The following is a 55252-nucleotide window of genomic DNA, read 5'->3' as shown; positions in this document are numbered from 1 at the left end:
AACCTTGCCGCATCCCTGCGACCTGTTTGGTCATGTCGACCTGTTGGCGCGCGGCTTGCGTCTGCGCTTCAATCTCCTCAAGTTTTCTGTCCACAACCTTTGATTGCGCATCAAAGCGTGATCGAACCGACTCGTCTCCCTCCTTGGCCGTGATGACGACATGCCGGCTGTCGATCAACACCTTATTCCAATCGACCAGGCTCTTCATCAGCGATACAGCGACTTGTTCCGCTTCTAGGCCACGAAGGCGCTGATGGGCAAGCCAAGCTTCGTTGATCCCGAAGTAGAGCAACAACGCGAAGCCCAATAGCCCAGACGCTGCAAATTTGGCGGGAAACCTGATCCGCTGCATCAACGCGATGCCTGGCGCAAAAAAAAGACTCATGCGTCCTCCATGAAGTGATCGCCTTGGCCTATCCCCAGCCAAGGTTGTTTGCAACTGACCGCAAAGCCTGAGCGCAGCGGCAACCCAATGCCGATACGGAGCAACGCTCTCCACACTGCTCGCAGGCAGGCTTCGGGCCGCAGAGGTCCCAGTCCTTCTGTCTTAGCGCAGCATGGACTTGGATACCGTTCAACCAAATGTCCTCGAATTAGCAGCCGACAAAGGCGCTACGTGACGAGGCCAGTACAACATCACTACGACACATTTTCGAAATTCTTAAGGTTATTTTTAACTCTTTTTTTCTCACACCATCCGACGCAGCGTCCGCGAGTGGCTCCACATTCCACGGATGCAAGCTTGTATGTGCGGTCTTGGAAACCGCATTTGCGGTGTACTTCGACAGCCATGTCTATTGAATGGAGGTCACGCCAACGAACGCCACTGAGCGTTAAGGAGTGACCCACATGTCGCAGACACCCGTACTGCAGCCGGGCGAGCGCCGCATCCTGCGGCTTGACGAAGTCGAGGCCAAATCAGGCTTCAAGCGCGCCCACATCTACGCTCTGATGAAAAAGGGACAGTTCCCCCAAGCACTGCGCCTGGGGGTGCGCGCCGTCGGCTGGGACTCGGCCGAAGTGGATCTGTGGATTGGGGAACGCTTGAAGAACCGGGCGCACTCGCCCGCTCTCACGCACAACACCTGAGGAGATTGCCATGAAGGTCATCTCCGTCATTTCCACCAAGGGTGGCGTCGGCAAGACCACCACCGCGGCCAATCTTGGAGGATTGGTCGCCGACGCTGGGTTGCGCGTGCTGCTGATCGATCTCGATGTCCAGCCAACCCTGTCGTCGTACTTCGAGCTGACGCACCGGGCCACGGGGGGCATCTACGAGTTGCTGGCCTTCAACGAGCAACGCCCCGAGCAACTGATCTCGCGCACAGTGGTCGAGGGGTTGGACCTGATTCTGTCGAACGACGACCGCGGCGAGCTCAACACCTTGTTGCTGCATGCGCCAGATGGCCGCCTGCGCTTACGCCACCTGTTGCCGACGCTGGCCCCTCGGTATGACCTAGTGCTGATCGACACCCAGGGCGCCCGCAGCGTCATGCTGGAGATGGCGCTCCTGGCCTCGCACATGGCGCTCTCGCCCGTCACACCGGAGATCCTGGCGGCGCGAGAGCTTCGACGGGGCACCTTACAACTGATAGAGGACATCGCGCCATACCGTCACCTTGGCATCGAGCCGCCGGCACTGCATCTGTTGATCAACCGCGTTCACACTGTCTCGTCAAACGCCAGGCTGATCCAGCAGGCTTTGCGCGAAATGTTCCAGGGACATGTTGGTGCGGACGTCCTGGACACCAACGTCCCAGCGATCGAGGCCTATCCGCGCGCGTCAACGCGAGGCCTGCCTGTGCACCGGATCGAGTTCCGGAAGCCACCCGGCCGAGTCGCTCCCGCCGCGTTGGACACCATGCGCGCACTGGCAAGCGAACTGCTACCGACCTGGAAGGAACGATTCACACGGGTCACAGGCAAGTCTCCGGAGATCAGAGGGGGCGGCCATGGCGAACGCGCATGAGCTGGCTCGCGGTCACAAACGGCTGAAAACGCTGATCGAATTTGCGGTCGCTGAAGGCTGGCACGTCAAACGCACACCGGGAGGCCACCTGAAGTTCACCAAGGTCGGCTGCGCCCCCATCTACACCAGTTCAACGGCAAGCGATCACCGTGCAAGTCTGAATGCGCGTTCGCAGATCCGACGGGCCGATCGAGAAGCCGGTGACCGCACGTTGGGCGATCCCCAGGGAAATCGCCATGGCTGACATGACTCCGCAGGACATGGCCAGCAAACTGCTCGCTGCGGGATTCCAGCGCAACGGCCCATCCGCCACGACGCTGAGCGATCCCATTGCCGACACGCCCATGGTCGTGACACTGGACCAATTGCGGCCCTACGACCATGATCCGCGCGTCAAACGCAATCCAGCCTACGAGGACATCAAGGCCTCGATCCGCGAGCGCGGCCTCGACGCACCGCCGGCCATCACCCGCAGGCCCGGCGAAGAGAACTACATCATCCGCAATGGCGGCAATACCCGGTTGGCGATCCTGCGCGAGCTCTGGTCCGAAACCAAGCAAGAACGCTTCTATCGCCTCTCGTGCCTATTCCGGCCCTGGCCGGAGCGCGGAGAGATCGTTGCCCTCACCGGACATCTGGCCGAGAACGAGCTGCGTGGGGGCCTGACCTTTATCGAGCGCGCCCTCGGTGTCGAGAAAGCTCGCGAGTTCTACGAACTGGAGGCAGGCAACCCATTGAGCCAGTCGGAGCTGGCCAGGCGGCTGTCAGCCGATGGCTACCCCGTACAGCAGTCGCATATCAGCAGGATGCAAGATGCTGTGCACTATCTCCTCCCGGCCATCCCAAGCGTGCTCTACGGCGGATTGGGACGACACCAGGTGGAACGCATTGCAGTGATGCGCAAAGCCAGCGAGCGCATCTGGGATCGATACGCGGCCTCGCGCAAACCGACATTTGGCTTCGATGACTTCTTCCTCGACGTGTTGGCACAGTTCGATGCGCAGCCGGACGACTTCTCCGCCCAGCGTGTCCAGGATGAACTGATCGGCCAGATGGCAGAACTTGTGGGCGTCGACTATGACACCCTGAGCCTGGACCTCAATGAGAGCGAGAGCCGTCAGCGCGCGTTGATCAGTGACCCGATCTCGGCCCAACAGCACGCTGCGGCGACGCAGGGACAGACAGGGGCATCAAGTCCGTCGCGAACCTCACCACCCGAGGAAAGACGTCCGCCCACAGAGAGCTCAACGTCTGCTGCGCAAGCAGCCGCAGGTGTTACGGGCCGATCGCCAGAGCCGACGCCGGTACCGCCCACCACCTCATTCAACACTCGATCATCCGACGACGAATCTCCCAATGCAGGCCTCGCTGCTGGAGTTCTGGTACAGGAGCACATCGTCTCCCCCGCGCCGACGACAGAGCGCCTGCAATCGATCCAGCGCCTGGTCGCAGGGCAACTCGGCGATACGTTGCCGCCGGACTTCGAGCACAACGTGCTGCAGGCCATTCCCGTCCAGGCCGGCGGGCTCTACCCGATCTCCGATGTCTGGTACATCGATCCCAGTCTTGACCTTCCCGAGCACCTTCGCGTTCACATCGCGCAATTTGCTCGCGAGATTGCGGACGAGGTATCGCTCGCTGATCGGATCGTCCCGTGCGACGACGGCATCGGGTTCCAGTGCCAACCCGCATCTGGCGCGTCGCGGATCGGGTCAGATGTCCTGATGCTTCTGGCATCCCTCAGCGGGCAGGGATCTGCCGCGGAGTTGGAGCGTCTCCCCCATTCCCTGCCGCAGCTTCTGCACGGCAAGGGTGATCCGACCAAGCGGCTGAGCGACACCGCTCTGGTCAAGCTGTTCCGACTGCTGCGCCTGGCTCGCCGACTACTGGATCTCGTGTCCGGCAGCAGCGATCCAGGCTCATGAGCGAAGGAGGCTAGCCATGTCGACACCCCATCCGCTCAATCAAGCCGTCATCGCCCAGGCTCTGCATGACCTGCGCAATGGGCAATTGCGCCGCTGCAAGGCGATGGGGTTCGGCGATGACGACCTGGACGCGCTCAAGCACCCGGCCCTCATCAGCGTGTTGGCCAATGCATCCGTGTCCTGGTGCTCCGTATCCATCAATCGAGAGGTGCTGCGTCGCCTGCTCGTCCAGGCGCTCGACGTGGAGAAGGAAATTGCGACCGTTGACCGCATGCTGCGCCTGGGCGCGAGCACCGAGATGGTCAGCCGCTTCTACGGTCTAACCCATCAGGAAGTCGCCCTGCGCCGCGAGATTCTGAGCCTGCCCAAACGCAAAGGTCGGCATCCTGTGCTGGACGAAACACAAGACACGGAGCTGTGGCAACGCTGGAAAGCGCTCACTGCGCAGCAGGCTGTGGAACGCGCCGATGAGGCATCGCTCCTGGCCGCCGCCATGGATCTCGCAGAAGGCATGGCCTTGCCCCTGTCGGTGGTCTGGGCCACCATCAAGTCCTGGGTCGACCAGGGACTGGTCTAGGTCATGGCGGTGGATGATGAGATCCAGCGCCGAGGCCCCGTTCCGCTATCAGACCTGTTCGATGGCGCCTTGAAGACCCTTGCGGCCCAACAACAGGCCGCGCCCGCACCCGCCCCCACGGATGCCTTCCTCTACAGCGGCAACCGTCACGAGAGCGTGCCCCGCGCACTGTTTCTGGATCGACGGCTCACACCCCTGGAGCGCAACGCCTGGCAGGTGTTTCGCTTGCTGCTCAACGACGACGGGCTCACCGCATTCCCCACCTATGAGCAGCTCAGGCCCTGGCTGGCGTCCATGCCCTGTGGTCCGCAAGCCTCGCACGAAACCGTTGCCCGCGCCTTGACCCTGCTGCGCCTGACACGCTGGCTCAGCCTCGTTCGCCGGCGACGCGATGCCAAGACCGGCCGCATCCAGGGCAACCTCTACGTCCTGCATGATGAGCCCCTGACACCATTCGAGGCCATGCAACTGGATCCTGACTACCTGGGTCTGGTCAGCCATGCCCTGAGCCATTCGGCCAAGGCCGTTCAAGCGGTCGGCATCCAGACTCTCAAGGACATTGCCGAAGACCCGATGCTCAGCGGCCGCGCGCTACCGACCCGCCTGCAGGTGCTCACGCGCCGCATGGCCGAGGGCGGCTGGCCCCCTGAAAGTTATCCACAGGACGACACCCGCCACGATTCCGAAGAAAGGCCGAATCGCCCACTTCGGAATATCGATGCCCCGTCTTCGGAATCCGAAGCAGGGGCGAAACCCGCACAAAACGCCTCTCTTCGGAATCCGAAGGAGGACCGTACAGTACGTAAGGAAAGTATTAATAAAGTACGTACTACCGCGCGGGCGCATGCGCTGAACGGCCTGCAAATGCCCAAACGCTTCACCGACCTCAAGCCCGAGCAGCAAGCGGGGGCCATGGTGGCACTGCAACAGGTCCAGGAGTCCATGCGCCAGGCCGTCCTGGACGAATGGGACGCCCGCTGCAAGGGCAGCTCGATCCGCAACCCCGCCGGCTATCTGTTCGGCATCGTCCAGCGCGCCATCCGAGGCGAGTTCAATGCGTGGGCGGGTCAGGCAAAGCCGGCCGCGGCTCCTGCTTCTCCGACGCCAACGCAGGAGCCGCGCAACGTCGTTCCGCCGGAAGTGGCCCGCCAACATATCGAGCGGCTGCGCAACTTGCTGAGCAAGAGCTGAGGCCCGGCTCGCAGATGTCCTTGGATGTCCATGGAGCTATCCCCTGGGGATAGCTGTCATTGTCTCTGTTCCGCCTATGCCTCGGGCTCCTCCTGCCAATACACGTAGTTGAACAAGGCGTCCAACTCGGTGAGATTGGCCAGTCCCAATTCTGATTGGACGGATCGCGCGTGCTGGCAGTAGCGCGCATAGAGATCGCCATCGACGTTGGACTTCGTCGGGTGGTCCGGGTAGCCACCGAACCCTGCGACCGCAAGGCCCGTCACTGCATTCTGGTTCATCACCGCATACCGCCGGTTGTCCAGCGCATGCAGGATCTCGGTCAACAGGTTGATACCAGCCCCAGTGATGTTCTCGAAGTGCGCGTGCAACAGCTCGAAGGCCTCGGCCGGCGCCAGGCCGGGCTGGCCTGCAATATCTGCAATGGCTGCAAGGAATCGCGCAGGCGCTCTGGCAACGCGGGTTTTGGCGCGGTGCAGTCCCCCCGAATGGAATGTGCTGATCAGTGCTTCATAGCGCGGAAGGAAACTCCGAGCGCCGCCCTTGACGGTTATCGCCAAGTCCTTGATCTGGCGTCGCGCCAACCTCAGGTTGGAACTGCGCATTAGCTGCTGTGCGGCAAATCCATGGGGCGAACCGTCGCGCCTCATTTCCGCCAGTTGGTCCGCCAACACCGTCATGTCCTGCACGTCATCACGGGAAACGCGATCAGCCCGCTTCCTTGCCATTTTGCGCCAGGCATCGTGGATCGCAAACTCGATCGCATACGCATCGATGCGCTTCTTGGTTGCCAGGACAAGCGATTCTTCGGCGACGAGCACATCGAAGTACGCCTGGACCTCTGCAAACAATGTGGGGTCCGGGCCGTCGACCAGTAGCGAAGCTTCGTGGTTGTCGCCGAGACCACCAGCCGTCAGGTTGGCCGACCCCACGATCACCGTGCACCGCTTGGGCTCCTGGGTCGCGTAGATCTTGGGATGGAATGTCGCATCGCCGGTGCTCAAGTAGAGCTGCATAGCGCTGCGCTTCGACAGATCGAACAGCTTGCGCAACAGCTGCGGCTCGCTGAGGTGGAAGCTCAGCCCGACCGCGACCCGGGCCGACATGCCGCGGTCCAGCGCCTGCTCCAACGGTGTCAGCAACTCTGATAGCGCGGAGACCTTCGCAAACGCCACCATGCACTCGAAATGTTGGGCACGCCCGAGCATCTCCAGCACAGCATCCGCATGAGATCGCTGCTCACCATTCAAAACCAGCTTGGCACTACTCCCCATCCGCTCCTCCGTCTTCGAAGCAATCAGTTGTCGGTATCAGAGCTTCATCGTAACCCGCTGGGTTGCAACGCTCGATGGAGGTCCGTGGAGCTATCCCCTGGGGATAGCTGGCAGCGGCTCGCGACACGCCGAGAACGCGGAAGGCTCCAGGTTCCATTTGTTGACTGACGAGCTTCCCCAACGCCGGGAAGCTGGCGGCTCGTTTCCCAACAGCGAGCCCACACCATGGCAACCAATGAACCCTTGCAGTTGAATCTCGGGTCGCTTCGCAGCGCGATGTCGCTGACGCTGCACACCCATCATGCTTCCCGTATCTGGCATGGCCGCGCCGCAGGCGACGGCCGAGCGGCCATCGTGGGCCTCAACGGCTACGTCTCGGTCATGAACAAGATGAAGCGCGGCGCCGAGCAGGACGACCCGTACTCCGACTGGTGGATGCTGCGTATCGAAGAGAAGCTCGATCAGACCAAGACCGCCCTGCAGGCGCTGCGAGAGCAGGTTGATCAGGCCCTGGCCGGTGTGCCGACGGCACTGACCCTTGGCGAGAACCTCAATGTGCAGCCCGTCAAGCTGCCCTTGTTCGTCAATGCCCAGTTGGGCTTCGCTGCGGTCTACCTGCTGGCCGACTACGACGACATCGCCCGCAAGCTGATCCTGGCCCACCACACCGCGCTGATCGACCGCAGCACCCTGGAACGTTGGCTCAACGATGGCGCTCATGCGCTCCGCAGCCTCTTCTCGCTGGCGCAGCAATTCAGGTACTCGGGCACGACGCGCGACGACTTCGCTGCGAAGAATGCAGCAGCCCGCGCGGCCCTGGAAAAATACGGCGAGCTGCCGCAGGACGTACTGGAAGGCACGCGCCGCTCCCGCTTCGCGCCGCCGATCTCGCGCCGCGGCCTGCAGCAGCGCGACGCCGCCGAACCCGCCGCAGCCGAAAGCACCGACGCTGCGCCAGTGCCATCCGCGACTGCAGCAGATGCCGAGGACGAGCCAGCATGACGGACCCGGGCCTGGGGCAATACGCCCACTTCCGTCCGCTGGAACAGGCGGACTTCGTCAAGCTGGAACAGGCAGCCTATCTAAAAGGCCTTTTAAAACCTTTTAAAGGTAAGGGGACTCTCGAGGTCTGGGCCAGTCAATGTCACGCGCAAAGGGACCAGCTCATCGCTCTGGCGCAACGGCGCGTGCTGCGGCAAGCCACCGGGCATCCCTTTAACCTGCTGCCTGCGGAGCTGGCCCAGCAGAAGACTGGCGCAGGCACGACCTTTCTGCGCTGGCGCAGGCCAGACCGGTCCGCCATGGGCGTGGCGCTGTGGCAGGAAATCATCGCCAGCACCGCCACGCCGGTCAGCCTGCTGGCCGACCTGCATGCCCTGGAGCAGCAGCGCATCGTGCTGAACATGCAGATCAGCCTGCTGCACACACTGGGCCGCCAGGCCCAGGACTGCGCCAACAAGATGGCCCAGGCCGAACTCGCGTACCTGCGCCGGGTCCAGGGCGCCGCTACCGCCGCACGCCCCGGGCATCTGCCACAACCCTGACGGCCAGCATCCCTCCCGCATTGGCCGTGGGCCAGGCGGGCTCTTCCCCCACCAAGGAGATTTCAATATGAGCACCCATTTCTACGGCGAAGGCAACATCGGTTCCACCCCCGACTTCCGCGAGTTCGCCAACGGCAACGACGAGCCCAATCGCTTGCTGCGGCTGAACGTCTACTTCGACAACCCGGTGCCGAAGAAGGACGGCACATTCGAGGACCGCGGTGGCTTTTGGGCACCGGTTGAGATCTGGCACCGCGACGCCGACCACTGGAAGGATCTGTACCAGAAAGGCATGCGTGTCATGGTCGAAGGCCGCACGGTCAAGGACGAATGGGAGGATGCCGAAGAAAACGAACGCACCACGTTCAAGATCGAGGCCCGGCGCGTGGGCATCCTGCCGTTCCGCGTGGAATTGGTGAAGCTCAGCGTCAAGCCTGCAAGCGAGCAGGACAACGACGCACCGTGACCTGTAGGGAGCAGTACGACGTGTTCTGCTCCCGCCCCAACTAGTGGCTGACGAATTATCCCCAGGGGATCGCTCCACCAACGTCCACTGAGGTTTTTTGCGGCGGCCTAGCAGAAGCTCCTGGAGACGCCGCATGACGCCCGGCTACAAGACAGCGCGTGCGCGGATGTGAGCCCCTCAGAACACGCGACTGTTCCTGCCATCCCGCAGGCGACGCTAACACGTTGTTCGATCTACCACTGGCAAGACCGCCCCACCCCAACCATCCAGGAGGCCGCATGCGATTGCCGTTCGAGCTAGACCCGCAAATCATTCATCACATCATCTACAGCCAAGCCGGCTCCATCGGTAAAGCCATCATCGAGCTGCTGATGAATTCGGTAGACGCCAACGCCTCCTCCGTGCAGTTGTCACTGAGCCGTGAGGGCTTCGTCTGCTGCGATGACGGCCATGGCTTCGCCAGCCGGGAGGATGTCGTACGGTACTTTGGCCGCTTTGGCACCCCTCACAGCGATGGCGACGCCGTCTATGGCCGCTTCCGCCTTGGTCGGGGCCAGATCATGGCGCACGCCAAAACGGTCTGGCGCTCAGCGGCGTGGATGATGACGGTGGACACCCGCACCATGGGCTATCACTACGATCTTGAGGTTCTGGACGCGGCGCTACACGGCTGCGAGATCTCCGGTGAGTGGTACGAACGCCTCACCGACATGGAACTTATGACCGCCCTTCAGGAGGTTCGCGACCTCGTGCGCTACACCAGCCTGTGTGTCGAGTTAAATGGGCAGCAGATTACGCGTGATCCTCGTGCAGAGCATTGGGATGCCGAGGACGAATTCGCCTGGTATCGCGCGAAGGCGGACGGTGCCGTCTCGATCTACAACCTTGGCGTCCTCGTTCGCCATGACCCAGGCCACATCTGGGGAGCTGGGGGCCTGATCGTCTCCAAGCAGGCCATCAGCCTCAACGTCTCCAGGACCGAGATACTGCGCAAAACCTGCAAGGTCTGGAAGTCCATTGCCAAGAAATTCGGGCAGATGGCGGACCAGATGGCAGCGCGCCTCGGCGATCACCGCAAGACCGAAGCCCGGCGCGAACGCTGCGCCCGCGCACTACTGGCAGGCGAAGCCAGCATGGCAATCGCCTACTGCGAGGAAGAAGTCGTTACGCTGTTGCCTGGCAAGCGGCACGTGTCATTGGCGGAGTTTCTGCGCAAATGCCGCTACAGCCACAACAAGCAGCAAGGTGGGCAGTTCGCTGTGGTGGATAGCGCCCTTGATGTCCCCAAGGGTGAAGCCATCGCCCGGGAAGGCATCGCCGTGATCGTTCATCCCGCCACCCTGGACCGCTTTGGTTGCTACAACGCTCAGGACTTTGTGGATTGCGTCGGCAGAATCCACATCAACCTGCATCGTGATGTTGAGCAGGCGGGCACTACCTTCTGGGGTCTTGGCAGTCTCTATGTGCCCCGGTTGATCGCATTCTCGACACTTCGCGACGCCTTCGTCGAACGCACGTGCATCGTGAGCGAGGCGGCCACACTGGATCGGGAAACAAGGCGTGCTTGGACAGCGCTGCGTTGGTGCCTGCAACACTATGGCGCGCTATGCACCGGTGCTCGCGCAACCCGTGGCGGTCATACCCGCGGCGGCAAGACCCTGCACATTCTCCTGGGAAGCTCCAACGCCGCCGAGGCCTGGACTGACGGAAGCAGCTACATCGCGATCGACGCCACCATCGTGCGCCGGCTCAAATCCAGCCCGATGAGAACAGCCTCGTACATCTTCTCGTTGATAGAACACGAGATTGCCCATGAAGGCGATAGTCTTGAGTGCGGACATGACGAGGCGTTCTACCAGCGCTTCCACGACCTCAATCTGCGCCACAGCGAGCAGCGGCAACGTTACATGCACATGTGGATGATGAAGTACACCACGAGCCTGGAAACCGAAGGGAAGCGGACTCGTGGCGAGATCTGGCGGGAGCGCTATCTTGTCGATCGCGCCGGCAACGGTCGCGAGCAACGTGGGCTCCCGCGACTTATCGAAGACGTCAGCGGCGATCCCGTCGTACTCGATTCGCCAGCCGACGAAAACATGGCCTTCATCGGCAGGATCAACGCGAGTCTGTCCGGTCTAAGTGCTGAGACCACATCACCAGATTGGCCAAGTGTCCTGGAGCGCGCCGCATCCGACCAAGCGTTGATCGCCGGCCCGCAACTGGCCGAGCCTTGCCTGCAATCTGCAGTGCAGCGGGCATCCGGCGCCGGCGATCGCTGAATCCGGGGCGGCACACGGTCACCGCAGATCCGAGGCACTTGCACCAGGACATGCGTATTAGCCTCTGTGCGACTCTGAAAGTTAATCGGCATACTGGTGGTAATTCAGTCAAGGGATTCCATTCATGATCAGCCACAGAACCCGATATTCGCTGGCCCAGTTTCTTTCGATCCAGGAAGCCGCCGTCTCCATCGCGCTATTCAGCAAGTATGGCGCCCATCATCTCTCTCTGTATCCGGCTCAGTTGCTGAACGGCATCATGAATATCGTGCGTGACCAGAACGACGAAACGTTGCTGATGGTCCTCAAAGAGATCGTCGCGACACCTGGCAACCTGCGCGCCAAGATTTCTCCTAAACATGTTTTCGACGAGCGCATGCATGACCTAACCCAGTGCCTGTTGATCGACGGCTACCTCGCGCAGGACAAAAAACTGCTGCAAGCCGACCCTTCCATAGCGGATGCGGCACCTGTGGAAGACGATCTGATTGCAGCCTTGCGCAGTTCAGGTGCACCTCGGTGCGAGGGGATCATCGGCAAGATCAACGACTCGGCAGAAGCTTTCCGTGCAGCGCTGCCCGACTACAACGCGGCATTGACCAATGTGCGCGTCGCCCTAGAAACTCTCGCAGGGGATGTCGCAGCAGACACCGCACGGCAGCAGCAGATTACGAGCACATACGATCCGACCAAGTGGGGCGAGATCATCGCGTTCCTGCGCAAGCACGGCGAGATCACCATCGAAGAAGAAAAAGGCCTGGTTGGAGTCTATGGCTTCCTCAGCCCGGGCGCTCACCGTCCGCTCGGCATCCCCGAAAACCAGATGGCCCGCTTGGGACGGTCCTTCGCACTCAACATGTGCTGGTTCCTGCTGCAGAACAGGCTCGCCCACCGCAGCAACTGACCTCGCGCCACGGCGACTTCGTCGCCGTGCAGTTAGAGCGCGAATTCACCGATCAATCCGCGGGCACAACGCGATCTCCCGCCATCCGCGTTGTTTGCTGCCCGTAACGCAATCTCTCGACATGCTTGCGCCCATGAACAACATCATGTGGGTGAGGCGGCATGCGGCTATTTCTCTGCGAGAAGCCCTCTCAGGGCAAAGACATCGGGCGCATCCTGGGGGCCACACAGCGCGGCGAAGGATGCTTGAGCGGCACAGGTTTCACCGTCACCTGGTGCATAGGCCATCTCGTGGAGGCCGCCCCGCCGGAATCCTATGGAGAGCAGTTCAAGCGCTGGTCCATCGAGCAGTTGCCCATCATTCCCGAGCGTTGGCGCGTCGAGGTCAAACCCAAGACGGCAACGCAGTTCAAAGCAGTCAAGCGCCTGCTCGCGCAGGCTACCGAGCTGGTCATTGCGACGGACGCGGATCGCGAGGGTGAGCTGATCGCCCGCGAGATCATCGAGCTGTGCGGCTACCGAGGCCCGATCCAGCGGCTGTGGCTATCGGCGCTCAATGACGCGTCCATCCGCAAGGCACTGTCCTCCCTCAAGCCATCGGCGGACACGCTGCCGATGTACTTCTCCGCACTGGCACGTTCTCGCGCGGACTGGCTGATCGGCATGAACCTCAGCCGGCTGTTCACGGTCCTGGGTCGCCAAGCTGGCTACGAGGGCGTGCTCTCGGTGGGGCGCGTGCAGACACCCACGTTGAAACTGGTCGTGGATCGCGATCGTGACATCGCGCGCTTCGTCTCCGTACCCTATTGGGTTGTCGAGGTAGCTCTCAGCGCTACATCGGCCACCTTCACGGCCAATTGGCAGGCACCGCCCGCTGTCTGTGATCAGAACGGCCGCTGCCTTCAAGAGGCGGTTGCCCGCAAAGCACTGGAGCGCATCCGCTCGACCGGCTCGGCTCAGGTCAGTTCTGTGGTAACCGAGCGCGTCCGGGAGGCTCCGCCGCTTCCGTTCGACCTGGGCACGCTGCAGGAGGTCTGCTCTCGCCAGTTCGGGCTTGATGTGCAGGAAACGCTGGATATCGCGCAAGCGCTCTACGAGACCCACAAGGCTACCACCTACCCTCGTTCGGATTCAGGCTACCTGCCCGAATCCATGCTGGCCGAAGTACCCGCTGTCCTGAGCGCGCTGGTCGCGACCGACCCAACTCTCGGCGCGATGGTGGCCAAGCTCGATCCTGCCCAGGTCTCCCGCGCCTGGAACGACGGCAAGGTCACTGCCCACCACGGCATCATTCCCACCATGGAGCCAGCCAAGCTGTCGGCCATGTCGGAGAAGGAGCAAGCAGTCTATGGCCTGATTCGCGCCCACTACCTCGCCCAGTTCATGCCTCACCATGAATATGACCGCACCGTCGCACTCTTGTCGTCGGCCGGTGAATCGATGCAGGCCACGGGCAAGCAGGTCGTGGTGCTGGGTTGGCGTCTGGCGTTGATCAACTGTGGCCCGGACGCCCCGGACGACGAGCCTTCCCAGCGCGCACAGATCCTGCCGACACTATCAAACGGCATGCAGTGCCGGGTCGCACAGGCCGAACTCAAGGCCATGAAAACATTGCCGCCCAAACCCTATACGCAAGGCGAGTTGGTCAAGGCGATGAAGGGCGTGGCCAAGTTGGTCTCCGATCCAAGGCTGAAGCAGAAGCTCAAGGACACCGTGGGCATTGGCACCGAAGCCACCCGCGCCAACATCATCGGAGGGCTGCTCGGGCGCGGGTATCTGCTGAAGAAAGGCCGCGCCATCCGCGCATCGGATGCGGCGTTTACCCTGATCGATACCGTGCCCGCCGCTATTGCGGATCCAGGAACCACAGCAATCTGGGAACAGGCGCTGGACATGATCGAGTCGGGGCAACTCAGCTTCGATACATTCATCGAAAAGCAATCGTCCTGGATTACACAGTTGATCCAGCAGTATCGCGGCACCAGCCTGGCAATCAAGGTCCCGCAGGGGCCCGCGTGTCCCGACTGCGGCGCCCCCACACGCCAACGCACCGGCAAGAGCGGGCCGTTCTGGTCCTGCAGCCGGTATCCGGATTGCAAGGGCACGCTGCCTGTCGAGACCGGCAAAGCCGCAGGCGGCACGCGCAAGCGCAGCAAGCCGAAGGCACCCTGAAGTGCCCTGAATCCCACCACCATGTCGGCCCGCAGCCGGCGACATGGCAGTCCGTCCCGCCTCCCAGCGGGACAACCAGCGCACGACTCCTTCTGCAACGGTGTGCGCGCCTCTGCGGACCGCCTTTGGTCCACGAGGCGAGAAGGCCACTTTTACCCGAATCGCGCGCCTGCGCATTCTCCTGATCGGCATTTCTTCCGTCCGCAGAGAGGGGTCTCCTGGTGCCTCGCAAGCATGGCGCTACGCGAGCCACCAGGAGACCCCTCAAGGTCGACGGTATTCAGTGCCGGAGCCCGCCGGCGAATCAACGGGCGCCTTTTGTGCGCGGATGTGCGCCAGGCAATACCGACCCCAGCCACGATATGGGTCGGGTGTGAATGCTGAAACAGTGGACGGTTCTACCGACGACCGAACCCTGTGCAGCCCATGGGTGGTGACCTTGTCTTGAGTCGGAGGCCAGACGGCCTCCGGCACCTTCTCGCGCCGTACCAGCGCATGTTGCGCACTCCGAAGATTCGCCCACCATCGCGGAACGTCCGGTTTCCCATTTCCTGACGACAGAACCAACCCCGACCCAGATCCTTGGCACAGGCTCGCTGTTTCAACAGCAACCCGCCAGCAGCCAATGTCGCCCCAGGCTGCGCCACGCCCAGGCGTGTCGACCATCCCCATCCGCATCGCATCGTGCCGCGGATGCACGCCCGCCAGGGCGCTGATGCAACGAAATCCCTCGGGCGCACCTGCCCATCCAAAGCCCAAGCCGACCTCTTCCCAGTGTGCGCGGCGCCTTTCGTTCGCCTCTTGGCGACCTACCCATCCACGCGTCCTCAGACGCAAAGCCATCCAAGGAGCTTTCCATGAGAACCATCTGTCTTCAGACGAACCAGAACCGTCTCATCGCCAACCTGCGCCATGCCTTCAACCAGGGCTCGATGCTCGGGGAACTGCTGCAGAACGCTAGGCGCGCCCAAGCCGGTGCCATCCACTTCACCGTGGAAGACAACAGTCTCACCATCCGTGACGACGGCAGCGGCATCACCGACCTGCAGACCCTCATCCACATTGCCGAGTCCGGCTGGGACGAACAGACACAGACGCGCGAGAACGCTTTCGGCATGGGGGTGTTGTCCACGCTGTACTTCGCTGAACGCCTGACCGTCCGGTCTGATGGCAAGGCATTCAGTGCGGCTACGGCGGCAATCATCCGCGGCGAGCCGATTCAGGTATTCCCCTGCGATCTGGTTGTAGGCACGGAAATCCGATTGGATGGCATCCAGCCAACGCAGCCGGGGGAGACCCTTTTTGTTTGGGCTGACCGCCTTTTGCGCACCCTGTGCGAAGCCTTTCCAGTTCCAGTCTGGCTCAATGGCCACGAGGTGCTTCGGCCCCTGGCGGATCCCGCGCTGCAATGGCGCGAGACGCCCATGGGCAAGATCCTGCTCGATCTGTCCGCTCCACGCACGCAGTGGCGGTGCTTTCTCCAAGGCCTTCCAATCGGTCGATCGCCGTCGATATGCAGGCATCAGGTCATACGGCTACCGGCCGCGACACTCGCCAGACTTCCCGATCGCCAGCACCTGCTGAACGAGGCGGAAGACCACAAGCACATCCAAGCTGCGGTCGACGGTGCCTATCGCCAGGCGTTGACCGAAAAGAAGGAACGCCTCTCGGCCAGCGACTTTGTCGTGCACTTCGCGCGCATCTGCGTGGATTCATCCAACGCAGACCTGCTCAACGATGTCCCCTTCGTTCCAAGAGCCTGGTTCCGATCGTGGGCCCTTGAACCGGCCGGATTCCGTCACTACTGGGATCGCCACGTGTCCGAAGGCATCGTGGCCCGCGAGGTGCTGGAAGAAACGGGCGCCTGGCGGATCGAATCGAAAGGCGACGACGAACCCACCGCCGAGGTGTACCTGGAGGCTCGCAAGGCCTTCTTGGTCGAGGAGAGCGGTATCGACGGCGGGCACTGGCTGCTGGGACTCGTGAGGCCCATTGCACCGGAGGATGTTCACGTCCGACCAGGCTCGATCCTGCACCGTGATGACAGCCTGTGTCTGGCCGACTACGAAGTTGGACTCGCCTTGGCTGACAGCCTGTACGTGAGCATCGACGGCGAGCCGGAAGTTGCGGTCGGCGCTATTCGCAAAGGTGTGACGTTGTTCCTCACGGCCGATGCCGGCAATGTGACGTCGCTGGTATCGGACTACATCTTCGATGATCGCTATGACGAGGATCGCGAGGATGAAGACGGCCGCACCATCGACACCTTCATCGCCGTGGGCTGCTCACAGTCCCCGGCCGGCGTTGTACAGGCCCTGCTGCCCAACACGTTGCGCTATTCGACACAGCCCAAGCTGGCGGGGGCCGTTGTTCAACTGACCTTCGACGCGGAAGGCAAGTTGGCCGCAGTGACGGCTTGAATCCACCTTTCATCCACCACCACGCCCCCGGATCTCCGGGGGCCTTTCTTTGTGCGGTCACAAGGACCGCTCAGGCACACGGCACACGATGAATCCGGTACAGCGCGGATTCCCATTGCTCCCTGACTCCCCCCTCTGCTTGGGCAAAGCTTCCCGCATGTGTCGCTGACGTTGTCAGCACCATGCCAGCAGCAAGGATCCTCCGGCTGCGCAGGGAATCCCCTCCCTGAGATCCACCAGTCCGCCATCGCATCGGTCCGCGGATGAACGCCATTCAGGCGTCGATGCATCTTTCTTTGTTCAACCCTCGCGGGAACTGCCATCCCGACAGGGGCACGGCCGTCTCGCTGTCACCTAGGAGTCGTCCATGTCTCACCGCGCCTCTTTCGGCCATCTGGCCTTGGTCTACGTCGGCAAATACCTGTCGCTTGAAGTCATGCAAAGCGCAGCGGGCCACTACATCGGCACCCGCGACAGCGAAGGCCCCGTGTCTCGCGAATCGAACGAGTACTTCCGAAGCGCAGCCAGTGCCCAGCGAGCCCTCGAAAGAGGCGGCTGGACCCAGTTGCCCAACCCCTGATCCCTCAGCAAGGAGATAGCCCATGAACCAGCTTCTGCCCCCGGAAGTCGTTGATCAGATCATGCGGGAAGAGCGGCATTTCGCATGCGCTCCGGACGCATTCTTCCAAGCCTGGAAGCGCGGTGCCGAAATCGCAGGACCCGAGTGGTTCGGCAACGGTACCCACGAAGGGCTGCAGCACGCCACCAGCAAGTGGGATCTCCGTCCCAACATGCTGACGCTCAACGATGCCCTCGGCGTTCTGAGCAGCGGTCAACGCATGTTCCTGTCCGCGATGGTCAGCTTCTACAACGCCCGTGAGGGTGCTGCGATGCTGCGCCGTTGCGGATTTGAAGGGCTTGCCGATCTCGGCGGCCTGGATCTGGAGCGTCGTCAGGTCATCGCCGACCTGGTGCTGAACTACAGCGGCTGGTAAGCCCCACCAGGGCAACCTCCGCATTTTTTTCACACCCATGAGGGACATCCGTCCCTTCGGGGCGGTGTCCCTCCTTCTTTTCACAGGAGCAACACCATGTCCCGAACTCCCTCCTTTGCGGTCGTCCTCGAAGGTGGCCTGGTCCAGGCCATCGTCGTTCAAGACTGGCCCCGCCATCTTCCGATGCCACCGTTTGTTGTCGTGGACTACGACACCGAAGGCGCCGACGATGACGAAGTCACGCGCTTTGCCATCGGTCAGAGCACAGCCGAGGCCATCTGCCGCGGCGATACACCGACCGTCTTCGAGTCTCTTGCGGATGCGCTGTCTCCCCGCATCGTGCTCACGGCGCTGGGTGAGTCGATCGCCGACGAAGCGCCCGAGCCTTTGGCCTTGGCCCGCTCGGTACGCCAGGAAATCGTCGATCTGGACACCCGCCTGAACGACGCCGAACAGGCACCGACGGGCGACGACTACAACCAGTTGTACGTCCTTGCCAACTGCGGCCTCATCGAAGTGCAGAAGGCACTGGGCGATACCACGGACTTCGGCGACTGACTCGCCTGCCACCTCTTGGCCCGATGCGGCATGCATCAGGCCCTTCCTCGCGGATGCCATGTCCGCAAGGGCTGGCTCCGCTCCAACCTCAAGGAGCCAGTCATGGCAAACAACTACTACGACGCCACCGGCGTTCTCGTTCTCGACCGGGTCACCCCTGTGATAACCGCCTTGTTCGGCGGCTTCAAACTCGACGCGTCGCACCCCGGCGACGGGCAAGCCTACATCGCCCTCGTTGCCGAGGACAACAGCCCGAGCTGGGAAGACCTCTGCGAAGGGCTTTCGGAGCTGGCCACCTCGCTTGGCCTGCCGCTACCCGACGATTCCCAGACAGTCGAACCGCTGCTGGCGAGCCTGTCCCTGCATTTCGGCGCCGACCAGGACGAAGCACTGGCGCATCTCATAGAGCACCGTCAATTCGAGGTTGCCGCGGACCTTGATGCACTGTTCCTGATCGCGACCCGATTCGATGATGGCCACGGCCTTCAGGAAATCCGCTTCGAGGGCTGCTGGCACTGCAGCAAACCACGTCTCTTCAACTTCGGAGGCGACGCTCAGTTCTTCAGCAAGGAGTTCGAGGCGTACAGCGCTTCGAGCCAGGCCCTGCAATTCGGTGATGCCGTCCGCCAAGCTTTGCTCAAGCAGGACCTGGACGCTGTCGCCAACCACTTCACGCGTGAAGTTCGGCGCTTGCTTGCCGGTATTCAGGACGAATCGGCGCGTGCTCAAACGCAACACCGGCTATCCGCGCTGCTGCAGTAGAGCCGTAATCATTCGGCGCTGAATATCCACCTCAAACACCGCCTGACCGCGGTGCATTTCCTTCCCTCGGGGCCATGCCCCGGTGGGGGTTGGCCCCTTTTCAACCCTCACCGGAGAATGTCACCATGATCCAGCAGATCAATCCCTTTGCTCGCGGCTACTACGGCTTCGAGATTCGACGCGTGGCGGTGGTCAGTTATGACGATCGCCATCCGCAAACGTTCGTTCCGCTGCACCCGTCTCAGCGCCACTTACCTGATGACCAGGTCGCCCTGCATGCCTGCATATTCAATGAGGAGTATGCGCTGGTCACTGACAGCCAGGTGATATCCGAAGAATTGGATGCCACCTGCGGTGGCAGCGGAACCATCCTGGCGGTTTTTCACAGCATCTACGGCAAGAATGTCGAAGGATCGCTCATCCATGTTGGCGACAGCCAGACCCGGGAATCTGCGGAGGAGGTTGTGCGTACGCTGACATTCGAGACCGGCTTCTACAGCCGGTGCTGGGAGATCAGTACTGCGCACATCACCGACGAAGCAGGCCGATTCCTCTGCGAGCTCGCCGACATCGCAACACCGACGGCGTTTCTCTTCGTGGCATTTCGTATCCCATACAGCCCGGCCGTCGGCATCAAGCTGATTGCCACCCCCTGGACGGACACGAATCTGCAATACGTCGAAGGCATCACCACTGAAAAGCTGCGTGCAGAACATCGCGCCAAGGGCGTTCCAGAGGAACTGATCGACCTGTTGCACCTGGCAGGCCAGGCGGACGTGCGCATGCTGGTTCTCGATGCAGACGCAGCAGTTCTGGAGGGTCTTCCGATCATTGAGGAGCAGGCCTAGAGCCCCGCTACCGCGTCAGCTATCCCCCGCACTTCACGCCCCTCACCATGAGGGGCTTTTTTTTGTTTGACGATGACTCCAGCCCGGTACTTCGCTGGACTACGCCAAAGCACGATACAGCAGGTTTATCAATAATTTAGGCGCGTCCATCATATGCCGGTGCTCTCCGAAACTTGACCCGGTTTCCATCCGCTTGGCCCCCATGCGGCTCTTGGAAACCGAGGTTTCAGAGGAGTCATCATGGCAAGAATCAAGCTCACCAAGACCGCCGTGGAGTCGGCGCAACCCCAGGCGCAGGCCGTCGAACTGCTGGATACCGTGGTGCCTGGCTTCCTAAGATGAACTGGTGCGGCTGCTGGCCGTGTGCGTGGCTTCCACGGTGGACGTGGTGACGCTCCGCGCCACGCAGCGCCAGCCCGACGCGGAACTGGCCGAACAGAGACTCGGGCAGCAACTTGCCGCGACGGTTAGCAGCGGTGGCGCTTCTTGGGAGATGGGGCGGCAGCGCGGCGTGTGAGCCTTAGCATCTTGCTTCTATGTCTGTCTAGTGCTCGAGCGAGAAGTTGGTTAGACTTTACAAATCAACGGTATTTAAAGGACACATACGTGGGAGCAGGCCCGTCCACAGATCGCTAAGCCGCAACAACTTCATTAGCTAGTTGTTGCGGCGATCTCCTCGATCTCGATATTACAGAGCAGGCAGATCGCCGCCAGATTTCCAATTCTGAGCGGATGCTTTGCCATGTCTAAAAAAATTGCCCAAGCTTGGGCGTACTCTTTGCCATCAACGTTGGCTTTGATGGTTCCTTTCGATCTCCTCGCCTCCCTGGCAATGGATGTGTATCTGCCGGTTGTTCCGCAGATGCCGGTCGCCCTGACCACATCCCAGTCTCTTATCCAATTAACGCTGAGTGCCTATATCCTGATCCTGGGATTGGGCCAGATCATTTTTGGGCCAATTTCGGATTGGATTGGCCGACGCCCGGTGGTGTTGGGGGGAGCCGGGATCTTTGCCATCGCATCGTTCCTGCTGGCGATAGCAAGCAGTGGGGGAGAATTTCTTGCTCTTCGTGTTTTTCAAGCCTTGGGGGCTTCGGCAGCGCTTGTAGGTACTTTTGCCACTGTGCGCGATGTCTTCGCCGACACACCGGAAAGCACCACCATCTATGGTCTGTTTGGTTCCATTCTGGCCTTCGTACCGGCTTTAGGGCCGATACTTGGGGCAATCGTCGCGCTCACCTTAGGGTGGCGGGCAATATTCGCCATGCTCGGTGTAATGGCTGTTCTGGCGCTTTTTCACGCGTGGCCTCGATGGCATGAAACTCGCCCTAAGAATACGTGGCGGCGGGGGCCGACCATTTCTTCCATCCTCAGAAGCCAATCCTTTTGGGTCTATACCGTTGGCTTTGGGGCAGCAATGGGCGCTTTTTTCGTCTTCTTTTCCATTGCCCCCAGGGTGTTGATCGATGAGGCTGGTTGGAGCCAAGTTTCATTTAGCTTGGCTTTTGCCTCGGTCGCATTGGTGATGATTATTACCACGCGATTTATCGGCATATTCGTAAAAAAATGGGGTATCCCAGGTTCTTTTGTTCGGGGAATTTTAGTCATGGCCGGGGGCGCCATTGTCCTCGGAGTGCTGTCGATTTTAACGAAGGCGAGTTTCGTCAGCTTCGTTATGCCCATGTGGATAATTGCCGTTGGGATTGTATTCGTGGTTTCAGTCACGGCAAATGGTGCTCTTCGGGATTTCGGAGATGCGGCTGGAACCGCGGTCGCCATGTATTACAGCATTCAGAGTCTGATCGTCAGCGGTTTGGGTACCTTGTCAGTCCTGGCTCTCGACGGCGCTACCGCTTGGCCATTGGTGGCTTATTGCCTTGTTATGTCTACAGTGGGCATAGCTGGCTATGCAACCTTGAAGCAGAAATGAGGAGGCACTATGGAACTCCGACATCTGCGCTGCTTTTTGGCCGTGGCCGAGGAACTGCATTTCGCCCGTGCCGCCGAGCGGCTGCACATCGAGCAATCGCCGCTATCTCGCGCCATCAAGGAACTGTGACACCCACCGCACCAGACCACTGACCCTGCATCCCAAAGAGCCTTCGCCAGTCGAAGGCTCTTTCTTTTTGGCCTGCGCAAAGCGGGCGTGGAGCATTTCCTATTGGTCATGGCGGCCCGACGCGCATGGTGTGACCCTGCGTCCATGCTTGCTGACGTTGTCAGCGACATGCCAGGCAACCATCGGTCTTCGAGGTTGCGGCGCAGCATCCGCTGCGTGACCACGCCAGTTCGCACCGCATCCATGCGCGAACGGCCACCGGCTCGCCGGTGGTGGATGCATTTGCCCTTCTCAACCCATCGCGGGGTTACGCACCTCTCCCCGCAACGTGGGGTTGGTGTGTCTCCGCTCATTTCCTATGGAGATTCACCATGAGCACCACGTCCAACGAGAAATCCTATTTCGACCTCCACACCTCCGGCATCGGCTACCTGCAGCGTGCCCGTGAGGTTCCCGTCAAGGGAGGCCGCCGCGCACAGCCGTTCCTGGCTTGCACGATCGCCGCCCTGGTTGGTTCCGCCAAGGAGCCGTCCATCCGCTACTTCGACGTCAAGGTGTCCGGCACCGAAGCCAAGAAGCTGGTTCAGTCCTACGTCGGCATCGATGATCCCAAACAGCGTCCGCTGGTCCGTTTCCGGCTCGGCGACCTGTGGGGCGATGCGTTCATCCGCCCCAGCGGTGAACGTCAGGGTGAAGTGGCAGCGAGCCTCAAGGGGCGCCTGCTGAAAGCCGAGGTGATCGATCGCGCCGAACTGGCAACGATCGAGCAGCACGAGCTCATCACCCGCGGCATCGGCTACCTGAGCCGTCCGAAGGAGGTCACTCCCAAGGATCGCGATCCGTTCCTGTCGTGCTCCATCGGAGCGCTGACCGGCCCGGTCGGTGAACCGGAGTATCGCTACTTTGACACCATCGTCGCTACCACCGACGCCCAGCATCTGGTGCGTCGCTGCGTTCAGGCCATCGAGGCTGAACGCAAGGTCCTGATCGCCTTCCGGCTGAACGACATGCGGGCTGACCCGTACGTGCGCACCAAGGGCGAACGAGCCGGCGAGCCGGGCGTGAGCCTGGAGTCCACGCTGGTCCACATCGGTCTGATCAAGGTCGATGGCCAGCAGGTCTATCCGGCTGCTGCAGCCAATGCCGAAGCACCCGCAACCCCGGACGCGCAAGCGACCAAGGCCAAGGGCACTGCCGAAAGCGGCGACGCCGCCCAGCCCACCGAGCCCGCCGCGCGCGAGCCCGAAGCTGAAGCGGTCGAGCACGAACCGGCAATGGCGGCTTCGTTCTGACCCACGCCAGGCTCCACTCCGGGGCCTGACCGTTTCTCCCACCTGATCCGTGCCCTCCCTTCGGGGAGGTGCACGCGTTCGCGCTTTTTATCCCTAGCGTCAGGCCAGGCCATCCGGCCCGGGCAGATGCACGTCTTATCCCAGGAGAATTGCCATGTCTCTCGCAACCCGCTTTGCCCATCGTTCCCCGGTGCTGCGCGCGGATCGTCCCTTGTCGGACGACCAGATCCGTGCTGTTGCCCCTTCCATCTTCGCTGACGCTCCCCACGGAAGCCGATCCGAGCGGTATGCCTACATACCGACCGCGACCGTGCTGACCAAGCTGCGTCAGGAGGGCTTCGAGCCCTTCATGGTGTGCCAGACCCGTGTCCGCAACGAGGACCGGCGCGAGTTCACCAAGCACATGATCCGCATGCGCCATGCGAGCCAGATCAATGGCTCGGAAGCCAACGAGATCATCTTGCTCAATAGCCATGACGGCACCAGCAGCTATCAGATGCTGGCCGGCATGTTCCGCTTCGTCTGCCACAACGGCCTGGTCTGCGGTGAAACCACTGCTGACATCCGTGTCCCCCACAAGGGCGACGTGGCCGGTGAGGTGATCGAAGGCGCCTACGAGGTCCTCCAGGGCTTCGAGCAGGTGCAGGCGTCGCGAGACGCCATGCGCGTCATCACCCTGGAAACAGGGGAAGAGGAAATCCTCGCGCGCTCCGCACTGGCGCTCAAGTACGACGATCCGACCAGGCCCGCGCCTGTCACGGAGACTCAACTGCTTGCGCCCCGGCGCTTCGACGATCGACGACCGGACCTCTGGTCGGTGTTCAACCGCATCCAGGAAAACATGGTCAAGGGTGGCCTGACGGCACGCACGTCCAATGGACGCCGGCAGCGTACCCGCGAAGTGCAAGGCATCGACCAGAACCTGCGCCTGAACCGGGCGTTGTGGATGCTGGCCGATGGCATGCGCCAACTGAAGGCCTAGCGCCGCACGGACCACGCCCCTCACGGGCGCGGTCCGTTTCTTATTCCCTTGGATCTCGCGATCCCCCAATCATCGAAGGAGCACACCATGGCGGCCAAATCAGCCCCGAAGTCCAGCGCACCCCTCATCGTCCCCGGGCAGCTCACGCTGCGCACCATCAACGGCCGCAATGGCCGGTTCAATGTCGGCCGCCTGGTCACCGCCATCGGTGAGTTCGCGGTCAAGGATGCAGAGCTGGAGCAGTACCCCGAAGGCAAGTACGACGGGGAGTTCCACATCCGCTTCATCTATCCCAAGGCCTATCCCACGGCCGGCGGAATGCGTTTCGAGATCCGCGCCAACCTGGACGGCATGACCCTCTCGGGCCTGGACCGGCTGAGCAAGGACGAGGCTCGCAGCTTCGCCACGCAAGAGGTCGATCCGCTGGACGAGGACGTGGCTCAGCCATCGGCTACGCCGGCGGTCAAGCCTGCTGCCGATCCTGTACAGGCCTCGGCCGATCCGCTGATCGATACCACGCCCTTTGGTGTGGATGCGCCATCTGCGACCGTGGCTGCCTCCGGCGGCCCCGACAGTGACGATGCCGCATTGTTCGGCCTGCTGTGGCCGCTGGGCGACTCCATGAAACTGGATTCGACCATCGACCGCCGCACCCTGCGTGCACAGATCGCCCGGCTGGGCGAACTGGGCTACGCCCTCGACTTCAAGTCACAGCAGTGGAACCGGCCCGAACAACAGGCCGCCTGATCTGCCTCGCCGCATCCGCGGCATCTTCATCCACCCGCCGGGGCTCCGTCCCGCCAGGGAGGACTCCGGCATTTTCTTGCAGGAGAACTTCATCATGGGCTGGCTTTTCTCATCACGCACCCGGTCAGAACTGATCCGGGACCTCATCCAACCCGAAGACCGCGAGCGCGCCAGCGTCCGCATCATCGCGCATACGCTGCGTGGCAACGTGCTGTGGTCCGTTGTCGAGATCACGGCCAAGGCCGAAGGCGTTCACCAGGATCTCGCGCCCGGCGAGTCCATGTGCTACATCCGCTGCGACCTGCTCCAACGCAGTGGCGGTCAGTGGGGGTACAAGGGCATGGACGAGTCCGTGTCACCGTACTACTACACCTGCCCGCTGCGCTATCTCGAGATGGCCAAAGATATCTCGCCCGATTGGCGCGAGAAGGTTCGGGCCTATCACGCTCAGCGGCGCCGGCCGGCAGCTTCGTCGCAACTGGCCGTGGCCTGAAGGAGGACGCGATGGACTCTTCGCTGCAAGCCCTCTCGCCCGAACTGCTGGGCCAGGTCGAAGACCAGCTTTCCAACAACGAGGTTTCCTCAGACGAGGAACTGGCTGAGGACTTCATCCAGGCCGGCCTGACCGAGGCACAGGCGCGGCAAGCCATCGGCTACCGCGACCGCTATCTCATCAACGTGTACCACCAGGACTTCACGCCGATGCGTACCCCAGGACGTGTATTGCGTTTCAACCCGCACGCCAGGGACTTCGAGCCGGAGTAGTCCGCATTCCTTCATCCCTTCCGGGGCATCACTGCCCCTGCGGGCGGTGCTGCCCCTCATTTCATCTAGGACACCACCATGCCTGAACCTTCATCTCCCAACCCCCTGTACCGCATCGATGAATGCAGCGACCTCATGGCCGATGCATGCGTTTGCAGCGATCAGGGCGATCTGATCTTTCTCTCAATCTGGGCGCGAGATACCGCGATCCAGCAGTTTCTGGCCCGGCTGACGCTGGGCCACGACGAAGATGGGCTGGAGCAATTCCACCTCATCACCGATCAAGGGGGCTCCATCCCCGTGTTCGTCGGATCGGTCGACCGCTTGGAAAAGCGCCTGACACGCTCCTACCGCCGCACGCTGTTCGGCTCGATGGTCAATCTATGGCTGTTCGACCGGCGCTGCACCCGTCCGGACAAAGCCACGGCCAGCGCGCTCGCGCTGCTGCCGCGTGCCTCGGCCGATCCCACCTTGCGCCTGTGGCACCTGGTCAAAGACACATGTCCACTGCCGCTGCTGGACCACTGGCAAGCGCCGGTACTGGCACTGCTGCGCGAGCGCGACATGCTCCAAACCCTGCCGGTGGCCCTTGGTCCGCTGCAGGGCTTCCGGATCGGGCTCGATGTCCCGGTTCTCACCGATGCCCTGGGCGAACTGATCCGCCGCGGCGTCCTGACCGCCTACCCGGTACCGGCTCACGCCGAGCTGCCAATGGAAGCGGTGGCTTGATCCGCCCGTCACGGATGTGCGCGCTGCGCGCGCATCCGACCTTTATCCCCCCGCCAATCAGGAGACTGCCATGGCACTGATGTTCCCGCGGCTCGCCCGCAATTTCGCCAAGAACGGGTACTACCCGACCGACGAATCCACGCTCGAACGAGTGCTCTGCGCACTGGCGCCCAGCGATGGGCCGATGTGCATCCTCGATCCCTGCGCAGGTGAAGGTGTGGCCATCGCGGAAGCCGCGCATGCCCTCGGGCATGCGCAGGTCCGCGCGTACGCCGTGGAGTACGACCAGGAACGTGCCAATCACGCACGGCTTCTGGTCGATCACTGCATCCACGGTGACCTCATGGACACGCTGGTCTCGCGCCAGTCGTTCAGCCTGCTGTGGCTCAACCCGCCTTACGGCGACCTGAGCAAGGATGCCAATGGCAACATCGGCTACGAAGGCAAGGGCCGCGCAAGGCTGGAGAAGCTGTTCTACCAGAAGACGCTGCAGCTGCTGCAGTACGAAGGAGTCCTGGTTTTCATCGTGCCGTCCTATGTGCTCGACGCCGAACTGGTCGGGTGGCTGACGCGACACTTCATCGATCTGAGCATCCACCGTGCGGTGGATACGCAGTTCAAGCAGGTGGTCGTATTCGGACGTCGGATCCGCCAGCGCGAGCTGGTCGGTGACGACACCAAGGCAGTCCGGGCCCAATTGCTACAGATCGGGCAAGGTGAAGTCGAGGCGGATGAACTTCCGTCCGAGTGGACATCGCTGCCATATGTGGTTCCCACGACCTCGGTCGAGCCGGAGCATTTCTACCGGATCAGCATGGAGCCGGCGCAGTTCGCCGAGGAAGTGAACCGGCTGCAGGGCCTTTGGCCCGCATTCGAGACACACCTTGGTGCTGCCCAGCAATCCCTGCGTGCCCCGGCACGTGCTCTGTCCCACTGGCACCTGGCACTGGCCCTTGCGGCTGGCGCCGTCTCGGGTGTCGTGCAGTCCAAAAGCGGCCGCATCCTGGCCGTCAAGGGCGACACCTACAAGCGAAAGGCCACCGCCGTCGAGCACCGCGAGCGCGACGATGGCTCCATCGCAGAGACACGCATCCTCACGGACAAGTTCGTGCCGGTCATCCGCGCATGGGACCTGTCTCCCGACTCGGCCTCACTGGGGCAAGTCATCACCATCCACTGAGCACAAGGCTATAGCGCGCTCGAAGGCGGGCGCGCTTCACATCGCTCGCGCTGTTGTGGCCCAATGAAATCACCAAGGAGGACTATCGATGGCGTCGATCAGGATTGACACCTACATCCACCAACTGCAGTTCCCCATCGGGGCGCTGATCATCAGCCAAGGCGTCGATCGCCTGATTCGTGCCGGCACCGAAGAACCATTCCAGTTTCTGCGGCGTCACGCCCGCGGCGATTGGGGCGATGTCCCCGCTGACCAATGGGAAGCGAACATCGCGGGAATCCAATCCGAGGCCAAGCTCGAATCGTTCTATGTTGCAACCAACGGCCAGCGCATCCGCATCTTCACCGAAGCGGATCGCAGTGCCACCCACATCGTGCTGGCTTCCGAGAACTGACTCGATAGACCCGCACCATTCATCAACCCACTGGGGCCATGTCGCCCCGATGGGGTGCCATGGCCCCGCTCTCCCTATCCAGGAGGCCCCATGGCAACCGAAGCAGTTTTCCTCAGCGCCAGTCCCACGCGGCGTTTCAACCCCGGCCAGATGGTCGTGACCTCAGGCGTGGATGCGCTGATCCGTCAGGGTCGGCTCAATCCCACCCCGTACCTGCGCCGCCATCTCAGCGGTGACTGGGGCGATCTCGATGACAGCGACCGGCAACAGAACGACGCCGCGCTGCAATCGGGTGAAGATCGCCTGTTCTCTTCCTACCAGGTCACCACCGACCTGAAGATCTGGGTCATCACCGAGTGGGATCGCAGCGTCACCACGCTGCTGCTACCCAGCGAGTACTGATCCAACCACGGCGGCCATAGTCGCAACTTCGCTTTCATCCCCCTGGGGCATTCATCGCCCCGCAGGGACGGTGCGTGCCCCTTTTATTTGGAGCATCACCATGACCATGCAACTCGAAGCGGCGCCCGCCGCAGACACCTCGCCCACGACCGGCGACCTTTTCGATCCCGCATCCAGCGAGCTCTCCCTGAGCCTGCAAGACTTCGTCGCCGAGTTCGGCGACGAATTGCTGGACTCGCTCAACCGGGCCAATCCACCCGTCTACAGCGGTACGCCGCACGCCCACCGTCAGCTCGTGCTGGCCGGTCTCAAGCGCAAGCTGTTCCCTGCCCAGGCCGAAGTCGTCCATGCCGCCGCCGAGCTGCTCGCCAACCATGGCGAGCGGGCGGCGATCGTCAATGGCGAAATGGGCACGGGCAAAACCACCGTCGGCATCGCGCTGGCGGCCGTTCTCCACGCCGAAGGCTATCGCCGCACCCTCGTCCTCAGTCCGCCACACCTGGTCTACAAGTGGCGGCGCGAGATTCTTGAGACTGTCGCAGGCGCGAAGGTCTGGGTGCTCAACGGCCCTGACACGCTGCTCAAGCTCATCAAATTGCGCGAGCAGTTGGGTGTGCCGGCATCTGGCCAGGAATTCTTCATCATCGGCAGGGTGCGCATGCGCATGGGCTTCCATTGGAGGCCTTCATTCACACGCAAGCGCACCCGGTACGGCGTCATGGGGGCCTGCCCGCACTGCGGGACGGTCGTCAACAACCTGGACGGCGAACCGATCAATGCTCTGGAGCTGGAGGCGGAGGAAGTCCGCCGCAGGTGCGGCGTCTGCGACACCGCTATGTGGACACTGGTTCGCCCGCGAACCCTGTCCGGCAGCGATCAGTCCTCGGCCGTGCTCCGGGCCTTGAAGCGTATCCCGACGATCGGCGAAGCCACTGCGCAGAAGCTGATGAAGACGTTCGGAGATGGCTTCCTGGCCTCGATGCTCGGCGACAACCTCCACAACTTCATCAACCTGATGGACGACCGGGGTGAACTGGTCTTTTCCGATCGCCAGGCACAGCGCATGGAACGCGCGATGTCCAGCATGGAGTTCGGCTTTGGCGAAGGCGGCTACCAAGCCTCTGAGTACGTCAAGCGCTATCTCCCGCAGGGCACCTTCGACCTGCTCATCGCCGATGAGGCCCATGAGTACAAGACGGGCGGTTCCGCGCAAGGCCAGGCAATGGGCGTCATCGCGGCCAAGGTTCGCAAGACCTTGCTGCTCACCGGCACCCTCATGGGGGGCTACGCAGACGACCTCTTTCATCTGCTGTTCAGGGCATTGCCCAAGCGCATGATCGAGGACGGCTATCGTCCCAGCAGCAACGGCAGCATGAACGCGGCCGCCATGGCGTTCATGCGGGACCACGGCGTCCTGAAGGACATTTACTCCGAGAGCGACGGGCCGGCCCACAAGACTGCCAAGGGCTCGAAGATCACAGTCCGAACGGTGAAGGCACCGGGCTTTGGCCCGAAAGGTGTCCTGCGCTGCGTCCTGCCTTTCACGATCTTCCTGAAGCTGCGCGACATCGGGGGCATGCTGCCGCCGTATGACGAGGAGTTCCGGGAAATCGCGATGGATGCCGAACAGGCCCACGCCTACCGCGACTTGGCCACGCGCCTGACCGCGGAACTCAAGGAGGCCCTGCGCAAGCGGGATACCACCTTGTTGGGTGTGGTGCTCAACGTGCTGTTGGCTTGGTCCGACTGCTGCTTCCGTGCAGAAACCGTGCGTCACCCACGCACGCGCCAGATCCTGGCATTCACACCGGCTCAGTTCAACGAGCTGGAGATCATGCCGAAAGAGCGTGAGCTGATCGACATCTGCCGCGAGGAGAAGGCAGCGGGTCGCAAAACCCTGGCCTACTCGGTCTATACCGGTACGCGCGACACCACATCGCGTTTGAAAGGGCTATTGGAGCAGGAAGGCTTCAAAGTGGCCGTGTTGCGCGCAAGCGTGGATGCGAGCCGCCGCGAAGACTGGATCGCCGAGCAGCTCGACCGGGGGATCGATGTCCTCATCACCAACCCCGAGCTCGTCAAGACGGGGCTGGATCTGCTGGAGTTCCCCACGATTGTGTTTATGCAGTCGGGGTGGAACATCTACACATTGCAGCAGGCCGCCCGTCGTTCGTGGCGCATCGGCCAGAAGCTGCACGTGCGGGTGATCTACCTGGGGTACGCGGCCACGTCGCAGATGACATGCCTGGCCCTGATGGCCAAGAAGATCCTGGTGTCCCAGAGCACCTCAGGCGATGTTCCGGAATCCGGGCTCGACGTGCTCAATCAGGACGGCGACTCGATCGAGGTCGCCTTGGCCAGGCAGCTTGTCGCTGCCTAATGGACTGGTTATGCCGGCGCTCCTTCGGGGCGTCGGCGTTTTTTTCGTGCGCGAGTAGGCCATTTCCCGACAAATCCATCGGCCATCAGTAAACTGAATCAAGTAGGCGAGCCAATGAGGGGGGGAATCGTGGTTATGGTAATCGAGGCGTGTTATCTGGATGGCAGTGGTTCTGCGAATGCGCTGCGCATGACCCACGCACAGTGGATTGCGCTTCAAGATTCGTACCGCGTTGGCGAGCTGGTTATGCCGTGTTGCTCAGCCCCGGCCATACCCAAGCTCAGCGCGAATGGCCGCCCCTTCTTCGCGCATGTCGGCGGATCCTGCAGCACGTCTGAGGAAAGCCTGTGGCACATGACAGCGAAAACGCTGATTCGCAGCGTATTGGAAGACCTCGGTTGCCAAGCCTCTGAGGAAAAAGCCGGCGAGCATGGAACCAACAGATGGCAGGCCGATGTGTGGGCCGAGCGCGGCCCCGTGAAACTGGCGGTTGAGATTCAGCGCTCCTATCAGTCGTTGCGTGCCTATCGCGACCGGCAAGAAAAGTACCGCACCGCAGGTGTCCAGGCGCTATGGCTTCTGCGCTCCGATCGCTACCTGACGCTGACCAAGAGCATGGGCAAGGAACGGCTGCGCACGGAGCTCGGCGGGGTGGTTCCCGCAGTCGGCCACTTCGGACCATGTTTGAACGAAATTCCTGTCGCGCGATTGGAATTGGACCCCGAGCCGGCCATCAGTGGCGCAGGCTTCTTTTCGTCGACGGTTTCTGGATTGCTCGAAGCAGTATTGTCCGGACGGTTTCGATGTGTCGATGGCCTCTGGTGCATCGACAACCTGGACACCATGCATCAAGCGGCCCAGATCTCACGCGCTCGCGCCGCAGGCCGCATCTCTACTTCTTAGACTGAGCGTAGCCTGATGACGAAACCACTTTCATAGTAGAGGGAGAACAGGGTGAATCCTGATGATTTAGCTGCGATCCAAGGGATCGTGCGCGATGCGATGCAGAACGCCGAATTTATCAATAAGGTCTGGATCGCAGGCGCCGCAGTCATTGTTTCCGTGTTTGCCGCTCTCGTCGCATCAATCACGCAGATGCTGGTGGCCCGCGCGCAGCGCAAGACTCAGCTCAGGCTGGCCGACCAGCAAGCGCTTCAACAGAAGCAAGCGTTGAGCGAGCAGCTCTCCATGCAGGAGCTCGCTTCCCGGCGGATCGCCAACGCCAACGTATCTGCGAAGCGACAGATCTGGATTGACGAGCTGCGCAAGGACATCGCCAGATATCTGTCGCTATGGCAGGAGATCTCTTTTCGCTGGGATGCCATTGTGAATGAACCGCGGACCGAAGAAATCTCAGATCAAGCGCTCAACGCTTTCAAGAAGCCGATCGCCGAAATGCGCATGGAGGCCTTGGAACTGCAATTGCGGATCGAACTGCGGCTGAACATGACTGAATCTGATCATCAGGATCTCAAAGCTCTCATGAAGAAGCTGGAGACATCCACCATCCTGTTCCAGCGGACAGCGAGTTCGCTTCCGCCAGCAGACATTCAGAAAGTCTTTGGAGCGATTCGACAACAACTGATCGTCAAGTCTCAGAAGATCCTCAAGGATGAATGGGAACGGGTCAAGAAGGAGTCGTATGCAGACCCCAGGGAATCGGCCTTCAGCAAGCCTTCGCCCGCGGTGGTTGCCTGACGTAGTCGATCGACATTCGGAAAAACTGGGCACGCGCCATTGCGCATTCTTTGCTGACCGGGTTGGGGCACCCGGCGAAGGTATCGGCTTACTGCAACAGGAAGCCGATCCATGCAAACACTCAGTCCCTTCTCGCGCTTGGCCGGGTGCGGCTTGGTGGCCATCGCCACCCTCGTTGGCGGCTGCGCCACCAACTCAGCACCTGTCGTCACCGAGCCGCTCCCGATCGAAGAGGTGGTCATCGCTCCTGCGCAGGCGGAGCCGGAGCTCATTCCGGTGGTCCGCTACGGCCGCTACACCCTCGTCGAGCTTGCCCCGACCACCGCACAGCGTGACCTGCTCCTGCAGGTGATCGATGTGAGGATGCCGGAAGACGCGAGAGCCAGCGTCGGAGATGGTCTGCGCCACGTGCTCAAACGCAGCGGCTACCAGATGTGCGAGACGGCGCACACCGTCATTGAACTCTATTCGCTCCCGATGCCCGCCGCCCATCTGCAACTGGGGCCCATGACGCTTCGGGATGCCCTGCTCACACTGGTCGGCCCAGCCTGGGATGTCGAGGTGTATGACAGCGCACGGCAAGTGTGCTTTGTCCGACCCGGATCCAGGACTGATCACCCCCCTCAGGACCTGCCGACCGTCGAGGCCGCTCAGCCCATCCCCCTTGCGAACGGTACCCAGCCATGAGCGCATCCCACCCCATTCCTGCGGGCAAGTCATCGCGCACCCCTTCTGTCGCTCTCATCTTGCTGTGGGCGTGGCTTGTCGGACTGACGGCCCTGGTCTTGGTCGCGTTCCAGGTGACAGGCGATCTCGCCGGACAGTCGCAGCTCGATAGCTCCGTGCAGCGACTGCAGGCGCTGGAGTCACGTGTGGCAGAGATCGCGGATGCCCATCGTGCTCTGCAACGTGCGGCGCCCGCGACGGCCGTTGCGTTGCAGGAACTGCGCCAAACACTGGACTCCCGCGCTGCACAACTGGATCAGTCACTGGCCACACGTGCCGCCCAGGAGGACCTGATTGCACTGCGTGCGGAGCTGGAGCAAATCAAAGTGCGCCAGACGGCAGCTCGGAGCAACGCAACGAGCAAACCCCGCGCTGTGCTGCAGACGACAGCAAAGCCCGTCGAAGTTCCCATACCGTTCCGCGTGATCGGGTCGGAGCTGCGTGCAGGACAGCGCACGGTGTCGATCGCGCCGGCAAGTGGCGAGCTATCCGCCGCCCAGATTCAGGTGGTTCTGCCCGGCGAGAGCGTGGGCCCATGGCGCTTGGAGGACATCGACCGGAGCACTGCGGTGTTCCGTGCCGGAGAGCAAACCCGCCGTCTGGCCATTCCTTGAGGGACCTGCCCATGAAGCCGCCACTCCTGCTCTCGGCAATTCTCCTGGCAGCACTTCACGGCTCAGCCTGGGCTCAGCAGACACCTGCCACACACTCACGTGCTGCGCAGAGCCAGATCGAGCGTAGCCAGGACGAAAAGCTCGCCCGGGAGTGGGGACTGCGCCCCGAAGAGTGGACGCGATACCGGGATCTGATGGCTGGCCCTCTCGGCATCTACTCGCCCAACCTGGACCCACTCTCAGCACTGGGCACAGAAGCACGCTCCGACGAGGAGCGGCGACGCTACGCCGAACTCCAGGTACAAGCAGAAGCACGCCGCGTGGAAAAGCTGCTGGCCTACCAACGCGCCTATGACGAAGCTTGGCAACGGCTTCAGCCGAATGCCCAGCGCGTCAATCTGCCAGACGCCGGCCCGCGACAGGCCAACACGGCAGTACAGGGAAGCGGACGCACCGCCGTTTTTGTGCGCGACAACTGCGCCCCATGCGACCAGGCCATCGAGCGACTGCAAGCGTCGGGATCTGTCTTCGACGTCTACGTCGTAGGTAGCCGCGCCGACGATGCGCGAATCCGCGACTGGGCGCGCCGGACCACGATCGACCCTGCCCGCGTGCGTGCCCGCACGATCACCCTCAATCACGATGCAGGTCGCTGGCTGTCCTTGGGACTGCCAGGCGAACTTCCCGCCGTCGTGCGACAGGTAAATGGCCAATGGCAGCGCCAACCGTAGACCTGGCCCGCTCAGCCCTGGTGCTGTGGCTGGTCATTGGCGTGATCGGCGGTACGGCACTGGCCCAAGAAATCCCGCCACCGGCCTATCAGCTGGCGGCCCAACAGGCCGGCATTCCCTCTGCGGTGTTGTACGCAGTCGCACTTCAGGAAAGCGGCATGCGCCGCGGCGGGCGCACCGTCCCCTGGCCCTGGTCGCTCAATGTCGCAGGCGAATCGCGGCGGTTCTCCACCCGGGCCGAAGCTTGCGCCGGCCTGCATCAGGCACTACGCCAAGTACCTCCCACGCGGGTAGACGCGGGCCTGGGCCAAATCAATCTCGGCTATCAGAAGCACCGCTACAGCCGCCCCTGCGACCTGCTCGACCCCTACGCCAATCTAGCGATCGCCGCAGAGATCCTGCGAGAGCAGCACACGCCGGGCGACGACTGGCTTCTGGCAATCGGCCGCTATCACCGGCCGGCAGGAGGTGCACCAGCGGCGCGTTATAGGCGCAGCGTAGCCCAGCACCTGGACCGCGTACGCGGCCCCTCGCGCGCGGCCCCCGATGTCCAAAAGGAGACTCCACCATGAACCGTTCCTACCTTGCGGCAGCACACGGGCTGGTCCTGCTGCTGACCACACTGGTCAGCCCGCTACACGCCGCCGAGCCATTGATCGTCGTCGAAGACCGGGGTGGCGCGTCGGCCCTGCCGTACTACGAAGCCCTCAACCTGCTGCCGCGAACACCCGGTATGGCGAAGCCGCCGCTCTCTCTGCCTGCGCCGCCCAAGGCTGTCGGTGAGGCGGACATGCTCCCGGTGCGCAGTGCCAAGCTGACGCCAGGAACGGTCACGCGCCGGGTCATCGAGGCGCCCGGTCTGCAGCCGTTTTTTCTGGTCGGTGACGATGAAGCCTCACATGCCTGGCTGCGCCGCCATGCATCCTCCCTGCGTGAGCGCAACGCAGTGGGCTTGGTCGTGAACGTCGAGTCCGTTCAGGGGCTCGCCCGTCTGCGAGCGCTGGTGCCCGGCGTCCAGCTGGCACCCGTGGCCGGCGACGACCTGGCTGGCCGGCTTGGCGTTCGGCATTACCCCGTGCTGATCACCAGCACCGGCATCGAGCAATGACCCCATGGCGCAAACCCAGCCCGTTGAAGTCCTGCTGCGCCCAGCGGTGGAGCTATATACCGTGGCGGTTTGCGCCGGCGCCGCGTTTCTGTCCCTGGTGGCCCCGTGGTCGCTCGCGTTGAGCCCAGCCATGGGCATCGGCAGCTCGCTGGCCTTCTTGACCTTCGGCGCCATCCGCCTGTGTCAGGCCCACGCGATCCTTCGCTATCGCCGCAACATCCGGCGTCTGCCACGCTATGTCATGACCAGTCGGGACGTGCCGGTCAGCCAGCAACGATTGTTCATCGGCAAAGGTTTCCTCTGGGAGCAAAAGCACACGCACCGGCTGATGCAAACCTATCGTCCAGAGTTCCGGCGCCATGTTGAGCCCACCCCGGCCTACGTGATGGCCCGGCGCATGGAGGAGCGCTTGGAGTTCGCTCCATTCCCGCTCTCGCACCTGGCCAAGCTCACCAGCTGGGATATTCCCCTCAATCCGGTGCGCCCGCTGCCCCCGGTCGGCGGACTGCCCCGCCTGCATGGTATCGAGCCCGATGAGGTCGACGTCAGCTTGCCGCTCGGTGAGCGTGTCGGGCACTCGCTGGTACTGGGCACCACGCGCGTCGGCAAGACGCGACTGGCCGAGCTGTTCATCACCCAGGACATCCGGCGCAAGAACGCCGCCGGAGAGCATGAGGTGGTCATCGTGTTCGACCCGAAAGGCGATGCCGACCTGCTCAAGCGCATGTACGTGGAAGCCAAGCGCGCCGGGCGCGAGGGCGAGTTCTACATCTTCCACCTGGGCTGGCCCGAGATCAGCGCTCGTTACAACGCGGTGGGTCGTTTCGGACGTATTTCCGAGGTCGCCACCAGAATCGCAGGGCAGCTCTCTGGCGAGGGCAACAGCGCGGCCTTCAGGGAGTTTGCCTGGCGCTTCGTCAACATCATCGCCAGGGCACTCATCGAGTTGGGTCAGCGACCGGACTACCTGTTGATCCAGCGCCACGTCATCAACATCGATGCCCTTTTCATCGAATACGCCCAGCACTACTTCGCCAAGCACGAGCCCAAGGCCTGGGAGGTCATCGTCCAGCTCGAGGCCCGACTGAACGACAAGAACATCCCGCGCAACATGATCGGCCGGGAGAAACGTGTCGTGGCCTTGGAACAGTACCTGAGCCAGGTGCGCAACTACGATCCCGTACTGGATGGCCTGCGCAGCGCAGTGCGCTACGACAAGACCTATTTCGACAAGATCGTCGCCTCGCTGTTGCCACTGCTGGAGAAGCTGACCAGCGGCAAGATCGCTCAACTGCTGGCACCCAACTACTCCGATCTGGACGATCCGCGGCCGATCTTCGATTGGATGCAGATCATCCGCAAGCGCGCCATCGTCTATGTCGGCCTGGATGCGCTGTCGGACGCAGAGGTTTCTGCGGCCGTCGGCAATTCGATGTTTTCTGACATGGTCTCGGTGGCCGGCCACATCTACAAGTTTGGCATCGACGACGGTTTGCCTGACGCAAATCCGGGCGCGAAAGTGCCCATCAACGTCCATGCCGACGAATTCAACGAACTGATGGGAGACGAGTTCATTCCGATGGTCAACAAGGGCGGTGGTGCTGGCATCCAGGTCACCGCCTACACCCAGACGCTCAGCGACATCGAGGCACGCATTGGCAACCGGGCCAAGGCCGGCCAGGTCGTCGGCAACTTCAACAACCTGTTTATGCTGCGCGTGCGTGAGACCGCCACGGCCGAGTTGCTGACACGGCAGTTGCCGAAGGTAGAGGTCTATTCCACGACCATCGTCAGCGGCGCCACCGACAGCTCAGACATCCGTGGCGCCACCGATTTCACCTCGAACACCCAGGATCGCATCAGCATGTCCAGCGTGCCGATGATCGAGCCGTCGCAGGTGGTCGGACTTCCCAAGGGTCAGTGCTTTGCGCTGCTGCAGGGAGGCAACCTGTGGAAGATCCGCATGCCGCTGCCGGCACCCGACCCCGATGAGGTCATGCCCAATGATCTGCAGCAACTGGCCGGCTACATGCGGCAGAGCTACAGCGACGCCGCCCAGTGGTGGGAGAACACCGGATCACCCGGGCTGCAGGACCAGGGCCTGCCCGAGGATCTGATTGACGACCCTGTCGCACCCGAAGCTGCAACCACAGAGCCGCCGCCATGAGCGATGCGCCCAGCACCGCCAAACGCCAGGAGGCCCGCCGCGAAGGCCTGCTTGTCGGCCTGATCACCACCCCGTTCCGCCTGTTGGGCGTGCTGGTTGGCTCATTGCTGATCTCGATCTTGATCGAGTGCGTGGGCATGCACTTCTTCTGGAAGGATCAGGGCTGGCGTCATTCCCAAGCCATGCTGCAGTATGAGCTGACGCACCTGTCGGGACACTTCACGCGCAGCGTCGTCGTGCAAGAGCCCGGGCGTACTGCCCATGAGCTTGTGGACACAGGCTACCGCTGGATTTTCGTCAAGACCGGCCTGCTGGCGCGCATGGAGCAGACGGCCGACCGCGCCCGGCCCCCCAGTCAGGGCACCACACGCGATTTCCGCTACTTCATCAGCCAGGCCTATGTGTGGGCGGAGAGCTACTTGATCGCCGCGGCCTTCACGACGCTCACGTTCCTGGTGCGTCTGCTCGTGCTGGTGTTGACCCTTCCGCTGTTCATGATGGCGGCGTTCGTTGGATTCGTGGATGGACTGGTGCGCCGCGACGTGCGCAAGTTCGGCGCGGGCCGGGAGTCCGGCTTCATCTACCACCGCGCGAAAGCATCTCTCATACCGCTGGCAATCCTGCCGTGGGTGATCTACCTGGCGCTACCAATATCGATTCACCCGCTAGTCATTTTACTCCCGAGTGCAGCGTTGCTGGGGCTGGCCACGAACCTCACCGCAGGAAGCTTCAAGAAGTATCTCTGAGCGCGACACGCAGCGTCGCCCGCCGCCCTCCCGTAGCATCTCTGCGCGAGCCGAACCCGATCCCGCACCACCTGGATCTTCTGCGACAGACAGCCTCCTTCCATCTATCCGGGCGCTACCCAGTTCCCATTGTTTGCTGCCCAGGAACGCCCGCCTCGCCACGATCACGCCATTGCTGATCTCACGAGGACATTGCGCGATGGTGCTGCCAATCCGTCTCCGCGCTGCGCACTGCGGCGCGCCCCTTCTGTTGATGGGCCTCCTGATGGCTGGCCTGCCTCTGACCGCCAGCGCCGACACACCGGCGCAGCGCCAGGACATTGCCGCCGCTGCACGTCAGCTTGACTCGCTGGAACGCCTGGTCGGCCACAGCGCGGCCAACGCGGCGGCCACGCCAGGCGAGCGCTACCACTTCGACTACGCCCGGCTACGCGCCGACCTGGCCCGTGTGCGGGCCGGTCTGCAGGACTACCTCACCCCCCCGCGCGCACAGCCCAGAGACCCCGCTGAGCTTGCCGGTCAGTACCGCACCGAACAAGCCGCCGACCAACCGCACGATGCCGAGACCAAGCCGTGAATGGCGCCCAGCTCTCGGCTTTTCAGGCCAGCAGCGGCTTCACGCCCGCTGTGATGGCCACCGTGCTGGTGGGCGCGGTGTTCGCCGTGCTGCTGCTCTGGGGTGCCTGGGCAATCCGCACAGCCTATGTGGGCTGGGCGGAGAGCCGAATCAACCAGCGCCAGTTCCTCGGCGTCGTCGTGCGTTTCCTTGCCATGTACGTCGTGCTGACGTTTTTCCTTCTCTCCTGACCTCGAAAGGACCAACCATGAAGACCCGCCTCTCTCCCACCCAACTTGTCCGCCGCTCGACGCTGGCCCTTGCCACACTGGCACTACCTGCCGTTTCGTTCGCCCAGGGCCTTCCCTCGCTGGAGGACCCGTCGCGCGGCACCGGCAACGGCATCATGGAGACCATCCGCAACTACGGCTACGACATCGTGCTGCTGGTGGCGCTGCTCGTCGTCGCCTCCATGTTCATCGGGGTCTGCTACCACGCCTACGGCACGTACGCCGAAATCCACACCGGCCGCAAGACCTGGGGACAGTTTGGCCTCACGGTGGCTATCGGCGCCGTGCTGCTTGTGATCGGCATCTGGCTGCTCACCGAAGCCACCGGCATCCTGTAAGGAGGCTTGGTCATGTCCGAGCATCAGCATGTCCGGGCGGACGGCACGGTGTCATTCCTGCCGCACCGGCTCAACCGTCACCCGGTGGTGGTGCGCGGCCTGACCGCAGACGAACTGTGGATCTGCTGCGGCCTCTCCGGGGCTGCCGGTCTGGTGATCGGCGCACCGCTGTCGTGGGTCTTTTCAACCATCGCGCTGGCACCGACTTTCATCGTCGCCGGCGTGGCCTTCGGTGTGTTCATTGGTGGCGGCATCCTGCGCCGCCAAAAGCGCGGTCGCCCCGACACCTGGCTGTACCGCCATCTGCAATGGTGGTTGACGACGCATCACCCCATCGTCTCGGACAGGATTGGCGGGCGCGCGCTGATCACACGCTCCGGCTACTGGTCAGCACGGAGGGCGGCGCGATGAGCCGGTTCAAGAACGAGGTCGCGCACCTTCAGGCGCACATCAAGACCTTGCGCCGGGGCGTTGCCGCCCTGTTGCTGCTTGCGCTGGTCATGGGCGGCGGATGGTGGAGCGCACCGCGCGACCTCACCGTGCATGTCCCACCGGACCTGCGCTCGGGCAGCACTCGCAAGTGGTGGGAGGTACCCCCGGAATCGGTGTACGCCTTCACCTTCTATGTGTTCCAGCAGCTCAACCGCTGGCCCACCAACGGGGAGGACGACTATGCGCGCAATTTGTACGCACTCTCGCCGTACTTCACCCCCGCGTGCAAGGCCTTCCTGCAAGCCGACTACGACTATCGCCGCAACGCGGGCGAGTTGCGCCAACGCGTGCGCGGAATCTATGAGATTCCGGGACGCGGCTATGGCGACAACCCCGCTGCTCGCGTACGGGTGGTATCGGACCGAGATTGGGTGGTGACCTTGGACATCAGTGCGGACGAGTACTACAGCTCCGAGCAAGTCAAACGCGCCTTGGTGCGCTACCCGATCAAGGTCGTGCGGGCCGATGTGGATCCCGCACGGAATCCGTTCGGACTGGCGCTCGATTGCTATGACGGCGCGCCACAGCGCATTGCCGCACCCGAGACACCACCCCAGCCTCCCGCCCGTGGCGGTCTGGGCGCCCAAGGAGAAACGCCATGAAGAAACGAGTCGCCCTTTGGCTGGGTGCAGCCATGGCCGTCGCGATCACGCCCCTGGCTCACGCGGTGGAGATTCTGCGCTGGGAACGTCTGCCGCTGGTTGTTCCCCTGGTCGTCGGCCAGGAGCGGATCGTGTTCATTGACCGCAATGTGCGCGTCGGCGTACCGGCCAATGTGGGCGAGCGCCTGCGCATCCAGAGCGCGGGAGGCGCGGTGTACTTGCGCGCCAGCGAGCCCATCGAGCCGACACGCCTGCAACTGCAAGATGCCGACACCGGCACCCTGATCCTGCTCGACATCGCGGCCGAGCCTGCACGTGAAGGTGCACCTCTGCTGGAACCGGTGCGCATCGTCGATGGCGCCAACGCTGCGACGCGCTATGGCACGCAGACGGCCGAGATCGGCAATGCCGAAGCCGACGGTAAGACCCAAGCCGCCCAGAGCAAGCGCGAGACTCCGATTGCCGTCGTGCTGACACGCTACGCGGCGCAGAATCTCTACGCGCCGTTGCGCACGGTCGAATCCGCCCCGGGCATCATGCGCGTCAACCTGCGGCGCAACCTGGTGCTCGACACGCTGCTGCCGACCCTGCCAGTCAAAGTCACCGCGCTTGCTGCCTGGCGCCTGGAGGACCACTGGGTCACGGCGGTCCGCGTGACCAACACCAGCAGCGGCTGGATCGACCTGGATCCACGCACGTTGCAGGGCGACATCCTGACAGCGACTTTCCAACACCCCGCCCTGGGGCCACAAGGCCGGCCGGAAGACACCACGGTGGTGTACCTGGTGACGCGTCGCTATGGCTTGCCACAGTCCCTGCTGCCGGCCATCCAGCGCTTCGATCCGGCGGTGAACCTGCCCCGGCCAGCCAGCCCCACCCAAGGAGACGACCATGCGCAGTAACGGTCTACTCAAGTGGTTGATGATTCCGGTGGCCCTGGTCGTGCTGTTCTTCGGCATCCGGCTGTTCTCCAATGGTGGGAGCAAGGCACCCGTTGGCGCCGACGCCAGCGCCCAGCTCACATCGGATGAAATGAAGGCGCTGGGCATCCAGGGCGACACGCCACGCGACACGGTGGCCACCCTCGTCGCCCAGGTAAAGCAACTGCGTACCGAGCTGCAGACCGCCACCACGGACAACAAGACGCAGCGCGAAGAGAACCAACGCCTGCGTCAGCGGGAAACGGCGATCGACCAGCGCATCGGCACCGCCCTGGAGTCCGAGCGGGCCACTCTGCGCCGCGACCAAGAGCAGATCGCCAGCGAACGCCAGCAGACCGAAGGCCTACTGCAAGACCTGCAGCGCCGCCTTGAGAGCATCGGCAGCCGCGGCAATGGCCACGCCGACCTGCCGGTGGGCCTGGGCCTGAGTGACGGGGATGGGGACGGCATGGCGAGCGCGCCCGGCGGCGTACGCTGGGTGGAACCTGACGATGCCAAGCAGACCGATGGCCGGGGCCGCAGCAACGGCAGCTCGCTCAGCTTCCCCACCAGTTTCGGTCCTGCCCAACGCACATTGGAAGCTACTGCCGACACGGTCGCCAATGCCGGCGCCAAGGCCGTAGGAGTCAGCAAGGCCAAGGCGGTCTACACCGTGCCGACCAACTCGACGCTGATGGGCTCGGTGGCGATGACGGCACTGATCGGCCGCGTTCCCATCGATGGCACCGTGAACGACCCGTACCCATTCAAAGTGCTCGTCGGGCCGGACAACCTGACCGCCAACGGCATTGACATTCCGGATGTGGCCGGCGCCGTGTTCAGCGGTACCGCAGCCGGTGATTGGACGCTCTCGTGCGTTCGCGGCCAGGTGCGCAGCATCACCTTTGTCTTCAACGACGGCACGATCCGCACCATCCCCGAAGACCGCGACGGCAACCAGCAGAACAACGATCAGCAGGATGGCCTCGGCTGGATCAGCGACCCGCACGGCATTCCCTGCGTCAGTGGCGAGCGCCGCAGCAATGCCCAACAGTACCTGGGCACCCAGGCTCTGATCACGGCCGCCGGCGCTGGCGCTGCCTCGCTGATTGAATCAGACAGCGGGCGATCGTCCTATGTCGGCGCCGATGGCTCGATCGGCACTGTCGGCATCACCGGCCAAGAAGCCGTTGGCCGGATCCTGGCTGGCGGTGTCCAGGAAATGTCGAGCTGGGTCAACAAGCTCTACGGGCAAGCCTTTGCAGCGGTGTACGTGCAGCCGGGCGCCAAGGTTGCCGTCCACCTGGAGAAGCCGCTCGCCATCGACTACGACCCCGAAGGCCGCAAGGTCGACCACCGTGCAGGAGAAGCTCATGCGCCCGAACTGGACTAAGCCCCTCGTGCTGGCACTCGTGGTGGGCACACTCACCGGCTGCGCCACCAACAAGGAAGACTTGCTCACCCATGGTGGACGGACCATGCAGGACATCTGGCAGCAGGAAGGTGGCGATGGTGGTACGGGCCAGGTGTCCCGGCGCCAGTTGCTCGATGCCCGCCAGACGCTACGCCGGCCGCTGCTCGAAGCGGACATCGCCGCGGCGCCGGCCGAGCAGGCCCGCTATACCCGCACGGCGGCAAACGAGATCTACCGCCAGTTTCATCGGCTGCCGAACCCGGACCTGGTGATGTACGTGTTCCCGCATCTGGCGGGCACGGATCCGGTGCCTGTGCCGGGCTACACCACGGTGTTCCCCCTGTACCAGCGCATCCAGTACGCCATGCCTGGCGAACGTGTGGAGGACTATTGATGGCCTGGACGCTACCGTGGCGCCGCCGCAAAGTGCCCGGCGCCTCACCCACCGAGCAAGCACAGCCCGATGGCTGGCAGCGCCATGTGCAGGCGCTGCGTGATGCGGGTGTGCGGATGCCCGGAGAAGCCGTTCAGAGGCTGCGCGCCGCGACGACGGCCGATGAGCAGGCCCTCTACGACGTAGCGCCGTCGTTCGTCTCACTGCTGCCGTGGGTGGAATTCCTGCCCGAATCCCAGTGCATGCTGCTCGAAGACGGCCAATCAGTTGCTGCCTTCTTCGAGCTGACGCCCTTGGGCACCGAGGGCCGTGAGGCAGTCTGGCTGGCTCAGGCGCGCGACGCGCTGGAGAACGCGCTGCAGGACAGCTTCGACGAGCTCGACGAGAACCCCTGGGTCGTCCAGCTCTATGCCCAGGATGAAGCAAGCTTCGACCAATACCTGGATGCGCTGCGCCGCTACATCCAGCCGCGTGCGCAGGGCTCCCGCTTCAGCGAGTTCTACCTGAAGTTTTTCGCTCACCATCTGCGCGCCGTCGCCAAGCCAGGTGGCCTGTTCGAGGACACCGTGGTAACGCGCCTGCGTTGGCGCGGCCAGAGCCGGCGCGTACGCATGGTGGTGTACCGCCGCGCGATGGGCCAAAGCAGTCGGCGCGGCCAGACGCCGGAACATGCCCTCAACACCGTGTGCGATCGCCTGGCCGGTGGACTGAGCAACGCCGGCATCCAGGCGCGCCGGTTGGGTGCACCTGCAATCCATGGCTGGCTGCTGCGCTGGTTCAACCCCCATCCCACAACGCTGGGCTCTGAAGCGCAGGACCGCGAGCGCTTCTACCAGCTGGCAGCGTACCCCGAGACCGCCGAGATCGACGAAATCGAGCTGGCCAGCGGCACAGATTTCAGCCAGCGCCTGTTCTTCGGCCAGCCGCGCTCGGACGTCGAACAGGGGTTGTGGTACTTCGACGGCATGCCGCATCGGGTCATGGTGACCGACCGGCTGCGCACGCCGCCGGTCACCGGCCACCTCACCGGGGAGACGCGCAAGGGCGATGCGATCAACACCCTGTTCGACCAGATGCCGGAAGACACCACGCTGTGCCTGACCCTGGTCGCCACGCCGCAGGACGTGCTCGAAGCCCACCTGAACCATCTCGCCAAGAAGGCCGTGGGCGAGACCCTCGCATCGGAACAAACGCTCAAGGATGTGCACGAGGCCCGCTCCCTGATCGGCAGTTCCCACAAGCTGTACCGCGGCACGCTGGCTTTCTACCTGCGCGGGCGTGATGAAGCGGAGCTCGACCGGCGCGGCCTGCAGCTCGCCAATGTCATGCTCAATGCCGGCCTGCAGCCGGTGCGCGAGGAAGACGAAGTTGCGCCGCTCAACAGCTACCTTCGCTGGTTGCCCTGCCTCTACAACCCCGGCGCGGACCGCAGGCAGTGGTACACCCAACTGATGTTCGCCCAGCACGCGGCCAACCTGTCGCCGGTCTGGGGCCGCAGCCAGGGCACGGGACACCCTGGCATCACGTTCTTCAACCGTGGCGGCGGCGTGATCACCTTCGACCCCTTCAACCGTCTGGATCGGCAGATGAATGCGCATCTGTTCCTGTTCGGCCCGACCGGATCGGGCAAGTCTGCTACCTTGAACAACATCCTGAATCAGGTCGCCGCGATCTACCGCCCGCGCATGTTCATCGTCGAGGCAGGCAACTCCTTCGGTATGTTCGGCGACTTCGCCAAGCGCCTCGGGCTCACGGTCAACCGGGTCAAGCTCGCGCCGGGCGCCGGGGTCAGCCTTGCGCCTTTCGCGGACGCCCGACGCCTGATCGAGACGCCCAGCGACGTGCAGACCCTCGACGCTGACGCGCTGGACGAGGAGCAACCGCCAGCGGTCGAAGCCAATGAGGCCGACGAGCAGCGCGACGTGCTCGGCGAGCTGGAGATCACCGCCCGCCTGATGATCACTGGCGGCGAGGACAAGGAAGAAGCGCGCATGACGCGCGCAGACCGCTCGCTGATCCGCCAGTGCATTCTCGAGGCCGCGCAGCGCTGTGTCGCCGACAACCGCACCGTGCTGACCCGCGACGTGCGCGATGCCTTGCGCGAGCGCGGCCGCGACACGACCCTACCCGAGACGCGGCGCTCCCGGCTGCTCGAAATGGCCGACGCCATGGACATGTTCTGCCAAGGCACCGACGGCGAGATGTTCGACCGGCCGGGTACGCCCTGGCCGGAGGCCGACGTCACGATCGTGGACCTGGCCACCTATGCCCGCGAGGGCTACAACGCCCAACTGTCCATCGCCTACATCTCGTTGATCAGCACGGTCAACAACATCGCAGAGCGTGACCAATTCCTGGGCCGGCCCATCGTCAATGTGACCGATGAGGGTCACATCATCACCAAGAACCCGCTGCTGTCCCCCTACGTGGTCAAGATCACCAAGATGTGGCGAAAGCTGGGCGCCTGGTTCTGGCTCGCCACACAGAACGTGGACGACCTGCCAAAGTCCGCCGAGCCGATGCTCAACATGATCGAGTGGTGGATCTGCCTGTCGATGCCGCCGGATGAGGTCGAGAAGATCGCGCGCTTTCGTGAGCTGAATCCTGCGCAGAAGGCGCTAATGCTCTCGGCGCGTAAGGAGGCCGGCAAGTTCAGCGAGGGCGTGATCCTGTCCAAGTCGATGGAGGTTCTGTTCCGCGCGGTCCCGCCCAGCCTCTATCTGGCGTTGGCCCAGACGGAGCCGGAAGAGAAAGCTGAGCGCTTCCAGCTCATGCAGCAACACGGCATCGGCGAACTCGAAGCGGCTTTCAAGGTGGCCGAAAATATTGATCGTGCGCGCGGCATCGACCCGCTGCCATACGACGACGTGTTCGCCGGGGAACCATCATGACCACCACACCGAAGCCCGTTCTCAAAAAGTCCCGGCGTGCCTGGTGGCTTGCTGCGGGCGGCGCAGCGCTTGCTGCATTGGTGTGGGGTTTCTTCGCATCGCATCAACCTGCAGATCCTGTCGCTGTCGAGCAGCCTGGTATTGAGCACGCGGCCGGCCCACCCTGGCGCTACGGCCCAGCTTCAGCGCGCTTCACGATCGTTGTCTACGCCGATCTGGAATGCCCGTTCTGCCAGTCCTACACCCCGGTGCTGCGAACGTGGGTCGATGGGCACCGTGACGTCAATCTGCAGTGGCATCACCTTCCGCTCGCGATGCATGAGCCTGCTGCCAGCGAAGAGGCACGCTGGGTGGAGTGCGTGGGCGAGACGTTCGGGCATGCTCGCTTCTGGAAGGCTATCGCCTGGGTGTATCAACACACGCGCGGCGGCGGCCAGGGGCTGCCGCCCGGCACGGCGTATCCAGACGACGCGGCGGTGCAAGCCTGTTTGGACAGCGAACGTCCCGGGCTGGCGGTTCGCCAGCAGGCGGATCAGGCGCGCAAAGATGGCCTCAATGCCACCCCCTCGATTCGCCTGATCGATCAGGCTACTGATCGCTCCATGGTATTGACCGGACCTGTTGTGGGTGATGCCTTGCTGTCGGCCCTGGACTACCTCGCCTCCGAGCAATCTAATGAAGCTCAGGCAACTCCGATGCCCGCAGAGGCGCTCAATGCAGATGCCAAGTGGCGTGCGTTCCCATAGCCAGAGTTGGCACTCTCTCCAGGTTGCGATCATCGACGGAAGGTATTCCAAGGAAAGCGCCCATTTCCCGATCTGGCCGGCTCGGGCTGGGCGGACCGCATCAACTGGCATCTAGCGCAGCAACGCCATGCCTTGATGCGGAAACTTGCCTGCCCCTAGCTGCTACGCATCGCCTCATGCTAAGCCCCTTGGTGATTCCAGCAGCCTGCGCTCTGACTGTCGAAAAACTCTACTGGTACCACGCCCAGAGCTCCTTGAACGATCGGCAGAACCCGGTTGCAATAGATCTGGTCAGCGCCGTGCACAGAAACTGCGACGCGGCGGATGCCCGTACCTCGCATGCGCTGCAGCAGATGGAGGTCCTGCTCTCCCAACCCCCATCCATAGATGACGAGCGTCTCGCGCTCCGAGCCCAGCACTTCCCGGTAAACCGTGGAGAGGTAGTAGCTGTTCTGGATTGAACTCACTTTTTGCTGCCAGGTTCCCTCGCTCACGAACAGAGGCACAACCTCTTCGCTGCGCCAACGCGTCAGGATGGCCTCCAGCAGCCCGGCATCGGCGTTGTGGATCTTGCGCTCCTGCTCGACGCGATTGCGGCACAGCACCAGGCTGCCATGCGGATAGAAAACCAATGTGGTCGATCGCTGACGCCGAATCGGCGTTCTCAGTCTGCGCCAATCGTCCTGAAACAACCCGCCCGCGCCGAAGCAGTCCTTGATGGCGTGCTCCTCGTCATGGTCGTAACCATGCATCAAGGCCCAATAGACGATGAGGTCGTAGTTCAGCGAGGCAACCGTATCGAAGTGTTTGAGGAATCGGTAGATCGCCGGCAAGTGCCCACTGACCTGGTCGAACTCGGGATGGATGTCCTGGACACTCTGGATGAGACAGTCTCGAACCCTCAGGTATGCCTCATGCGTTCGTTGGTCCGGGATCTGCAGTGATTGATTGACGTTCGATGCCTGCCACACGATGCGCAGGATCAGCTCGAAGTCCGTCGTTCCGAAGAACGCGAACAGTCGCTCGACGTCCGGGGCAATCAGCTCGTTGGCTCGCGCATGCTCCAGCAGCGAGCCATAGGAAAAGCTGGGGCTGACCGCAATGCTGGCGCCATTGCCCAGTATGGCGGTGCCTCGGTAGTTCGGGGCGATGGCCTCCCACGGCTGAATCACATAGGGCATAGGATCTGTCTCTCCAAAGTTTGTCTTTCATCACCTTACCGCAGCCCTGGCTGGGGAATGGCCGCTCTGATCGCATCCGCCCGGAAAATGCGGGTGCGGGTCGGTACGCATTGTTCGTGGCTCTTGGCGGCCCCTTGCGTTGCACTACTGGGGTCTTCCACTTCCAGGGCCGCATGCCATGCGAAATCTCTGCCTTCTGCTCGGACAAGCCTTGATCGGGATGGCGACGTTGGGCTCGGTGGCGGCCAATGCCCAGGAGGTCTGGGTCGTCACCAACTCGGGCAATCCGGTGACGGGCAAGGCCACCGTCAGCCGCCTCATCAAGCTGGACATGCCGCAGCGCTTCGAGGCTGAGTTGGCCGCGCAGTTGTCGAGCGATCCGCAGCGCGCCGCCGCGCTAGTCCAGCAGCGCCTGCAGCAAGGCGGCCAGCCCCTGCAGAAGCGCATGCGCGATGCTTACCAAGGCGTGGCCGACGCCTGGAGCCTCGGAATCACCACACTCCCGGCCGTCGTCGTGGACCAACGCTACGTGGTCTACGGCGAGTCCGATCTCGACAAAGCCTTGGCGCGCGTCGCACAACACCGCAAGGACAAGCCATGATGACCCGTGTCCCACGCCGACTGCGGATCGGCGCCGCGGCTGCGCTGCTGTGTGGCGCCACCTCGACGTTCGCGCTCAACACCGCAACCATCGTCTCCTCCACGCTCTCGCCCGACTGCCTGGAGTACCGGGTGGTCGGCATCTGCTACTGGCTCTACTGCACCTGGACCGGGTGCACGGTGCGCACCTCGATCAAGGTGCGGCACTACATCCCGGACGCCGTGGTGTCCAGCTATTCCAACACTGGCGAGAACCCCTGGACGGAAGTGCGCGCTATGAGCACGTCCAACCCGACGGCGCAGGCCGGCGGGGATGGCACGACCAACCATGACAACGAGAACAACCTGGCCAAGTTCAAAAACGCCGATGTCATCGGCCATCCCGGCGGCCAGTTGTTCAGCCAGTTCGCGAGCTCGTCGGGCTATGCGTGTGAGGGCGCGGGCACGGCATTCATGCCCTACCTGCTCAGCACGCTGGACACGATCGCATGGCGCTACAACGTGCCGGAAGCCGTGTATCCCGAAGCGCTGATCCCCGGCATGCGCGAGATCGGCGCACGCACCAGCCTGAACCTGTGGGGCGCGGTCTATCCCCGCGGTGGCTTCCTGCACCAGACCGACGACCACAAGTCCGGTGCCGTGGTCGCACAACGCGCAGGTGATGTCGTCACCCGCCGTGGCCAGTTGCATGTCTATCAGCCCCTCCTCGCCAACAGCCGCGACGGCTACTGGCCGGCCGGCGCGTTGGTGGAAAGTGACGCGTCGACCGGCAAGTGGCAGGAGCTCACCCCCCGGCTGTCGTCGTCCTGCGCGGTGTTTCCGAACAACGGTCCGCTGACCCAAGCCCAGCAAGGCGACTACGCCTGGGCGCTGTGGCGCCCCTATAGCTGCTGCCAGCGTCGGGGCCAGGTCTTCCTTGGCAGCGTCGATTTCAACTGAGGTCACCACCATGAACCGCCACGACAACGTCCGTCCGCCTCGCCATTTTCCTGTGCGCTGGCAACCTTCGCTGCTCGCCGGCGCCCTGGTATTGGCAACCGGGCTGACCTGGGCGCAAGCCGGGTTTCAGAACAGCGGCAGCGTGATCGGTGATGAGGTCATGTACTCGATCGGCGGCGGCAATGCCGTCTCGATGAGCGGTGCCGCCGGTATGCGCTCGATCGGTGTGGGCGTGGGTTGGAACAGCAATCTGATCTGCGGCGACATGAGCATCAGCACGACGATCCAGAACCAGCTCAACGGGCTCACGAACGGCTTCCAGAACATCATGAGCAATGTGATCCAGAGCGCGACCAGCGCAGTCGCGTCGCTGCCCGCGCTGATCATCCAGCGTGCCGACCCGGGCCTGTACAACCTTCTGACCAACGGTGTTCTGCAGGCACGGCTGGACTTCGACCGTTCCAAGCTGACCTGCCGTGCCATGGCAGAACGGATGGCGGACGCAGCCGGCGGCCAGCTCGGCTGGAACCAGATCGCAGAAGGCATGGCGCTGCGCCAGGCGGTTGCCAGCACCGATGCGGTCTCGGCCATCGAGCAGGCGGAGAGCCGCCGCGGCAACGACGGTGTGCCGTGGGTGGGAGGCAACAACGCTGGCGGCTCCGGTCAAGCCTCCATCAAGGTGGTCGGCGACGTGACCCGCGCGGGCTACAACCTCGTCAACGGCCGCAGCGTGACCGACACGTCGTCGATCGCCACCGCCAACTGCAACAGCCTCGCCTGCGCGACCTGGTCGACACCTCAAGCTGCGGCGGACTGGGCGACGCGTGTCCTGGGTGAGAAAGAGCAGCGCACCTGCGAGAGCTGCACCAAGACCCAGACCGTCCCGGGCGTCGGGTTGACGCCGCTGATCCAGGAGGAATACGAGACCAAGCTGGAGGTGCTGCAGGAGCTGATCAGCCGCACCCGGAACACCACCGTGGAAAACCTGCGGGCGGCCGGCAGCACCTCGCTGCCGATCACCCGTGGCGTGGTCGAGGCGCTGCGTGACGAACCGGACCAAGACATCCTCGCGCGCCGCCTCGCATCCGAGGTAGCTCTGGCCTCTGTGCTGGAGAAGGCGCTGCTGCTGCAGCGCACCCTGCTCACGGGCAAGAAGGAGCCGAACGTCGCGACCAACCAGTTGGCCACCGAAGCGGTGAACCACGAGAGCGACACCCTCGATCGGGAGATCCTGAATCTCAAGACCGAACTCGAACTGCGCCGCGAGCTAGCAAACAACTCGCCGATGGCCATCATCCAGCGCCATGGCACCCGGGCCTCGGGTTCACGCGGTGTCTTCGAGGGTGACCCCACGCCCGACCGTCTCAACCGTCTGCAACGGCCCGCACCGAGTGGCACGCCATGAGTACGCAGTGGCTGCGTCTGAGGTGGCTGTTCAACCGGCGCAACGCGAGGGCGCTGGCATGGGCCGTGGTGTTGCTGAGCCTGGCGGTGGCCGCCAATGTGGCCGGCATTTACCTGGTCGGGAGCGTGGCCGGCTGGGAACGCTGGATGTCGGCGTCCGCCGGCTACTTCCTGGCGTGGCGGATTTGCCTCTATGCGGCCACTGTCTATGGCTGGCTGTGGATGCGTCGGCGCCTGCTTGCACGCGAGTCTGCGCCCGACGCGCGTCGCCGCCTGGTGCGCGCGGAGATCGCAGGCGCGATCGCCATCGTTGCCCTGGAAGCCAGCCTGCTGCTGCAGGCGTAGCGAGGGATCCAGAACATGACACTCTTCACCACCGACTACCTCGAGTACTACCTGACCCTGGTGGGCTGGATCGTGCACAACGGTATCTGGTCCGTCCTGGTCTCCAGCGGCGTGTTCGCCATTCCCTTCGTGGCCATCATCGTCCAGGAATGGCTGAAGGCCCGCGCCGAGGGCGCTGACGAAGGCAACAAGGGTGTGTTGTCGTCGATGCGCATCGAGAACCGCGTCTGGGTGGCGATCGTCGTGGTGATGTTCGCCGGCATTCCGTTCATCGACGTGGATCTCAACATGATCCGAATGGACGATTCGCGCTCCCAGCAGTGCCAGGTGAGCGTACCCCAGCCCTCGGACACGGGCTGGAGCCAGTCCTTCACGACCCTCAACAACCAGAGTGCCAAAGTGCCCGTCTGGTGGGCCTTCATCCATGCGCTCTCGCGCGCGGTCACCGGCGCGTCGGTGGCCGCCATTCCGTGCGGCACGGATCTGCGGCAGATGCGGATGGAGATCGACGCCACCCGCATCGACGATCCGGTGCTGGCCCAGGAGGTCGCGGACTTCACCCATGATTGCTATGGCCCGGCACGGGCCAAGCTCTTCATGAATCGCCCGAGCCTGGACGAATCCCAGATGCACGATGTCACCTGGATCGGCTCCAACTACTTCGTCAACACCGGCGGCTACTACGACACGTACCGCGCCAAAGCACCTCGCGATGGTTGGGCCTACGACAGCAACCGCGATGCAGGCCTGACGCAGGTGCCCAGCGGCGCCGGCTACCCGACCTGCCGCCAGTGGTGGAGCGATGGCGGCAATGGCCTGCGTGCGCGGCTGCTTGCTGAAGTCGACCCCACGCTGATGAATCGGCTGGCCGGCTGGGCCGGCTTCTTGAGCCGCGCCCAGGTTGACGACTCGGTGATCCGTGCGATTGCCTCGCCGCGCCAGCAGAAGCTCAACCAGGGCGCCGTCTACTCCGACTACGGCGGTCAGATCGACAAGACCCTGCCGAACATCGTCACCCGCGCTGCCGGCGACGTGGGTCTGGCGGTGGGCTCGCTGGGCTTCTTCCCGGCCATGGACGTGGTGCGCCAGGCGCTCCCTATGGTGCTGTCACTGCTGAAGATGGCCTTGGTCATCTGCATCCCGCTGGTGCTCGTGGTCGGGACCTACGACCTGAAGACAGTGGTGACGGTCAGCGTGGTGCAGTTCTCGCTGTTCTTCGTGGACTTCTGGTTCCAGCTCGCCCGCTGGATCGACAGCACGATCCTCGACGCCCTCTACGGCTGGGGGTGGGGCTGGAACCGGCCGCACTCGAACTTCGATCCGGTGATGGGTCTGAACAATGCGTTTGGTGACATGCTCCTGAACTTCGTCATGGGAGCGATGTTCATCGTGTTGCCAACGTTCTGGATCATGTCCTTGGCGTGGGCAGGCATTCGCGCCGGCAACGTCTTGCAAGGCCTAGCCGGCGCAACGGGAGATGCCAAGGCTGCCGGAGGCAAGGGCAGTGGCATTGCAATCAATGCCATGTCAAAGAAGTGAGGACTGCTACTCTTCGTCCTCGACGTGCGGATCGATGCGAAATCCATCGTAGGTGTACAGACCGAAGCCGGCAGGCCCGTTGCGCCATTCCGATTCGGGAGGGTCGTCGTTCAGCCCGGCGTTGCGCGCCACCCACGCGGCCACCACCGCAAGCACCAGCAGCAGCGCTAGCCAAGACATGGTGTACAGCAGCATACCGAGTACGACCAACTTGACCACCCACAGCAGCGCCGTGGCACCCATCACCGGCACTCCCTTAGAGGCGAGCCAGCTCGACAACCGTCGCTCGCCGCGCACATAGGCGCGCCATCCACGACCGAAGCTGCGGCCGAGGCGCTCTGCGATGCTGATGCGGGTTGTCGTGTTCATGGTCGTCTCCTGCTACATGAGGAATGCCTACTTCAGTTTGCTCCAATCCTGCTTGCTGGCCAGTACCAATGCGTTCCAGTCGTCGGGCGGATTTCCCCGCCCCAACATCTTCTCAAAAACAGCGTAGGGATCTGACTTGCTCCCCGCCGACCGCAAAGTCTGCTCGTCGTTGACCCAGGCGTACACGATGACCTTCGCCTTCGAGTCGTACCGGAAGAAGAGCCGAAACCGCCTTCCGATTTTGGCCCGACGCCAGTGGCGGTGGGCCGGCCCCAGGGTATTACCCTGGCGGTATTCATCGCGTGCCGGATCACTCGGAACCACATCCAGCATCAACTGGCTCAATGCCCGGAAGAGCTTGACGTTGGCGTTGGACTCGAATCCCTCCGGGTCGTTCTCCTGCGCGCGCGCCGCGGCTGCTTGCAGCCTCTGCAACTGCTCGATTACGCAGTCGTGGAAGAGCAGCGTCCAGCCGTGCCTTTGCATCAGAGCGCCACTTCCCCGTCGATTTCATCGTCCAGCTTCACGCTGTGACCCGCGTGTTCCAGCATGGCGCGGGCCAAGTCCTCGGGCAGGCCCTGGACGTTCCGGCCAGCTTCAATGTCTCGGGCCAGCAGGCTCAGGAACGCGCTGATCGCGGGGTCCTCATGCTCGACATCGACCCGGGTGACGACGACTTCGCTGCCTCGCAGATCGAACGCGAGCTTCCCGCCGGTATCCACGCCGAGCGCCTGCCGGATGGGCTTGGGCAGCGTGATCTGACCTTTGGAGGTCAGTGTGGCAATTTCATGAATGGCAGGCATAGCCGTTCTCCTGATAGCGATGCCCTCATGGTAAGGAATATTCCTTACCATGTCAATATGGGGTCTCATGGCGTCCTCCCGCGTCAAATAATCGGCCCAATCGTAGGGCGGGAACAGGGAGCCTTCACGCATCAATCCGAACCGCTGAACCCCGTATTGGCGGTGGACGGTCAATGCTCCCAGCCCTATACCCAAATGGTTAACGGCAAAAGGGCCGAAAGGGCAAGGGAATGGGGGTGCAAGGGGAAAGGCCCTATCTTGAAAAGGCTAAAAGGCCTCCCGGTCGGCCCGCCCCCAGGACACCTACATGCTCTCACTGTTCCAGCGAAAACGGCCTCCGGTCGCTGCCGCTCCGTCGTCAGCAACTGCCACCGACCTCCCGAAAGGGCTGCTGCGGCCCGAGTCGGTCGCATCGCTGCTGGCTACACCGCGCCGGCAGAAGCTGTTGGACCACATCTGGCAGCGCACCTCACTCTCGCGCAAGCAGTTCGCCACCCTGTACGGCACGCCGCTGGAACGCTATGCCGAGCTGGTCCAGCAGTTTCCCGCTTCCGAAAGTCACCACCACGCTTACCCGGGCGGCATGCTGGACCACGGCCTGGAAATCGTCGCCTACGCTCTCAAGCTGCGGCAGTCCCACCTGCTGCCCATTGGCGCCAGCCCCGAGGATCAGTCGGCGCAAGCCGAAGCCTGGACCGCCGCTGTCGCCTACGCCGCGCTGCTGCACGACATCGGCAAGATCGCCGTCGATCTGCACGTCGAACTGGCCAACGGCGACACCTGGCATCCCTGGCACGGCCCACTGCACCAACCGTACCGCTTCCGC

60 protein-coding genes and 3 pseudogenes (2 of these 63 only partly in view) are annotated in these 55252 nt (G+C 63.0%); 57 read left to right on the top strand and 6 right to left on the bottom strand.

Annotated elements, in window-relative coordinates:
• Positions 1-385, bottom strand: the 5' portion of a protein-coding gene (locus tag HPA01S_RS05135) for a methyl-accepting chemotaxis protein (RefSeq protein WP_066267492.1). Its footprint begins 1790 nt before the window's first position; only the first 385 of its 2175 coding nucleotides appear in the window; the start codon lies at positions 383-385; its stop codon lies beyond the left edge, outside the window.
• 464 nt (positions 386-849) lie between these two features.
• Here HPA01S_RS05135 and HPA01S_RS05130 point away from each other — a divergent pair, with 464 nt between their 5' ends.
• From HPA01S_RS05130 to HPA01S_RS05110, 6 genes are read left to right on the top strand one after another with little or no spacing between them, the layout of a single operon-like run.
• Positions 850-1089, top strand: a complete 240-nt coding sequence (locus HPA01S_RS05130; protein ID WP_066267491.1) for an AlpA family transcriptional regulator — start codon at positions 850-852, stop codon at positions 1087-1089.
• A gap of 10 nt (positions 1090-1099) precedes the next feature.
• Entirely contained in the window at positions 1100-1969 is an 870-nt protein-coding gene (locus HPA01S_RS05125; RefSeq protein ID WP_066267488.1) for a ParA family protein, read from the top strand.
• Positions 1953-2213 carry a hypothetical protein gene (locus HPA01S_RS22605; protein WP_084360477.1) on the top strand — a complete coding sequence of 87 codons (261 nt, stop codon included), beginning with the start codon at positions 1953-1955 and terminating at the stop codon, positions 2211-2213. The genes HPA01S_RS05125 and HPA01S_RS22605 overlap by 17 nt, the downstream gene beginning before the upstream one ends.
• On the top strand, positions 2206-3894 hold the full coding sequence (locus HPA01S_RS05120; RefSeq protein ID WP_066267665.1) for a ParB family protein: 1689 nt from the start codon (positions 2206-2208) through the stop codon (positions 3892-3894). Before HPA01S_RS22605 ends, HPA01S_RS05120 begins: the two co-directional genes overlap by 8 nt.
• A gap of 16 nt (positions 3895-3910) precedes the next feature.
• Positions 3911-4471 (top strand): DUF2857 domain-containing protein, encoded by a 561-nt coding sequence (locus HPA01S_RS05115; protein ID WP_066267485.1) that lies wholly within the window; start codon positions 3911-3913, stop codon positions 4469-4471.
• 3 nt (positions 4472-4474) lie between these two features.
• Complete coding sequence (locus tag HPA01S_RS05110; RefSeq protein WP_066267483.1) at positions 4475-5662, top strand: STY4528 family pathogenicity island replication protein; 1188 nt, start codon at positions 4475-4477, stop codon at positions 5660-5662.
• Between the two features lie 74 nt (positions 5663-5736).
• Here the strand turns inward: HPA01S_RS05110 and HPA01S_RS05105 are convergent, their stop codons facing one another.
• Positions 5737-6936: a phospholipase D family protein gene (locus HPA01S_RS05105; RefSeq protein ID WP_066267481.1), complete on the bottom strand. Its 1200-nt coding sequence runs from the start codon at positions 6934-6936 to the stop codon at positions 5737-5739.
• Between the two features lie 225 nt (positions 6937-7161).
• On the opposite strand from HPA01S_RS05105, the gene HPA01S_RS05100 reads away from it, so the two are divergent.
• The 45 genes and pseudogenes from HPA01S_RS05100 (at position 7162) to HPA01S_RS04895 (ending at position 47246) form a co-directional block, all read left to right on the top strand.
• Complete coding sequence (locus HPA01S_RS05100; protein WP_066267480.1) at positions 7162-7938, top strand: PFL_4669 family integrating conjugative element protein; 777 nt, start codon at positions 7162-7164, stop codon at positions 7936-7938.
• Positions 7935-8480, top strand: coding sequence for a DUF3158 family protein (locus HPA01S_RS05095; RefSeq protein WP_066267479.1), 546 nt, complete (start codon positions 7935-7937; stop codon positions 8478-8480). The genes HPA01S_RS05100 and HPA01S_RS05095 overlap by 4 nt, the downstream gene beginning before the upstream one ends.
• Positions 8481-8547: 67 nt before the next feature.
• Positions 8548-8946 carry a single-stranded DNA-binding protein gene (locus HPA01S_RS05090; RefSeq protein WP_066267478.1) on the top strand — a complete coding sequence of 133 codons (399 nt, stop codon included), beginning with the start codon at positions 8548-8550 and terminating at the stop codon, positions 8944-8946.
• Between the two features lie 278 nt (positions 8947-9224).
• Positions 9225-11225 (top strand): ATP-binding protein, encoded by a 2001-nt coding sequence (locus tag HPA01S_RS05085; RefSeq protein WP_084360476.1) that lies wholly within the window; start codon positions 9225-9227, stop codon positions 11223-11225.
• A 124-nt stretch (positions 11226-11349) separates the two neighbouring features.
• On the top strand, positions 11350-12129 hold the full coding sequence (locus HPA01S_RS05080) for a hypothetical protein (protein ID WP_066267475.1): 780 nt from the start codon (positions 11350-11352) through the stop codon (positions 12127-12129).
• 161 nt (positions 12130-12290) lie between these two features.
• Positions 12291-14300 (top strand): DNA topoisomerase III, encoded by a 2010-nt coding sequence (locus tag HPA01S_RS05075; RefSeq protein ID WP_066267473.1) that lies wholly within the window; start codon positions 12291-12293, stop codon positions 14298-14300.
• Between the two features lie 857 nt (positions 14301-15157).
• The gene (locus HPA01S_RS05070; protein ID WP_066267471.1) at positions 15158-16720 is read left to right on the top strand and encodes an ATP-binding protein; all 1563 of its coding nucleotides are present in this window, start codon (positions 15158-15160) and stop codon (positions 16718-16720) included.
• 367 nt (positions 16721-17087) lie between these two features.
• On the top strand, positions 17088-17300 hold the full coding sequence (locus HPA01S_RS05065; RefSeq protein WP_066267468.1) for a hypothetical protein: 213 nt from the start codon (positions 17088-17090) through the stop codon (positions 17298-17300).
• Between the two features lie 22 nt (positions 17301-17322).
• A complete protein-coding gene (locus HPA01S_RS05060) occupies positions 17323-17715 on the top strand; it encodes a hypothetical protein (RefSeq protein WP_066267467.1) in 393 nt (130 codons plus the stop codon).
• 96 nt (positions 17716-17811) lie between these two features.
• The gene (locus HPA01S_RS05055; protein ID WP_066267466.1) at positions 17812-18273 is read left to right on the top strand and encodes a hypothetical protein; all 462 of its coding nucleotides are present in this window, start codon (positions 17812-17814) and stop codon (positions 18271-18273) included.
• 102 nt (positions 18274-18375) lie between these two features.
• Positions 18376-19035: a hypothetical protein gene (locus tag HPA01S_RS05050; RefSeq protein ID WP_066267465.1), complete on the top strand. Its 660-nt coding sequence runs from the start codon at positions 18376-18378 to the stop codon at positions 19033-19035.
• Positions 19036-19160: 125 nt separating this feature from the next.
• The gene (locus HPA01S_RS05045) at positions 19161-19883 is read left to right on the top strand and encodes a DUF5983 family protein (RefSeq protein WP_066267463.1); all 723 of its coding nucleotides are present in this window, start codon (positions 19161-19163) and stop codon (positions 19881-19883) included.
• A 240-nt stretch (positions 19884-20123) separates the two neighbouring features.
• Positions 20124-20219, top strand: a pseudogene (locus HPA01S_RS23905) (Arm DNA-binding domain-containing protein); the annotation flags it as partial.
• 1 nt (position 20220) lies between these two features.
• Positions 20221-20400 (top strand): annotated as a pseudogene (locus HPA01S_RS23900) (hypothetical protein); the annotation flags it as partial.
• Between the two features lie 225 nt (positions 20401-20625).
• Positions 20626-21813, top strand: a complete 1188-nt coding sequence (gene cml, locus HPA01S_RS05040; RefSeq protein ID WP_066267461.1) for a CmlA/FloR family chloramphenicol efflux MFS transporter — start codon at positions 20626-20628, stop codon at positions 21811-21813.
• A gap of 9 nt (positions 21814-21822) precedes the next feature.
• A pseudogene (locus tag HPA01S_RS22600) lies at positions 21823-21939 on the top strand (LysR family transcriptional regulator); the annotation flags it as partial.
• A 374-nt stretch (positions 21940-22313) separates the two neighbouring features.
• Positions 22314-23234, top strand: a complete 921-nt coding sequence (locus HPA01S_RS05035) for a DUF3577 domain-containing protein (protein ID WP_066267459.1) — start codon at positions 22314-22316, stop codon at positions 23232-23234.
• A gap of 154 nt (positions 23235-23388) precedes the next feature.
• Positions 23389-24216, top strand: coding sequence for a DUF932 domain-containing protein (locus tag HPA01S_RS05030; protein WP_023098625.1), 828 nt, complete (start codon positions 23389-23391; stop codon positions 24214-24216).
• Between the two features lie 87 nt (positions 24217-24303).
• Entirely contained in the window at positions 24304-24963 is a 660-nt protein-coding gene (locus tag HPA01S_RS05025; protein ID WP_066267458.1) for a DUF3275 family protein, read from the top strand.
• Between the two features lie 94 nt (positions 24964-25057).
• On the top strand, positions 25058-25456 hold the full coding sequence (locus HPA01S_RS05020; protein ID WP_066267456.1) for a hypothetical protein: 399 nt from the start codon (positions 25058-25060) through the stop codon (positions 25454-25456).
• 11 nt (positions 25457-25467) lie between these two features.
• A complete protein-coding gene (locus tag HPA01S_RS05015) occupies positions 25468-25728 on the top strand; it encodes a hypothetical protein (protein ID WP_066267454.1) in 261 nt (86 codons plus the stop codon).
• Positions 25729-25806: 78 nt separating this feature from the next.
• Positions 25807-26457 carry a hypothetical protein gene (locus HPA01S_RS05010; RefSeq protein WP_066267452.1) on the top strand — a complete coding sequence of 217 codons (651 nt, stop codon included), beginning with the start codon at positions 25807-25809 and terminating at the stop codon, positions 26455-26457.
• Positions 26458-26473: 16 nt separating this feature from the next.
• The gene (locus HPA01S_RS05005; protein ID WP_281192911.1) at positions 26474-27637 is read left to right on the top strand and encodes a DUF6094 domain-containing protein; all 1164 of its coding nucleotides are present in this window, start codon (positions 26474-26476) and stop codon (positions 27635-27637) included.
• 88 nt (positions 27638-27725) lie between these two features.
• Positions 27726-28031 carry a hypothetical protein gene (locus HPA01S_RS05000; RefSeq protein WP_066267448.1) on the top strand — a complete coding sequence of 102 codons (306 nt, stop codon included), beginning with the start codon at positions 27726-27728 and terminating at the stop codon, positions 28029-28031.
• A gap of 90 nt (positions 28032-28121) precedes the next feature.
• A complete protein-coding gene (locus HPA01S_RS04995; RefSeq protein WP_066267446.1) occupies positions 28122-28433 on the top strand; it encodes a hypothetical protein in 312 nt (103 codons plus the stop codon).
• A gap of 100 nt (positions 28434-28533) precedes the next feature.
• Positions 28534-30813 (top strand): DEAD/DEAH box helicase family protein, encoded by a 2280-nt coding sequence (locus HPA01S_RS04990; protein WP_066267445.1) that lies wholly within the window; start codon positions 28534-28536, stop codon positions 30811-30813.
• Positions 30814-31002: 189 nt separating this feature from the next.
• A complete protein-coding gene (locus HPA01S_RS04985) occupies positions 31003-31716 on the top strand; it encodes a competence protein CoiA (protein ID WP_245638573.1) in 714 nt (237 codons plus the stop codon).
• Between the two features lie 51 nt (positions 31717-31767).
• Complete coding sequence (locus tag HPA01S_RS04980; RefSeq protein WP_157084905.1) at positions 31768-32511, top strand: hypothetical protein; 744 nt, start codon at positions 31768-31770, stop codon at positions 32509-32511.
• A 111-nt stretch (positions 32512-32622) separates the two neighbouring features.
• Positions 32623-33198: a PFGI-1 class ICE element type IV pilus protein PilL2 gene (gene pilL2 / locus HPA01S_RS04975; RefSeq protein ID WP_066267442.1), complete on the top strand. Its 576-nt coding sequence runs from the start codon at positions 32623-32625 to the stop codon at positions 33196-33198.
• On the top strand, positions 33195-33851 hold the full coding sequence (locus HPA01S_RS04970) for a hypothetical protein (RefSeq protein ID WP_245638572.1): 657 nt from the start codon (positions 33195-33197) through the stop codon (positions 33849-33851). Before pilL2 ends, HPA01S_RS04970 begins: the two co-directional genes overlap by 4 nt.
• Positions 33852-33862: 11 nt before the next feature.
• Positions 33863-34582 carry a TIGR03759 family integrating conjugative element protein gene (locus HPA01S_RS22590; RefSeq protein ID WP_084360475.1) on the top strand — a complete coding sequence of 240 codons (720 nt, stop codon included), beginning with the start codon at positions 33863-33865 and terminating at the stop codon, positions 34580-34582.
• The gene (locus HPA01S_RS04960; protein WP_066267438.1) at positions 34564-35154 is read left to right on the top strand and encodes a transglycosylase SLT domain-containing protein; all 591 of its coding nucleotides are present in this window, start codon (positions 34564-34566) and stop codon (positions 35152-35154) included. Before HPA01S_RS22590 ends, HPA01S_RS04960 begins: the two co-directional genes overlap by 19 nt.
• Entirely contained in the window at positions 35151-35690 is a 540-nt protein-coding gene (locus HPA01S_RS04955) for an integrating conjugative element protein (protein WP_066267437.1), read from the top strand. The genes HPA01S_RS04960 and HPA01S_RS04955 overlap by 4 nt, the downstream gene beginning before the upstream one ends.
• A 4-nt stretch (positions 35691-35694) precedes the next feature.
• The gene (traD, locus tag HPA01S_RS04950; protein WP_066267435.1) at positions 35695-37857 is read left to right on the top strand and encodes a type IV conjugative transfer system coupling protein TraD; all 2163 of its coding nucleotides are present in this window, start codon (positions 35695-35697) and stop codon (positions 37855-37857) included.
• A complete protein-coding gene (locus HPA01S_RS04945) occupies positions 37854-38603 on the top strand; it encodes a TIGR03747 family integrating conjugative element membrane protein (RefSeq protein ID WP_066267433.1) in 750 nt (249 codons plus the stop codon). The genes traD and HPA01S_RS04945 overlap by 4 nt, the downstream gene beginning before the upstream one ends.
• Positions 38604-38802: 199 nt before the next feature.
• Positions 38803-39180 (top strand): integrative conjugative element protein, RAQPRD family, encoded by a 378-nt coding sequence (locus HPA01S_RS04940; protein WP_066267432.1) that lies wholly within the window; start codon positions 38803-38805, stop codon positions 39178-39180.
• Positions 39177-39410, top strand: coding sequence for a TIGR03758 family integrating conjugative element protein (locus HPA01S_RS04935; protein WP_066267431.1), 234 nt, complete (start codon positions 39177-39179; stop codon positions 39408-39410). Before HPA01S_RS04940 ends, HPA01S_RS04935 begins: the two co-directional genes overlap by 4 nt.
• A 17-nt stretch (positions 39411-39427) precedes the next feature.
• Entirely contained in the window at positions 39428-39787 is a 360-nt protein-coding gene (locus HPA01S_RS04930) for a TIGR03745 family integrating conjugative element membrane protein (RefSeq protein ID WP_066267428.1), read from the top strand.
• A gap of 12 nt (positions 39788-39799) precedes the next feature.
• Positions 39800-40198, top strand: a complete 399-nt coding sequence (locus HPA01S_RS04925; protein ID WP_066267426.1) for a TIGR03750 family conjugal transfer protein — start codon at positions 39800-39802, stop codon at positions 40196-40198.
• Positions 40195-40881: a PFL_4703 family integrating conjugative element protein gene (locus tag HPA01S_RS04920; RefSeq protein ID WP_066267424.1), complete on the top strand. Its 687-nt coding sequence runs from the start codon at positions 40195-40197 to the stop codon at positions 40879-40881. The genes HPA01S_RS04925 and HPA01S_RS04920 overlap by 4 nt, the downstream gene beginning before the upstream one ends.
• Entirely contained in the window at positions 40878-41783 is a 906-nt protein-coding gene (locus tag HPA01S_RS04915) for a TIGR03749 family integrating conjugative element protein (protein WP_066267421.1), read from the top strand. The genes HPA01S_RS04920 and HPA01S_RS04915 overlap by 4 nt, the downstream gene beginning before the upstream one ends.
• Positions 41773-43194, top strand: a complete 1422-nt coding sequence (locus tag HPA01S_RS04910) for a TIGR03752 family integrating conjugative element protein (protein WP_066267419.1) — start codon at positions 41773-41775, stop codon at positions 43192-43194. The genes HPA01S_RS04915 and HPA01S_RS04910 overlap by 11 nt, the downstream gene beginning before the upstream one ends.
• Positions 43175-43609, top strand: a complete 435-nt coding sequence (locus tag HPA01S_RS04905; protein WP_066267417.1) for a TIGR03751 family conjugal transfer lipoprotein — start codon at positions 43175-43177, stop codon at positions 43607-43609. The genes HPA01S_RS04910 and HPA01S_RS04905 overlap by 20 nt, the downstream gene beginning before the upstream one ends.
• On the top strand, positions 43609-46500 hold the full coding sequence (locus tag HPA01S_RS04900) for a conjugative transfer ATPase (RefSeq protein ID WP_066267416.1): 2892 nt from the start codon (positions 43609-43611) through the stop codon (positions 46498-46500). The genes HPA01S_RS04905 and HPA01S_RS04900 overlap by 1 nt, the downstream gene beginning before the upstream one ends.
• Entirely contained in the window at positions 46497-47246 is a 750-nt protein-coding gene (locus HPA01S_RS04895) for a DsbA family protein (RefSeq protein ID WP_066267414.1), read from the top strand. Before HPA01S_RS04900 ends, HPA01S_RS04895 begins: the two co-directional genes overlap by 4 nt.
• Before the next feature lie 179 nt (positions 47247-47425).
• On the opposite strand, the gene HPA01S_RS04890 is transcribed toward HPA01S_RS04895, so the two are convergent.
• On the bottom strand, positions 47426-48427 hold the full coding sequence (locus tag HPA01S_RS04890) for a DUF4917 family protein (protein WP_066267412.1): 1002 nt from the start codon (positions 48425-48427) through the stop codon (positions 47426-47428).
• A 178-nt stretch (positions 48428-48605) separates the two neighbouring features.
• Between HPA01S_RS04890 and HPA01S_RS04885 the strand changes: the two genes are divergently transcribed.
• From HPA01S_RS04885 to HPA01S_RS04865, 5 genes are read left to right on the top strand one after another with little or no spacing between them, the layout of a single operon-like run.
• A complete protein-coding gene (locus tag HPA01S_RS04885; protein ID WP_066267410.1) occupies positions 48606-49028 on the top strand; it encodes a TIGR03757 family integrating conjugative element protein in 423 nt (140 codons plus the stop codon).
• Positions 49025-49966: a TIGR03756 family integrating conjugative element protein gene (locus tag HPA01S_RS04880; protein WP_370670979.1), complete on the top strand. Its 942-nt coding sequence runs from the start codon at positions 49025-49027 to the stop codon at positions 49964-49966. Before HPA01S_RS04885 ends, HPA01S_RS04880 begins: the two co-directional genes overlap by 4 nt.
• Positions 49967-49976: 10 nt before the next feature.
• Positions 49977-51371 (top strand): integrating conjugative element protein, encoded by a 1395-nt coding sequence (locus HPA01S_RS04875; protein ID WP_066267402.1) that lies wholly within the window; start codon positions 49977-49979, stop codon positions 51369-51371.
• Positions 51368-51715 carry a hypothetical protein gene (locus HPA01S_RS04870; RefSeq protein WP_066267400.1) on the top strand — a complete coding sequence of 116 codons (348 nt, stop codon included), beginning with the start codon at positions 51368-51370 and terminating at the stop codon, positions 51713-51715. The genes HPA01S_RS04875 and HPA01S_RS04870 overlap by 4 nt, the downstream gene beginning before the upstream one ends.
• Positions 51716-51730: 15 nt before the next feature.
• The gene (locus HPA01S_RS04865; RefSeq protein WP_066267399.1) at positions 51731-53254 is read left to right on the top strand and encodes a conjugal transfer protein TraG N-terminal domain-containing protein; all 1524 of its coding nucleotides are present in this window, start codon (positions 51731-51733) and stop codon (positions 53252-53254) included.
• Positions 53255-53260: 6 nt separating this feature from the next.
• Here the strand turns inward: HPA01S_RS04865 and HPA01S_RS04860 are convergent, their stop codons facing one another.
• From HPA01S_RS04860 to HPA01S_RS04850, 3 genes are read right to left on the bottom strand one after another with little or no spacing between them, the layout of a single operon-like run.
• Positions 53261-53623, bottom strand: coding sequence for a DUF3742 family protein (locus tag HPA01S_RS04860; protein WP_066267398.1), 363 nt, complete (start codon positions 53621-53623; stop codon positions 53261-53263).
• A 27-nt stretch (positions 53624-53650) separates the two neighbouring features.
• A complete protein-coding gene (locus HPA01S_RS04855; RefSeq protein WP_066267395.1) occupies positions 53651-54109 on the bottom strand; it encodes a type II toxin-antitoxin system YhaV family toxin in 459 nt (152 codons plus the stop codon).
• Positions 54109-54426, bottom strand: a complete 318-nt coding sequence (locus tag HPA01S_RS04850; protein WP_066267659.1) for a type II toxin-antitoxin system PrlF family antitoxin — start codon at positions 54424-54426, stop codon at positions 54109-54111. The genes HPA01S_RS04855 and HPA01S_RS04850 overlap by 1 nt, the downstream gene beginning before the upstream one ends.
• 307 nt (positions 54427-54733) lie before the next feature.
• On the opposite strand from HPA01S_RS04850, the gene mobH reads away from it, so the two are divergent.
• A protein-coding gene (gene mobH, locus HPA01S_RS04845) for a MobH family relaxase (RefSeq protein ID WP_066267394.1) crosses the window boundary here: on the top strand, positions 54734-55252 show its 5' portion. 1311 nt of this gene lie beyond the right edge of the window; the window shows 519 of its 1830 coding nt (coding positions 1-519); its start codon is at positions 54734-54736; its stop codon lies beyond the right edge, outside the window.

The sequence above is a fragment of the Hydrogenophaga palleronii NBRC 102513 genome, assembly GCF_001571225.1.
Classification (GTDB): Bacteria; Pseudomonadota; Gammaproteobacteria; order Burkholderiales; family Burkholderiaceae_C; genus Hydrogenophaga; species Hydrogenophaga palleronii.
The sequence above is the reverse complement of the archived record's forward strand: the minus strand, read 5'-3'. Positions and strand labels throughout refer to the sequence as shown.

Bases quoted from the DNA above. Each gene is read 5' to 3' on its own strand.
- HPA01S_RS05130 (WP_066267491.1), top strand. From the start codon at position 850: ATGTCGCAGACACCCGTACTGCAGCCGGGCGAGCGCCGCATCCTGCGG.
- HPA01S_RS05125 (WP_066267488.1), top strand. From the start codon at position 1,100: ATGAAGGTCATCTCCGTCATTTCCACCAAGGGTGGCGTCGGCAAGACC.
- HPA01S_RS22605 (WP_084360477.1), top strand. From the start codon at position 1,953: ATGGCGAACGCGCATGAGCTGGCTCGCGGTCACAAACGGCTGAAAACG.
- HPA01S_RS05120 (WP_066267665.1), top strand. From the start codon at position 2,206: ATGGCTGACATGACTCCGCAGGACATGGCCAGCAAACTGCTCGCTGCG.
- HPA01S_RS05115 (WP_066267485.1), top strand. From the start codon at position 3,911: ATGTCGACACCCCATCCGCTCAATCAAGCCGTCATCGCCCAGGCTCTG.
- HPA01S_RS05110 (WP_066267483.1), top strand. From the start codon at position 4,475: ATGGCGGTGGATGATGAGATCCAGCGCCGAGGCCCCGTTCCGCTATCA.
- HPA01S_RS05105 (WP_066267481.1), bottom strand. From the start codon at position 6,936: ATGGGGAGTAGTGCCAAGCTGGTTTTGAATGGTGAGCAGCGATCTCAT.
- HPA01S_RS05100 (WP_066267480.1), top strand. From the start codon at position 7,162: ATGGCAACCAATGAACCCTTGCAGTTGAATCTCGGGTCGCTTCGCAGC.
- HPA01S_RS05095 (WP_066267479.1), top strand. From the start codon at position 7,935: ATGACGGACCCGGGCCTGGGGCAATACGCCCACTTCCGTCCGCTGGAA.
- HPA01S_RS05090 (WP_066267478.1), top strand. From the start codon at position 8,548: ATGAGCACCCATTTCTACGGCGAAGGCAACATCGGTTCCACCCCCGAC.
- HPA01S_RS05085 (WP_084360476.1), top strand. From the start codon at position 9,225: ATGCGATTGCCGTTCGAGCTAGACCCGCAAATCATTCATCACATCATC.
- HPA01S_RS05080 (WP_066267475.1), top strand. From the start codon at position 11,350: ATGATCAGCCACAGAACCCGATATTCGCTGGCCCAGTTTCTTTCGATC.
- HPA01S_RS05075 (WP_066267473.1), top strand. From the start codon at position 12,291: ATGCGGCTATTTCTCTGCGAGAAGCCCTCTCAGGGCAAAGACATCGGG.
- HPA01S_RS05070 (WP_066267471.1), top strand. From the start codon at position 15,158: ATGAGAACCATCTGTCTTCAGACGAACCAGAACCGTCTCATCGCCAAC.
- HPA01S_RS05065 (WP_066267468.1), top strand. From the start codon at position 17,088: ATGTCTCACCGCGCCTCTTTCGGCCATCTGGCCTTGGTCTACGTCGGC.
- HPA01S_RS05060 (WP_066267467.1), top strand. From the start codon at position 17,323: ATGAACCAGCTTCTGCCCCCGGAAGTCGTTGATCAGATCATGCGGGAA.
- HPA01S_RS05055 (WP_066267466.1), top strand. From the start codon at position 17,812: ATGTCCCGAACTCCCTCCTTTGCGGTCGTCCTCGAAGGTGGCCTGGTC.
- HPA01S_RS05050 (WP_066267465.1), top strand. From the start codon at position 18,376: ATGGCAAACAACTACTACGACGCCACCGGCGTTCTCGTTCTCGACCGG.
- HPA01S_RS05045 (WP_066267463.1), top strand. From the start codon at position 19,161: ATGATCCAGCAGATCAATCCCTTTGCTCGCGGCTACTACGGCTTCGAG.
- cml (WP_066267461.1), top strand. From the start codon at position 20,626: ATGTCTAAAAAAATTGCCCAAGCTTGGGCGTACTCTTTGCCATCAACG.
- HPA01S_RS05035 (WP_066267459.1), top strand. From the start codon at position 22,314: ATGAGCACCACGTCCAACGAGAAATCCTATTTCGACCTCCACACCTCC.
- HPA01S_RS05030 (WP_023098625.1), top strand. From the start codon at position 23,389: ATGTCTCTCGCAACCCGCTTTGCCCATCGTTCCCCGGTGCTGCGCGCG.
- HPA01S_RS05025 (WP_066267458.1), top strand. From the start codon at position 24,304: ATGGCGGCCAAATCAGCCCCGAAGTCCAGCGCACCCCTCATCGTCCCC.
- HPA01S_RS05020 (WP_066267456.1), top strand. From the start codon at position 25,058: ATGGGCTGGCTTTTCTCATCACGCACCCGGTCAGAACTGATCCGGGAC.
- HPA01S_RS05015 (WP_066267454.1), top strand. From the start codon at position 25,468: ATGGACTCTTCGCTGCAAGCCCTCTCGCCCGAACTGCTGGGCCAGGTC.
- HPA01S_RS05010 (WP_066267452.1), top strand. From the start codon at position 25,807: ATGCCTGAACCTTCATCTCCCAACCCCCTGTACCGCATCGATGAATGC.
- HPA01S_RS05000 (WP_066267448.1), top strand. From the start codon at position 27,726: ATGGCGTCGATCAGGATTGACACCTACATCCACCAACTGCAGTTCCCC.
- HPA01S_RS04995 (WP_066267446.1), top strand. From the start codon at position 28,122: ATGGCAACCGAAGCAGTTTTCCTCAGCGCCAGTCCCACGCGGCGTTTC.
- HPA01S_RS04990 (WP_066267445.1), top strand. From the start codon at position 28,534: ATGACCATGCAACTCGAAGCGGCGCCCGCCGCAGACACCTCGCCCACG.
- HPA01S_RS04985 (WP_245638573.1), top strand. From the start codon at position 31,003: ATGACCCACGCACAGTGGATTGCGCTTCAAGATTCGTACCGCGTTGGC.
- pilL2 (WP_066267442.1), top strand. From the start codon at position 32,623: ATGCAAACACTCAGTCCCTTCTCGCGCTTGGCCGGGTGCGGCTTGGTG.
- HPA01S_RS04970 (WP_245638572.1), top strand. From the start codon at position 33,195: ATGAGCGCATCCCACCCCATTCCTGCGGGCAAGTCATCGCGCACCCCT.
- HPA01S_RS22590 (WP_084360475.1), top strand. From the start codon at position 33,863: ATGAAGCCGCCACTCCTGCTCTCGGCAATTCTCCTGGCAGCACTTCAC.
- HPA01S_RS04960 (WP_066267438.1), top strand. From the start codon at position 34,564: ATGGCAGCGCCAACCGTAGACCTGGCCCGCTCAGCCCTGGTGCTGTGG.
- HPA01S_RS04955 (WP_066267437.1), top strand. From the start codon at position 35,151: ATGAACCGTTCCTACCTTGCGGCAGCACACGGGCTGGTCCTGCTGCTG.
- traD (WP_066267435.1), top strand. From the start codon at position 35,695: ATGGCGCAAACCCAGCCCGTTGAAGTCCTGCTGCGCCCAGCGGTGGAG.
- HPA01S_RS04945 (WP_066267433.1), top strand. From the start codon at position 37,854: ATGAGCGATGCGCCCAGCACCGCCAAACGCCAGGAGGCCCGCCGCGAA.
- HPA01S_RS04940 (WP_066267432.1), top strand. From the start codon at position 38,803: ATGGTGCTGCCAATCCGTCTCCGCGCTGCGCACTGCGGCGCGCCCCTT.
- HPA01S_RS04930 (WP_066267428.1), top strand. From the start codon at position 39,428: ATGAAGACCCGCCTCTCTCCCACCCAACTTGTCCGCCGCTCGACGCTG.
- HPA01S_RS04925 (WP_066267426.1), top strand. From the start codon at position 39,800: ATGTCCGAGCATCAGCATGTCCGGGCGGACGGCACGGTGTCATTCCTG.
- HPA01S_RS04920 (WP_066267424.1), top strand. From the start codon at position 40,195: ATGAGCCGGTTCAAGAACGAGGTCGCGCACCTTCAGGCGCACATCAAG.
- HPA01S_RS04915 (WP_066267421.1), top strand. From the start codon at position 40,878: ATGAAGAAACGAGTCGCCCTTTGGCTGGGTGCAGCCATGGCCGTCGCG.
- HPA01S_RS04910 (WP_066267419.1), top strand. From the start codon at position 41,773: ATGCGCAGTAACGGTCTACTCAAGTGGTTGATGATTCCGGTGGCCCTG.
- HPA01S_RS04905 (WP_066267417.1), top strand. From the start codon at position 43,175: ATGCGCCCGAACTGGACTAAGCCCCTCGTGCTGGCACTCGTGGTGGGC.
- HPA01S_RS04900 (WP_066267416.1), top strand. From the start codon at position 43,609: ATGGCCTGGACGCTACCGTGGCGCCGCCGCAAAGTGCCCGGCGCCTCA.
- HPA01S_RS04895 (WP_066267414.1), top strand. From the start codon at position 46,497: ATGACCACCACACCGAAGCCCGTTCTCAAAAAGTCCCGGCGTGCCTGG.
- HPA01S_RS04890 (WP_066267412.1), bottom strand. From the start codon at position 48,427: ATGCCCTATGTGATTCAGCCGTGGGAGGCCATCGCCCCGAACTACCGA.
- HPA01S_RS04885 (WP_066267410.1), top strand. From the start codon at position 48,606: ATGCGAAATCTCTGCCTTCTGCTCGGACAAGCCTTGATCGGGATGGCG.
- HPA01S_RS04880 (WP_370670979.1), top strand. From the start codon at position 49,025: ATGATGACCCGTGTCCCACGCCGACTGCGGATCGGCGCCGCGGCTGCG.
- HPA01S_RS04875 (WP_066267402.1), top strand. From the start codon at position 49,977: ATGAACCGCCACGACAACGTCCGTCCGCCTCGCCATTTTCCTGTGCGC.
- HPA01S_RS04870 (WP_066267400.1), top strand. From the start codon at position 51,368: ATGAGTACGCAGTGGCTGCGTCTGAGGTGGCTGTTCAACCGGCGCAAC.
- HPA01S_RS04865 (WP_066267399.1), top strand. From the start codon at position 51,731: ATGACACTCTTCACCACCGACTACCTCGAGTACTACCTGACCCTGGTG.
- HPA01S_RS04860 (WP_066267398.1), bottom strand. From the start codon at position 53,623: ATGAACACGACAACCCGCATCAGCATCGCAGAGCGCCTCGGCCGCAGC.
- HPA01S_RS04855 (WP_066267395.1), bottom strand. From the start codon at position 54,109: ATGCAAAGGCACGGCTGGACGCTGCTCTTCCACGACTGCGTAATCGAG.
- HPA01S_RS04850 (WP_066267659.1), bottom strand. From the start codon at position 54,426: ATGCCTGCCATTCATGAAATTGCCACACTGACCTCCAAAGGTCAGATC.